Annotated in this window: 48 protein-coding genes, 8 tRNA genes, 1 other RNA gene and 4 pseudogenes (1 of these 61 cut by a window edge); 29 read left to right on the forward strand and 32 right to left on the reverse strand. The window is 71.7% G+C overall.

The window, feature by feature from the left end; genetic code table 11:
• From ACFWBN_RS00105 to ACFWBN_RS00125, 5 genes are all read right to left on the reverse strand, one after another.
• On the reverse strand, nucleotides 1-2063 hold a 2063-nt coding region (locus tag ACFWBN_RS00105), incomplete at its 3' end, for a DEAD/DEAH box helicase (RefSeq protein WP_385168058.1).
• Nucleotides 2064-2355: 292 nt separating this feature from the next.
• Nucleotides 2356-2922, reverse strand: coding sequence for a hypothetical protein (locus ACFWBN_RS00110; RefSeq protein ID WP_385168061.1), 567 nt, complete (start codon nucleotides 2920-2922; stop codon nucleotides 2356-2358).
• A gap of 86 nt (nucleotides 2923-3008) precedes the next feature.
• Nucleotides 3009-3383 (reverse strand): fluoride efflux transporter CrcB, encoded by a 375-nt coding sequence (gene crcB / locus ACFWBN_RS00115; RefSeq protein WP_385168064.1) that lies wholly within the window; start codon nucleotides 3381-3383, stop codon nucleotides 3009-3011.
• Nucleotides 3380-3889 (reverse strand): CrcB family protein, encoded by a 510-nt coding sequence (locus ACFWBN_RS00120; protein ID WP_385168068.1) that lies wholly within the window; start codon nucleotides 3887-3889, stop codon nucleotides 3380-3382. Before ACFWBN_RS00120 ends, crcB begins: the two co-directional genes overlap by 4 nt.
• Nucleotides 3886-4236 carry a metallopeptidase family protein gene (locus tag ACFWBN_RS00125; protein WP_030012899.1) on the reverse strand — a complete coding sequence of 117 codons (351 nt, stop codon included), beginning with the start codon at nucleotides 4234-4236 and terminating at the stop codon, nucleotides 3886-3888. The genes ACFWBN_RS00120 and ACFWBN_RS00125 overlap by 4 nt, the downstream gene beginning before the upstream one ends.
• A 127-nt stretch (nucleotides 4237-4363) precedes the next feature.
• Between ACFWBN_RS00125 and ACFWBN_RS00130 the strand changes: the two genes are divergently transcribed.
• The 3 genes from ACFWBN_RS00130 to ACFWBN_RS00140 all read left to right on the forward strand — a co-directional run bounded on the left by ACFWBN_RS00130 (nucleotide 4364) and on the right by ACFWBN_RS00140 (nucleotide 4647).
• A tRNA-Glu gene (locus tag ACFWBN_RS00130) sits at nucleotides 4364-4436 on the forward strand.
• A gap of 38 nt (nucleotides 4437-4474) precedes the next feature.
• Nucleotides 4475-4548 (forward strand) — tRNA-Asp (locus tag ACFWBN_RS00135).
• Between the two features lie 22 nt (nucleotides 4549-4570).
• Nucleotides 4571-4647, forward strand: a tRNA-Phe gene (locus ACFWBN_RS00140).
• 38 nt (nucleotides 4648-4685) lie between these two features.
• Here ACFWBN_RS00140 and ACFWBN_RS00145 read toward each other — a convergent pair.
• A complete protein-coding gene (locus ACFWBN_RS00145) occupies nucleotides 4686-5522 on the reverse strand; it encodes a cytochrome c biogenesis CcdA family protein (protein WP_385168073.1) in 837 nt (278 codons plus the stop codon).
• Nucleotides 5519-6244, reverse strand: a complete 726-nt coding sequence (locus tag ACFWBN_RS00150) for a DsbA family protein (RefSeq protein WP_385168075.1) — start codon at nucleotides 6242-6244, stop codon at nucleotides 5519-5521. Before ACFWBN_RS00150 ends, ACFWBN_RS00145 begins: the two co-directional genes overlap by 4 nt.
• A 502-nt stretch (nucleotides 6245-6746) precedes the next feature.
• Between ACFWBN_RS00150 and hrpA the strand changes: the two genes are divergently transcribed.
• Together hrpA and ACFWBN_RS00160 are read left to right on the forward strand one after the other, a co-directional pair.
• A complete protein-coding gene (hrpA, locus tag ACFWBN_RS00155; protein ID WP_385168078.1) occupies nucleotides 6747-10682 on the forward strand; it encodes an ATP-dependent RNA helicase HrpA in 3936 nt (1311 codons plus the stop codon).
• A gap of 81 nt (nucleotides 10683-10763) precedes the next feature.
• Nucleotides 10764-10837, forward strand: a tRNA-Asp gene (locus ACFWBN_RS00160).
• Nucleotides 10838-11501: 664 nt separating this feature from the next.
• Here ACFWBN_RS00160 and bldC read toward each other — a convergent pair.
• The gene (gene bldC / locus ACFWBN_RS00165; RefSeq protein WP_003949541.1) at nucleotides 11502-11708 is read right to left on the reverse strand and encodes a developmental transcriptional regulator BldC; all 207 of its coding nucleotides are present in this window, start codon (nucleotides 11706-11708) and stop codon (nucleotides 11502-11504) included.
• 566 nt (nucleotides 11709-12274) lie between these two features.
• Nucleotides 12275-13117: a hypothetical protein gene (locus tag ACFWBN_RS00170; RefSeq protein WP_385168080.1), complete on the reverse strand. Its 843-nt coding sequence runs from the start codon at nucleotides 13115-13117 to the stop codon at nucleotides 12275-12277.
• A gap of 210 nt (nucleotides 13118-13327) precedes the next feature.
• Between ACFWBN_RS00170 and ACFWBN_RS00175 the strand changes: the two genes are divergently transcribed.
• On the forward strand, nucleotides 13328-14422 hold the full coding sequence (locus tag ACFWBN_RS00175; RefSeq protein WP_385168083.1) for a Leu/Phe/Val dehydrogenase: 1095 nt from the start codon (nucleotides 13328-13330) through the stop codon (nucleotides 14420-14422).
• Between the two features lie 289 nt (nucleotides 14423-14711).
• On the forward strand, nucleotides 14712-14966 hold the full coding sequence (locus ACFWBN_RS00180; RefSeq protein WP_215014111.1) for a DUF3073 domain-containing protein: 255 nt from the start codon (nucleotides 14712-14714) through the stop codon (nucleotides 14964-14966).
• A 79-nt stretch (nucleotides 14967-15045) separates the two neighbouring features.
• Here the strand turns inward: ACFWBN_RS00180 and purM are convergent, their stop codons facing one another.
• Complete coding sequence (purM, locus tag ACFWBN_RS00185) at nucleotides 15046-16116, reverse strand: phosphoribosylformylglycinamidine cyclo-ligase (protein ID WP_385168088.1); 1071 nt, start codon at nucleotides 16114-16116, stop codon at nucleotides 15046-15048.
• Between the two features lie 100 nt (nucleotides 16117-16216).
• Entirely contained in the window at nucleotides 16217-17734 is a 1518-nt protein-coding gene (purF, locus tag ACFWBN_RS00190; protein ID WP_385168090.1) for an amidophosphoribosyltransferase, read from the reverse strand.
• 148 nt (nucleotides 17735-17882) lie between these two features.
• Here purF and ACFWBN_RS00195 point away from each other — a divergent pair, with 148 nt between their 5' ends.
• Nucleotides 17883-17972, forward strand: a complete 90-nt coding sequence (locus tag ACFWBN_RS00195) for a putative leader peptide (RefSeq protein ID WP_376657969.1) — start codon at nucleotides 17883-17885, stop codon at nucleotides 17970-17972.
• Nucleotides 17973-18124: 152 nt separating this feature from the next.
• Nucleotides 18125-19612 (forward strand): annotated as a pseudogene (locus tag ACFWBN_RS00200) (sulfatase-like hydrolase/transferase); the annotation flags it as partial.
• A 17-nt stretch (nucleotides 19613-19629) separates the two neighbouring features.
• On the opposite strand, the gene ACFWBN_RS00205 reads toward ACFWBN_RS00200, so the two are convergent.
• The 6 genes from ACFWBN_RS00205 to purS form a co-directional block, all read right to left on the reverse strand.
• A complete protein-coding gene (locus tag ACFWBN_RS00205) occupies nucleotides 19630-20559 on the reverse strand; it encodes an META domain-containing protein (RefSeq protein WP_385168896.1) in 930 nt (309 codons plus the stop codon).
• A complete protein-coding gene (locus ACFWBN_RS00210) occupies nucleotides 20475-21266 on the reverse strand; it encodes a sterol carrier family protein (protein ID WP_385168094.1) in 792 nt (263 codons plus the stop codon). Before ACFWBN_RS00210 ends, ACFWBN_RS00205 begins: the two co-directional genes overlap by 85 nt.
• A 9-nt stretch (nucleotides 21267-21275) precedes the next feature.
• Nucleotides 21276-22469 carry a hypothetical protein gene (locus tag ACFWBN_RS00215; RefSeq protein WP_385168097.1) on the reverse strand — a complete coding sequence of 398 codons (1194 nt, stop codon included), beginning with the start codon at nucleotides 22467-22469 and terminating at the stop codon, nucleotides 21276-21278.
• A gap of 187 nt (nucleotides 22470-22656) precedes the next feature.
• Entirely contained in the window at nucleotides 22657-24906 is a 2250-nt protein-coding gene (gene purL, locus ACFWBN_RS00220) for a phosphoribosylformylglycinamidine synthase subunit PurL (protein ID WP_385168100.1), read from the reverse strand.
• A complete protein-coding gene (gene purQ, locus ACFWBN_RS00225; protein WP_362802551.1) occupies nucleotides 24903-25583 on the reverse strand; it encodes a phosphoribosylformylglycinamidine synthase subunit PurQ in 681 nt (226 codons plus the stop codon). The genes purL and purQ overlap by 4 nt, the downstream gene beginning before the upstream one ends.
• Before the next feature lie 2 nt (nucleotides 25584-25585).
• Nucleotides 25586-25837: a phosphoribosylformylglycinamidine synthase subunit PurS gene (purS, locus tag ACFWBN_RS00230; RefSeq protein ID WP_008740952.1), complete on the reverse strand. Its 252-nt coding sequence runs from the start codon at nucleotides 25835-25837 to the stop codon at nucleotides 25586-25588.
• A 323-nt stretch (nucleotides 25838-26160) separates the two neighbouring features.
• Between purS and ACFWBN_RS00235 the strand changes: the two genes are divergently transcribed.
• The 8 genes from ACFWBN_RS00235 to ACFWBN_RS00270 all read left to right on the forward strand — a co-directional run bounded on the left by ACFWBN_RS00235 (nucleotide 26161) and on the right by ACFWBN_RS00270 (nucleotide 30619).
• Nucleotides 26161-26478, forward strand: a complete 318-nt coding sequence (locus ACFWBN_RS00235; RefSeq protein ID WP_385168104.1) for an Lsr2 family protein — start codon at nucleotides 26161-26163, stop codon at nucleotides 26476-26478.
• Between the two features lie 88 nt (nucleotides 26479-26566).
• Nucleotides 26567-26638 (forward strand) — tRNA-Gly (locus tag ACFWBN_RS00240).
• Between the two features lie 59 nt (nucleotides 26639-26697).
• Nucleotides 26698-26773 (forward strand) — tRNA-Gly (locus tag ACFWBN_RS00245).
• Between the two features lie 132 nt (nucleotides 26774-26905).
• A complete protein-coding gene (locus ACFWBN_RS00250; protein WP_385168106.1) occupies nucleotides 26906-27892 on the forward strand; it encodes an ABC transporter ATP-binding protein in 987 nt (328 codons plus the stop codon).
• Nucleotides 27889-28650, forward strand: coding sequence for an ABC transporter permease (locus ACFWBN_RS00255; RefSeq protein WP_385168108.1), 762 nt, complete (start codon nucleotides 27889-27891; stop codon nucleotides 28648-28650). The genes ACFWBN_RS00250 and ACFWBN_RS00255 overlap by 4 nt, the downstream gene beginning before the upstream one ends.
• A 24-nt stretch (nucleotides 28651-28674) precedes the next feature.
• Nucleotides 28675-29916 (forward strand): sensor histidine kinase, encoded by a 1242-nt coding sequence (locus tag ACFWBN_RS00260; RefSeq protein ID WP_385168111.1) that lies wholly within the window; start codon nucleotides 28675-28677, stop codon nucleotides 29914-29916.
• Nucleotides 29913-30524, forward strand: a complete 612-nt coding sequence (locus ACFWBN_RS00265; protein WP_385168113.1) for a response regulator — start codon at nucleotides 29913-29915, stop codon at nucleotides 30522-30524. Before ACFWBN_RS00260 ends, ACFWBN_RS00265 begins: the two co-directional genes overlap by 4 nt.
• 22 nt (nucleotides 30525-30546) lie before the next feature.
• Nucleotides 30547-30619, forward strand: a tRNA-Gly gene (locus ACFWBN_RS00270).
• 47 nt (nucleotides 30620-30666) lie between these two features.
• On the opposite strand, the gene ACFWBN_RS00275 is transcribed toward ACFWBN_RS00270, so the two are convergent.
• The 6 genes from ACFWBN_RS00275 to ffs all read right to left on the reverse strand — a co-directional run bounded on the left by ACFWBN_RS00275 (nucleotide 30667) and on the right by ffs (nucleotide 39100).
• Nucleotides 30667-31581, reverse strand: coding sequence for a phosphoribosylaminoimidazolesuccinocarboxamide synthase (locus ACFWBN_RS00275; protein ID WP_385168116.1), 915 nt, complete (start codon nucleotides 31579-31581; stop codon nucleotides 30667-30669).
• A 74-nt stretch (nucleotides 31582-31655) separates the two neighbouring features.
• Nucleotides 31656-33143, reverse strand: a complete 1488-nt coding sequence (locus tag ACFWBN_RS00280; protein WP_385168118.1) for a N,N-dimethylformamidase beta subunit family domain-containing protein — start codon at nucleotides 33141-33143, stop codon at nucleotides 31656-31658.
• 215 nt (nucleotides 33144-33358) lie between these two features.
• Entirely contained in the window at nucleotides 33359-35083 is a 1725-nt protein-coding gene (locus ACFWBN_RS00285; protein ID WP_385168121.1) for a hypothetical protein, read from the reverse strand.
• 288 nt (nucleotides 35084-35371) lie between these two features.
• Nucleotides 35372-36625 (reverse strand): phosphoribosylamine--glycine ligase, encoded by a 1254-nt coding sequence (gene purD, locus ACFWBN_RS00290; RefSeq protein ID WP_385168124.1) that lies wholly within the window; start codon nucleotides 36623-36625, stop codon nucleotides 35372-35374.
• Nucleotides 36626-36685: 60 nt separating this feature from the next.
• Entirely contained in the window at nucleotides 36686-38938 is a 2253-nt protein-coding gene (locus ACFWBN_RS00295) for a DNA polymerase III subunit gamma and tau (protein ID WP_385168127.1), read from the reverse strand.
• A gap of 67 nt (nucleotides 38939-39005) precedes the next feature.
• Nucleotides 39006-39100, reverse strand: an RNA gene (ffs, locus tag ACFWBN_RS00300) — signal recognition particle sRNA small type.
• 142 nt (nucleotides 39101-39242) lie between these two features.
• Between ffs and ACFWBN_RS00305 the strand changes: the two genes are divergently transcribed.
• The 4 genes from ACFWBN_RS00305 (at nucleotide 39243) to ACFWBN_RS00320 (ending at nucleotide 42600) form a co-directional block, all read left to right on the forward strand.
• A tRNA-Ser gene (locus ACFWBN_RS00305) sits at nucleotides 39243-39330 on the forward strand.
• 127 nt (nucleotides 39331-39457) lie between these two features.
• On the forward strand, nucleotides 39458-41887 hold the full coding sequence (locus ACFWBN_RS00310) for a helicase-associated domain-containing protein (protein WP_385168129.1): 2430 nt from the start codon (nucleotides 39458-39460) through the stop codon (nucleotides 41885-41887).
• 78 nt (nucleotides 41888-41965) lie between these two features.
• Nucleotides 41966-42181, forward strand: coding sequence for a type II toxin-antitoxin system VapB family antitoxin (locus tag ACFWBN_RS00315; RefSeq protein ID WP_385168132.1), 216 nt, complete (start codon nucleotides 41966-41968; stop codon nucleotides 42179-42181).
• Nucleotides 42178-42600, forward strand: a complete 423-nt coding sequence (locus ACFWBN_RS00320; RefSeq protein WP_385168134.1) for a PIN domain nuclease — start codon at nucleotides 42178-42180, stop codon at nucleotides 42598-42600. Before ACFWBN_RS00315 ends, ACFWBN_RS00320 begins: the two co-directional genes overlap by 4 nt.
• 112 nt (nucleotides 42601-42712) lie before the next feature.
• Here ACFWBN_RS00320 and ACFWBN_RS00325 read toward each other — a convergent pair whose 3' ends face one another.
• Together ACFWBN_RS00325 and ACFWBN_RS00330 are read right to left on the reverse strand one after the other, a co-directional pair.
• On the reverse strand, nucleotides 42713-43441 hold the full coding sequence (locus ACFWBN_RS00325) for a hypothetical protein (RefSeq protein ID WP_385168137.1): 729 nt from the start codon (nucleotides 43439-43441) through the stop codon (nucleotides 42713-42715).
• 137 nt (nucleotides 43442-43578) lie between these two features.
• Complete coding sequence (locus ACFWBN_RS00330) at nucleotides 43579-44409, reverse strand: SDR family oxidoreductase (protein WP_385168139.1); 831 nt, start codon at nucleotides 44407-44409, stop codon at nucleotides 43579-43581.
• Between the two features lie 166 nt (nucleotides 44410-44575).
• Here ACFWBN_RS00330 and ACFWBN_RS00335 point away from each other — a divergent pair, with 166 nt between their 5' ends.
• On the forward strand, nucleotides 44576-45526 hold the full coding sequence (locus ACFWBN_RS00335) for a cupin domain-containing protein (RefSeq protein ID WP_385168142.1): 951 nt from the start codon (nucleotides 44576-44578) through the stop codon (nucleotides 45524-45526).
• Between the two features lie 244 nt (nucleotides 45527-45770).
• Nucleotides 45771-47882 carry an MMPL family transporter gene (locus ACFWBN_RS00340; RefSeq protein WP_385168145.1) on the forward strand — a complete coding sequence of 704 codons (2112 nt, stop codon included), beginning with the start codon at nucleotides 45771-45773 and terminating at the stop codon, nucleotides 47880-47882.
• 39 nt (nucleotides 47883-47921) lie between these two features.
• Here the strand turns inward: ACFWBN_RS00340 and ACFWBN_RS00345 are convergent, their stop codons facing one another.
• The gene (locus ACFWBN_RS00345; protein ID WP_385168148.1) at nucleotides 47922-48740 is read right to left on the reverse strand and encodes a VOC family protein; all 819 of its coding nucleotides are present in this window, start codon (nucleotides 48738-48740) and stop codon (nucleotides 47922-47924) included.
• A 61-nt stretch (nucleotides 48741-48801) separates the two neighbouring features.
• Nucleotides 48802-48936, reverse strand: coding sequence for a hypothetical protein (locus tag ACFWBN_RS00350; RefSeq protein WP_385168152.1), 135 nt, complete (start codon nucleotides 48934-48936; stop codon nucleotides 48802-48804).
• A gap of 102 nt (nucleotides 48937-49038) precedes the next feature.
• Here ACFWBN_RS00350 and ACFWBN_RS00355 point away from each other — a divergent pair, with 102 nt between their 5' ends.
• Nucleotides 49039-49680, forward strand: a complete 642-nt coding sequence (locus ACFWBN_RS00355) for a TetR/AcrR family transcriptional regulator (protein WP_385168155.1) — start codon at nucleotides 49039-49041, stop codon at nucleotides 49678-49680.
• A 41-nt stretch (nucleotides 49681-49721) separates the two neighbouring features.
• On the opposite strand, the gene ACFWBN_RS00360 is transcribed toward ACFWBN_RS00355, so the two are convergent.
• Complete coding sequence (locus ACFWBN_RS00360) at nucleotides 49722-50147, reverse strand: hypothetical protein (RefSeq protein WP_385168941.1); 426 nt, start codon at nucleotides 50145-50147, stop codon at nucleotides 49722-49724.
• On the opposite strand from ACFWBN_RS00360, the pseudogene ACFWBN_RS00365 reads away from it, so the two are divergent.
• Nucleotides 50101-50709 (forward strand): annotated as a pseudogene (locus ACFWBN_RS00365) (aspartate-alanine antiporter); the annotation flags it as partial. The gene ACFWBN_RS00360 and the pseudogene ACFWBN_RS00365 sit on opposite strands and share 47 nt — an antisense overlap.
• Before the next feature lie 88 nt (nucleotides 50710-50797).
• Here the strand turns inward: ACFWBN_RS00365 and ACFWBN_RS00370 are convergent.
• Entirely contained in the window at nucleotides 50798-52285 is a 1488-nt protein-coding gene (locus ACFWBN_RS00370; RefSeq protein ID WP_385168158.1) for an MFS transporter, read from the reverse strand.
• Between the two features lie 118 nt (nucleotides 52286-52403).
• Here ACFWBN_RS00370 and ACFWBN_RS00375 point away from each other — a divergent pair, with 118 nt between their 5' ends.
• The gene (locus ACFWBN_RS00375; protein WP_385168161.1) at nucleotides 52404-52811 is read left to right on the forward strand and encodes a molybdopterin-binding protein; all 408 of its coding nucleotides are present in this window, start codon (nucleotides 52404-52406) and stop codon (nucleotides 52809-52811) included.
• Nucleotides 52812-52841: 30 nt separating this feature from the next.
• Here the strand turns inward: ACFWBN_RS00375 and ACFWBN_RS00380 are convergent.
• Nucleotides 52842-53012: pseudogene (locus tag ACFWBN_RS00380) on the reverse strand (PucR family transcriptional regulator); the annotation flags it as partial.
• On the opposite strand from ACFWBN_RS00380, the pseudogene ACFWBN_RS00385 reads away from it, so the two are divergent.
• Nucleotides 52992-53744 (forward strand): annotated as a pseudogene (locus ACFWBN_RS00385) (xanthine dehydrogenase family protein molybdopterin-binding subunit); the annotation flags it as partial. The pseudogenes ACFWBN_RS00380 and ACFWBN_RS00385 sit on opposite strands and share 21 nt — an antisense overlap.
• A gap of 83 nt (nucleotides 53745-53827) precedes the next feature.
• On the forward strand, nucleotides 53828-54277 hold the full coding sequence (locus tag ACFWBN_RS00390) for a molybdopterin-dependent oxidoreductase (RefSeq protein ID WP_385168164.1): 450 nt from the start codon (nucleotides 53828-53830) through the stop codon (nucleotides 54275-54277).
• Here the strand turns inward: ACFWBN_RS00390 and ACFWBN_RS00395 are convergent.
• Entirely contained in the window at nucleotides 54274-55338 is a 1065-nt protein-coding gene (locus ACFWBN_RS00395) for a serine hydrolase domain-containing protein (RefSeq protein WP_385168167.1), read from the reverse strand. The genes ACFWBN_RS00390 and ACFWBN_RS00395 overlap by 4 nt on opposite strands.
• Before the next feature lie 105 nt (nucleotides 55339-55443).
• Here ACFWBN_RS00395 and ACFWBN_RS00400 point away from each other — a divergent pair, with 105 nt between their 5' ends.
• A complete protein-coding gene (locus ACFWBN_RS00400; RefSeq protein ID WP_385168170.1) occupies nucleotides 55444-55767 on the forward strand; it encodes a hypothetical protein in 324 nt (107 codons plus the stop codon).
• A gap of 18 nt (nucleotides 55768-55785) precedes the next feature.
• Here ACFWBN_RS00400 and ACFWBN_RS00405 read toward each other — a convergent pair whose 3' ends face one another.
• A protein-coding gene (locus ACFWBN_RS00405) for a molybdopterin-binding protein (protein WP_385168173.1) crosses the window boundary here: on the reverse strand, nucleotides 55786-56109 show its 3' portion. The gene runs 96 nt beyond the window's last position; the window shows 324 of its 420 coding nt (coding positions 97-420); its start codon lies off the right edge, out of view; the stop codon is at nucleotides 55786-55788.

Below are 56109 nucleotides of genomic sequence, written 5' to 3' on the forward strand. Positions count from 1 at the left end.
TCGCGGTTGAAGCCACCCGAGGGACGGTCGTCACGACGGAAGCCACCACCGGCCGGACGGTCGCCACCGGAACGGAAGCCACCCGACGGACGGTCGTCACGGCGGAAGCCGCCACGGTCGCCACCACGGTCATCGCGGTTGAAGCCACCCGAGGGACGGTCGTCACGACGGAAGCCACCACCGGCCGGACGGTCGCCACCGGAACGGAAGCCACCCGACGGACGGTCATCGCGGCGGAAGCCGCCACGGTCGCCACCACGGTCATCGCGGTTGAAGCCACCGGACGGACGGCCGCCACGGTCACCGCCGCGGTCGCCGCGGTCGTCACGGCGGAAGCCGCCACGGTCACCGCCGCGGTCGCCACCGCGGTTGTCGCGACGCTCGAAGTTGCCGCGGTCGTCGCGCTGGGCGCGCTGCTCCTCGCGGCGCTCCTGCGCGGCCAGCTCGGCGGCAGCGGCCGCGGCGGCAGCCGCGACCTCGGCCTCGGCGGCCTCGGCCACCTCGGCGACAGCGGCCTCCGGGTCCTCGCCGCGCTCACGCGCGGAGCGGGCGACCAGGCGGTCGGCCTCCTCGCGCAGCTCGACGGCACGGCGCGACAGGCGCTCCAGCTGCTTGGTGAGCTCGGCGACCTCGCGCTCGGCCTGCTTCGCGGCGTTGTTCGCGGAGTCGGCCTGGACCTCGGTCAGCGAACGCGCACCGGTGATCTCGGCGACCTCCGGCTCGAAGGCGCCGGCGCCCTGGACGATGTGGCGCGAGGCGTCGACGCCCGCGTCCTCCATCAGGCGGAAGATCTGGCGGCGCTGGTGCGGCAGGGCGAGGGAGACCACGACACCCGACTTGCCGGCGCGGGCGGTACGGCCCGAGCGGTGCAGGTAGTCCTTGTGGTCGCCGGCCGGGTCCACGTTCAGGACCAGGTCGATGCCGTCGACGTGGATGCCGCGGGCGGCGACGTCGGTGGCGACGAGCGCGTTGACGTAGCCGTCCTTGAAGTCCGCGAGGACGCGGGTACGGGCGCCCTGCGTCATGCCGCCGTGCAGCGCGTCGGCCTTCACGCCGGCCTCGACGAGCTGCTCGGCGATGCGGTCGGCGCCCAGCTGGGTGCGGACGAAGATGATGGTGCGGCCCTTGCGGGCGGCGATGGCGGCCGTGACCGGCGCCTTGTCCTTCGGCTTCACGACGAGGACGTGGTGCGTCATGGTCGTGACGTTGCCCTGCGCGCTGTCGACCTCGTGCGTGACGGGGTTGGTCAGGTAGCGCTTGACCAGGGTGCCGATCTCGTTCTCCATGGTGGCGGAGAAGAGCATGCGCTGGCCGCCGCCGGGGATCTGGTCGAGCAGCTCGGTGACCTCGGGCAGGAAGCCCAGGTCGGCCATCTGGTCGGCCTCGTCGAGGACCGCGACCTGGACGTTCGCCAGGGAGCAGGCGCCACGGTTGATGATGTCGCGCAGACGGCCCGGGGTGGCGACGAGGACGTCGACACCGCGCTCCAGAGCGAAGATCTGGTTGCTCATGGAGGTACCGCCGCAGACGACCTTCATCTTCAGGCCGAGCACGTCGCCGTAGGGCTGGAGGGCGTCCGCGACCTGCATCGCGAGCTCACGGGTCGGCGTGAGGATGATCGCGCGGGGCTTCTTCTTCTCGGTGTGCCCGCCGGCCAGCGAGGCCAGGGTCGGCAGACCGAAGGAGAGGGTCTTGCCGGAGCCGGTGCGGCCGCGGCCGAGGATGTCCTTGCCGGCCAGGGCGTCCGGGATGGTCGCGGCCTGGATCGGGAAGGGCGCGGTGACGCCGTTCTGGGCGAGCTTGCGCACGATGCCCTCGGGCAGACCGAGGTCGCCGAAGGTGATGGAGGGCTCGGCGTCGGCGTCGGCCTCGCCGTCCTCGTCGAAGTCGGTGGAGTCCTCGAGGGACTCGATGATCTCGTCCGCCTCGATGGCCTCGATGGCCTCAAGGACCTCGACGGCCTCGTCGGCCACGAGGGCCGGGGCAGCGTCGACGATCTCGGTGACGATCTCGTTGGAGTCGTTCTCGGGCATGACGGAACGGTCAGAACTGGAAATGGACATGCGAAATGCGAAACCTTCCGGAGTCTCGGCACGCGCCCAAACTCCGTGAATCGCAAATCGACCGCCTCAATGCGGTCAGCCACGGCTAGGGAGAGTACGCGCCACGCGGCGCTCTTCGGATTCGGCGCCGGGCAATGGGATCAAACGATCTATAACCATACGCACCCTCCCCCGGGTCTGGCAAGTCGCTCCGGCCAAACCGGCTCTGACCTGCGAAGACACCTCGGGCCGCCCGCAGGTCCGAAGGGGGTGGGCGCTCGCTGCGACGGGCTGGGAGGGGCCGCGACCAGGGCTACGGCTGCGGCACGGGCTGGGTGGTCGGCTCCGGCTGCGGGCTCTCCGGCGGAGTGGGTTCCGTCACAGGCGGGGTCGTCGGAGCGGGGGGTTCCGCGGTCGGCCCGGTCGTCGGCTGACCGCCGCCCGAGCCTCCCGAGCCACCCGATCCGACCGAGCCGCCCGCGCCCCCGGAGCCGCCCGAACCACCCGACCCGCCCGAGGGCGGCTGCTGGGGGCCCTGACCACCCGCCCCGCCGCCCGGTCCCGCCGACGGCGAGGGCGCTCCGGGCCCGGCGCTCGGCGCGCCCGGGCTGGGCGAGCCCCCGGTCGCGCCGGACGCCTTGCCGTCCTCCTTGGGCTTGCCGTCCTGGTTCCCCGTACCGTCCTTCGCGCCGTGTCCGTTGCCGTGGACCCCGGAGCCCCGCCCGGCGGCGCCGCCGGCCGACCCGGCACCGCCCTTGCGGTCCGCGGCGGAGGAGGGCCCGGGCTTCGCCGCGTCCTCGCCGACACTCATGCAGCCGGCCGTCGCCGCGACCGCGAGCGCGGTGACGGCCAGTCGGAGGGAAGCGGACAACTGGCGCACGGGGGCACCTCCGGAGCCTGAGGGGTGAGGGTCCGCATGAGCGGGTCAATGTGCCCAACTCCCTTTGACCCGTGAGAGACACGCCCTCAGCCGAACAGCTGCCGCGCCACCTGTGACCCGAGGTGTACGGCGCCCAGCCCGACCAGCACCGATACCGCCACGTTCGCCCCCGCGAGGAATCTCCGGCCGCTCTCGGCCAGCCGCAGCGTCTCGTACGAGAAGGTCGAGTAGGTGCTCAGCGCCCCGCACAGCCCGGTCCCCAGCAGCAGGTCCAGCCGCGCCGAGGAGGCCCCGGCCAGGGCCGCGCCGGCCAGCGAGCCGAGCAGCAGGCAGGCGGCCGCGTTGACCATGAGGGTGCCCCAGGGGAAGACGGCGTCGTGCCGGGCCTGCACCGCACGGTCCGTCAGATAGCGCAGCGGAGCGCCGACGGCCGCGCCCACGACCACGATCAGCCAGTTCACCGGGGTCCCGAGCCGTCCCGGGATCCCGAGCCGTCCCCGGAACGGAGCCCCACCGCCCGCCGCGTCACCGAGGCCGCCGCCCACACCGCGCCCAGCGCCGCCACCACCGTGAGCCCGGCGTACGCCAGCGCGACCGGTGCCTCCCCCTCGTCCAGGAGCCGCGAGAAGTCCACCGCGTAGGTCGAGAAGGTGGTGAACCCGCCGAGCACCCCGGTCCCGACGAAGGGCCGCACCAGCGGATGCGCCGAGCGCCCGCCCTCCCCGATCAGCACCATGAGTACGCCGATGAGCGCGCTCCCGCCCGCGTTGATCCAGAAGGTCGCCCACGGGAAGGCCCCGGGCCCGGTCGGCCACAGCAGGGAGATCCCGTACCGCGCCGAGGCGCCGATCGCCCCGCCCGCCGCCACCGCCGCGAGCACCCGGCCCCGCGGCTCGGCGGCCTGGGCGGGCACGTGCAGGTCGACGTCCGGGTCGATCGCCTCGGCACCCTCGACCGGCCGGGTCATCCGTAGCCCAGCGCGTGCAGCCGCTCGTCGTCGATCCCGAAGTGGTGGGCGATCTCGTGCACCACGGTGACCTCCGTCTCGGCGACCACGCTCTCCCGGTCCTCGCACATCCGCAACGTGGGATTCCGGTAGATGGTGATCCGGTCGGGCAGCACCCCGGCGTACCACTCGCCGCGGTCCGTCAGCGGCGTCCCCTCGTAGAGCCCGAGCAGCTCGGGGTCGTCGGCGGGCGGCTCGTCCTCGACGAACACCGCCACGTTGTCCATCAGCCGCGTCAGCTCCGGCGGGATGCGGTCCAGGGCCTCTGCGACGAGCTCTTCGAACTCCTCGCGCGTCATCTCCAGCACGCGGTCATTGTCCCTCCGGTGGGGGCCCCTCCCCCTGGAGGGGCGGAAACCGTTTTGGCGATAGCTCCCCGGATCCCATATGCTTCTCACGTCCCCGACGCGCTGGAAAGTGCCCGGCGGGCCTTTAGCCCTCATCGTCTAGTGGCCCAGGACGCCGCCCTTTCAAGGCGGTAGCACGGGTTCGAATCCCGTTGGGGGTACGCATTACCGTGTGCAAGACTTGTCTCGCACACTGCAAGGACCTGTGGAGCAGTTGGTTAGCTCGCCACCCTGTCAAGGTGGAGGTCGCGGGTTCAAGTCCCGTCAGGTTCGCTGAGGCTGGAAACAGTCTCGTGGCTGGGTAGCTCAGTTGGTACGAGCGATCGCCTGAAAAGCGATAGGTCGCCGGTTCGACCCCGGCCCCAGCCACCATCAAGAAGGCCCCGTCCATCGGACGGGGCCTTCTGTGGTTACTCCCCCTCGTCCTCCGTCCGCGCCCTGCGGCGCCACTGGACCAGGCCGAAGGCCGCCGCCCCCGCCGCGACCAGCCCGAGCAGCGCCCAGTCCGGGACCCCGTCCGCCAGGGACCGGACCCGCTGCTCCACCGCGAACGAGTCGTCCACGTCCAGCAGCCCCGGCAGGGCGCTCGCCCCGTCGAAGACGAGGAACAGCGCGCCGAGCGCGATGAAGAACAGCCCGGACAGGGCGGAGGTGGTGTGCAGCTCGAAGCGGCCCACCCTGAAGGCCCGCCCGCGCAGCCAGCGCCGCCCGCCCAGCTCGAAGCGCTCCCACAGCAGGGCCAGCAGGAAGAGCGGTACGGCCATGCCCAGCGCGTACACCGCCAGCAGCGTGCCCCCGTAGACCGGGCTGCCGCTGACCGCCGCCACGGTCAGCACGCTGCCCAGGATCGGGCCCGCGCAGAAGCCGGCCAGGCCGTAGACCGCGCCGAGGGCGTACACCGACAGGGCGGTCGTCGGGCGGATCTTCCCGGACAGCTCGGAGATGCGCTTCGAGGCGAAGCCGAGGCCCAGGATCTGGGCGAGGCCGAGCGCGATGATCAGCCAGCCGCCGACGAGGACCAGCGTGTCGCGGTTGCCGTGGAAGAACCGGCCGGCGGTCGAGGAGGCCGCACCCAGCGGGACGAGGGTGCTCGCGAGGCCCGCGTAGAAGATCCCGGTCCGCGCCAGCAGCCGGGAGGCGGAGTCGATCGAGTACGCGAAGAAGGCCGGGAGCAGCAGGGCGCTGCACGGGCTGAGCAGCGCGAGGAGGCCGCCGAGCAGGGCGGCCAGGTAGCCGATGTCCGTCACTGGCCGGCCGCCGCGGCCTTGGCCTTCGCGATGGCGGCCGTGAAGGCGCCGAGGGGCTGGGCGCCGGCGATCGGCTGCCCGTTGACCAGGAAGGACGGGGTGGAGCTGACGCCGATGCGGTAGCCCTCCTCCTGGTCCTTCTTCAGGGCCGCGGCGGCCTCCTCGCCGGCCATGTCCTTCTTGAAGCGCTCCAGGTCGGGGACCCCGGCCTGTCCGGCCAGTTCCAGGAGGCGGGCCTCGCCGAAGCCCTTCTCCTTGGCGCCCTCGGCGTACGCGGCCTCGTGGAACTGCCGGAACCGGCCCTGCTGCCCCGCCGCCCAGGCGGCCTTGGCAGCGGCCTGGGAGTCGGCGCCGAAGATCGGGAAGTTGCGCCACTCGATGCGCAGGGTGCCGTCCTCGACGTACTTCTTCACCAGCTCGGGCTCGGTGTCCCGGGCGAACTTCCCGCAGTAGCCGCACTTGAAGTCGGAGTACTCGATCAGGACGACGGGCGCGTCGGCGCGGCCGAGGGCGAGCCGGTCGTCGGCTTCGCGGCGGGCGAGCGCCTTGAGCTCCGCCGCCGGGTCCGTCCGGGGCGCGGACGCCGAGGCGGACCGGGCGGGCTTGTCCGCGGGGGCGGTGGCCTGCCAGGAGACGATCCCGAGGCCGACGGCGGCGAGGGCGACCCCGGCGGAGATCAGCAGGGGCTTGCGGGAGGAGGGCTTGTGGGAGGAAGAGGACATACGGGTGCTCCAGAGCTACGGGTGGGAAAGGGGACGGGCACGGCCGTCCCCTAAACCCGCATCACCGCGAGCTCCAGCGGCCCGGGCGCGGCCCGACCGGTCCCCCGTACGAGGCCCCCGACGGGTATCGGCCACTCCGAGCACGTCCCCCCGAACACTGCCCCGCCCACGGGAAGCGGCACATGCTCCCCACCGGCCCGCACGGGCACGGCGGGCACGCCCCCGCGGTCCGGGGCGTCGGGAGCACAGGCGGGCCCCTGCCCCGGGGCCGTCACGGCGGCAGCCGGGTGCGGGCCCGGGCCCGCGTTCTGCTGCCCGGCGAGGGCAAGGGTGCCCAGCAGCAGCGCGAGTACGGCTGCCCACAGGCACCACGTACGGCGGCGGCGGGACACGGTGGGCTGCCTCTCACTCGCACAACTGGGGGACTCGTCCCGAAATGGTACGGGGAGGGCCACAAATGCGTTCGCCACCCGGCGGGACCAGGTGAGATCCTCGACCAGGTATGTCTACTTCCTTCGCCGCCCTGCAGACGCTTCTCGGTGAGATCTCGCTCCGTGACGCGCACCGCCTCGGCCGCCGCCTCGAAGGCGCCCGCCGTATCCGCAAGCCCGAGGCCAAGCAGGCCGTGCTCGACGAGATCGCCGCGGAGGCCGCGAAGGCCGCCGAGCGACTGGCCGGCCGTGCCTCGCGGATGCCCGAGGTCACGTATCCCGAGAACCTGCCCGTCAGCCAGAAGAAGGACGAGATCGCCGAGGCGATACGCGACCACCAGGTCGTGATCGTCGCGGGCGAGACCGGCTCCGGCAAGACCACGCAGATCCCCAAGATCTGCATGGAGCTGGGCCGCGGGGTCCGGGGCATGATCGGGCACACCCAGCCCCGCCGGATCGCCGCCCGCACGGTCGCGGAGCGGATCGCCGAGGAGCTGAAGTCCGAGATCGGCCAGACGGTCGGCTGGAAGGTCCGGTTCACCGACCAGGTGGACCAGGACGCGACCTTCGTGAAGCTGATGACGGACGGCATCCTGCTGGCCGAGATCCAGACGGACCGCGAGCTGCGCGCGTACGACACGATCATCATCGACGAAGCCCACGAGCGGTCGCTGAACATCGACTTCCTGCTCGGCTACCTCGCCACGCTGCTGCCCAAGCGCCCCGACCTCAAGGTGATCATCACCTCGGCGACCATCGACCCGGAGCGCTTCTCCCGGCACTTCGGGGACGCCCCGATCGTCGAGGTCAGCGGCCGGACGTATCCCGTAGAGGTCCGCTACCGGCCGCTGCTGGAGGAGGACTCCGAGGATTCCGACCGCGACCAGATCACCGCGATCTGCGAGGCCGTGGACGAGCTCCAGACCGAGGGCGCCGGCGACATCCTGGTCTTCCTCTCCGGCGAGCGCGAGATCCGCGACACGGCGGACGCGCTGAACAAACGGAATCTCCGCTTCACTGAAGTCCTGCCCCTCTACGCCCGCCTCTCGCACGCCGAGCAGCACCGCGTCTTCCAGCAGCACACGGGCCGCCGGATCGTCCTCGCGACCAACGTCGCCGAGACCTCCCTCACCGTCCCGGGCATCAAGTACGTGATCGACCCGGGCAACGCCCGCATCTCCCGCTACAGCCACCGCACCAAGGTCCAGCGCCTGCCCATCGAGCGGATCTCGCAGGCCAGCGCCAACCAGCGCAAGGGCCGCTGCGGCCGTACCTCGGACGGCATCTGCATCCGCCTCTACTCCGAGGACGACTTCAACGCCCGTCCGGAGTTCACGGACGCCGAGATCCTGCGCACGAACCTGGCCTCCGTCATCCTCCAGATGACCGCGGCCGGCCTCGGCGAGATCGAGAAGTTCCCCTTCATCGACCCGCCGGACCACCGCAACATCCGCGACGGCGTGCAGCTCCTCCAGGAGCTCGGCGCCTTCGACCCGGCGCAGAAGGACCCGCGCAAGAAGCTGACGCCCATGGGCCGCCAGCTCTCCCAGCTGCCCGTGGACCCGCGGCTGGCCCGCATGGTCGTCGAGGCCGACAAGAACAACTGCGTCCGCGAGGTCATGGTCATCGCGGCGGCCCTGTCCATCCAGGACCCGCGCGAGCGCCCCTCGGACAAGCAGACCCAGGCCGACCAGAACCACGCCCGCTTCAAGGACGAGACCAGCGACTTCCTCTCGTTCCTGAACATGTGGCGCTACATCCGCGAGCAGCAGAAGGAGCGCGGCTCCTCCTCCTTCCGCCGGATGTGCAAGCAGGAGTACCTGAACTTCCTGCGGATCCGCGAGTGGCAGGACATCTACTCGCAGCTGCGTACGGTCGCCAAGACCATGGGGATCCACGTCAACGAGACGGACGCCCCCGAGCAGAACATCCACATCTCGCTGCTGGCCGGCCTGCTCTCGCACATCGGGCTGAAGGACACGGACAAGAACGAGTACCTGGGGGCCCGGTCCGCCAAGTTCGCGATCTTCCCGGGCTCGGCGCTCTTCAAGAAGCAGCCGAAGTTCCTGATGTCGGCGGAGCTGGTGGAGACCTCGCGGCTGTGGGCGCGGGTCAACGCCAAGGTGGAGGCGGAGTGGGTCGAGCCGCTCGCGCAGCACCTGATCAAGCGCACGTACAGCGAGCCGCACTGGGAGAAGGACCAGGCGGCCGTGATGGCGTACGAGAAGGTGACGCTGTACGGCGTGCCGATCGTGGCCCAGCGGAAGATCAACTACGGCCGGATCGACGCCGAGGTCTCGCGCGAGCTGTTCATCCGCAACGCGCTGGTCGAGGGCGACTGGCGCACGCACCACAAGTTCTACGCCGACAACCGCAAGCTCCTCACCGAGGTGGAGGAGCTGGAGAACCGGGCCCGGCGCCGCGACATCGTGGTGGACGACGAGACCCTCTTCGACTTCTACGACCAGAAGATCCCCGAACACGTGGTGTCCGGGGCGCACTTCGACTCCTGGTGGAAGCACAAGCAGCGCGAGGAGCCCGAGCTCCTCGACTTCGAGCGCGAGATGCTGCTGACCGAGAAGGCGGCCGGGGTCACCAAGGCCGACTACCCGGACTCCTGGCGGCAGGGGCAGCTGAAGTTCCGGGTGACCTACCAGTTCGAGCCGGGCGCGGACGCGGACGGCGTGACCGTGCACATCCCGCTCCAGGTCCTGAACCAGGTCACCGACGAGGGCTTCGACTGGCAGATCCCGGGCCTGCGGGAGGAGGTCGTCACCGAGCTGATCCGCTCGCTGCCGAAGCCGATCCGCCGGCACTACGTCCCGGCGCCGAACTTCGCCGGCCGCTTCCTGGACACGGCGGTGCCCCTGCAGGAGCCGCTGCCGGTCACGCTGGCGCGCGAGCTCCAGCGGATGGTGGGGGTCCCGGTCTCGGCCGAGGACTTCGACCTGACCCGGATCCCGGACCACCTGAAGATCACCTTCCGGATCATCGACGAGCGGCGCAGGAACCTCGCCGAGGACAAGGACCTGGAGGCGCTGAGGCTGCGGCTGAAGCCCAAGGCCCGCCAGGCCCTCTCCAAGGCCGCCGCGGCCACCGCCGAGCGGGCGGGCGGGGAGTCGGTGGAGCGCACCGGGCTGACCGACTGGACCATCGGGACGCTGACCAAGGTCTTCGAGACCCGGCGGGCCGGCCAGCCGGTGAAGGCCTACCCGGCGCTGGTGGACGAGGGCGCGAGCGTCTCCGTACGGCTCTTCGACACGGAGGCCGAGCAGCAGCAGGCGATGTGGCTGGGCACCCGGCGCCTCATCCTGCTCAACATCCCGGTGAACCCGGCGAAGTTCGCCTCGGACCACCTCACCAACCAGCAGAAGCTGGCCCTGTCCAGGAACCCGCACGGCTCCATCCAGGCGCTGTTCGACGACTGCGCGACGGCGGCCACCGACAGGCTGATCGCCGACCACGGCGGACCGGCCTGGGACGAGGCGGGCTTCCGCAAGCTCTACGAGGCCGTCCGCGCCGACCTGGTGGACACGACCGTCCGCACGATCGGCCAGGTGCAGCAGGTCCTGGCGGCCTGGCAGGCCTGTGAGCGCCGTCTGAAGGCCACGAGCAGCCTGGCGCTGGTGGCCAACATCCAGGACGTGAAGACGCAGCTGGCGGCCCTGGTGCCGGCCGGCTTCGTGACCCTCGCCGGGCTGCGCAGGCTGCCGGACCTGATGCGCTACCTGGTGGCGGCGGACCGGCGGCTCCAGCAGATGCCCACGGGCGTCCAGCGCGACACCACGCGCATGGAGAAGGTCCACGAGATGCAGGACGAGTACGCCTGGCTGCTGGAGCAGTTGCCCAAGGGGCGGCCGGTGCCGGCCTCGGTCACGGACATCCGCTGGATGATCGAGGAACTGCGCGTGAGCTACTTCGCGCACGCCCTCGGCACGGCGTACCCGATCTCCGACAAGCGCATCGTGAAGGCGGTGGATGCGGCGGCCCCGCCGTCGGCCCGATGACCTCCGCCGTGATCGGGTTCGACTGCACCCCCTGAGCTGCGGTACAGTGTGATTCGCAGCCGCCGAGCGGCCGCAAATCAAGGACCTGTGGAGCAGTTGGTTAGCTCGCCACCCTGTCAAGGTGGAGGTCGCGGGTTCAAGTCCCGTCAGGTTCGCAAAAACGTCAGGGCCCGTATCCCCCAGGGGATACGGGCCCTGACGCGTTGGCAGGGCAATCCGCGGTGCCGGCGCCCGCCGACCCGGCCCCGGCCGCCTCCAGGACTCCCGAGTGCGGTTCGAAGGCCTCCCGAAGGCCCCTCAGGGGCCGTTGGGGCCGCTCCGGGCCCCAACGGGCGCCCCGACGCCCCTCCCAGGCCCGTCCGGCGCCCTCCGGGCCGCTGTCGCCCGTCGCACCGGCCGCGCCGCCCAGGATCCCGCAGGCCGCCACAGAGGGGCCGGCCCGCGACCGCCGCCAGAATCCCCCTTTCGCATGATGCGCCCGACCGCGCACGTCCCCTTACGGGGTGCATTGCCGGAAATACAAGAGTGATCATCTGTGACGGGAGTCACCGCACCAGTTTTTGAGACTCGCACATTTATCGCACCCCTACGCGCGCTCAATTTAATATGTGCAATGGCACCTACCGCGCCGGAGCCCCCGCGCCCACCCGATACCGCCTTGACCTGGGCATAAAAAAGATCGCGCTGGACCCGGCGGAGTCCAGCGCGATCGAACGACTGAGAACCTGTTGGGGCAGGTTCGGTCGTATGAAGCTATGTGGGTTTCATCGGATTGGGGGACCCGATATAGACCCGGTTAAAACGGGGTGCTGCGGAACCTCAGGCCTCGCTGCGCTGCTGCGGAATTCCCGCAAGCAGTGCGCGAACCTCGGCCTCGCGGTAACGGCGGTGTCCACCCAGGGTGCGGATGGACGTGAGCTTGCCAGCCTTGGCCCAGCGGGTGACCGTCTTCGGGTCCACGCGGAACATCGTGGCAACCTCAGCCGGGGTCAGCAGCGGCTCGGCATCAGGGGTGCGAGCGGTCATGAGCGGCCTCCTCGGGAGAACCGAACCATCTCGGTTCTTTCCTCTAAATTCTGCACCTTGGCCCGCGTTGCCCGAAATGGACATACGCGGGCCGAGTCGGTTATAGGACGAACGGCTTGTCCTCGGCACTACAACTACACCATCCGTCCAGCCTCAAGGGCCAAACCGACGGAATTGCCCTCCGAGGTGTTCATCAGCGGCGGAAGCCGATGGACCGTCCCATAACGGACAGTCACCCCACTGTGACGATCAGTCACAGAGCGATCAGGAGTCGTCAGACCCCCCGTAGAGCGCAATGCCGAGCATTCCGCCCTTAGTTGGACGGAAGGAACCCTCCCCGGACTCCTTGTCCTATTTTGGCACGAGGGTAGGGGAAGGGCGCAAGGGTGTAGATAGTGCGGTCCGTCACGCTTGGGCCAATGGCCCGTATCGGGACGTAGGTCCTGGTACTACGTCCCAAATGCCATGATCAAGCCTCTGATCTGCCCTTTATGGCCGATCGGACGATACGGAGGGGTACGTACGGGCCCCTCGCGGCTCCTCGGAGCATGATCCGCTCTCTCGGACTAATTCGCGAACAGTCTCTCCCGGACCGCCCGCCACCGGTCCGCCAGCTCCGCGTACACCTCGGCCGCCCCCTCGGCGTCGCCCGCCCGCAGGGCCGCGATCCCCTCCGCCAGCTCCCCGGCCGAGCGGTCCGCCGCCAGCCCGGCCGCCGGCAGCGCGTGCAGCAGCCCGCCGTAGTCCAGTTCGACCATCGACCGCGGGTGGAACTCCTCCAGCCAGCTGCCCACCTCCACCAGGCCGTCGGCGAGCATCCCGTACCCCTCCGCCTCCCGCAGGGTCCGCAGCGCCCGCGCGAGGCGCCGCCGCGCCTGCACCATCGGCGTCCGGTAGCGCAGCCGCTCGCCCGGCAGGTACTCCCGCTCCTCCTCCGCCACCAGCACGAACCAGCGCAGCGGAACCTGCCACACCCCGGTACGGATCCACGGGCGCGCGTCCGGGTTCCGTTCGCGCCAGCGCTCGTAGTCCTCGACCGCGCGCCGGCGCGCCGCCGGCGGGAGCGCGGCGTCCAGCACCGGGCGCGGGAACCACTCGACCAGCTCCTGGAGCGCCAGCCAGCCGCGCAGCCTGGTCCGCCACGGGCAGACCAGCAGCACCCCGTCGACCTCCGCCGTGAACGCGTCCGCGCTCTCGTGCGCCGGCACCCCCACCACGGGCACCCGTACCAAGTCCGTGAGCGACCTGCGCAATTCGTCCTGCGCGGTCGGCGCGGCCCCGCGCCGGGCGTAGTCGGCCCAGTGCGTGCGCTCCGGCTCCGGAAAGGCACCCAGTGGCTCGTAGACGCGCAGGTAGGAGGCGTACGGAACGGTCGGCGCAGAGCGCGCGGAAGGACGGGATTCGCTCACGCTCTCGTACCTGCCCCTCCCGGGGGTCCGGTTCACCTCCGGGGCCCTTCTCTCCCGGCCGGCCGGGGCCGCTCGTCCCCCGGGAGTGTTCCGATCTCCGGACAGGTCGACTACGCACGCCCCGCAGGTCTTACTCTGCTCCCAGCACGCCCTCCCCCACCCGCAGGGCGGGCGTCATTCCGCCGCATCTCTTCCATGGGAGTCACCACCGTGACCGAAATGACCGACGGCGTCCTGCACACCCTGTTCCGTACGGAACAGGGCGGCCACGAGCAAGTCGTGCTGTGCCAGGACCGAGCCACCGGCCTGAAGGCCGTCATCGCGATCCACTCCACCGCCCTGGGCCCCGCCCTCGGCGGGACGCGCTTCCACGCGTACGCCTCCGACGAGGAGGCCGTCATGGACGCGCTGAACCTCTCGCGAGGCATGTCGTACAAGAACGCCCTCGCCGGTCTCGACCTCGGCGGCGGCAAGGCCGTGATCATCGGCGACCCGGACGTCCTCAAGAGCGAGGAACTCCTGCAGGCCTACGGCCGGTTCGTGGAGTCCCTCGGCGGCCGCTACGTCACCGCCTGCGACGTCGGCACGTACGTCGCCGACATGGACGTCGTCGCCCGCGAGACCCGCTGGGCCACCGGCCGCTCCCCCGAGAACGGCGGTGCGGGCGACTCCTCGGTGCTCACCGCCTTCGGTGTCTTCCAGGGCATGCGCGCCAGCGCCCAGCACCTGTGGGGCGACCCGACGCTGCGCGGCCGCAAGGTCGCCGTGGCGGGTGTCGGCAAGGTGGGCCACTACCTGGTCGAGCACCTGCTGGAGGACGGCGCCGAGGTCGTGATCACGGACGTACGGGAAGAGTCCGTACGCCGCATCCTCGACAAGCACCCGGGCAAGGTCACCGCGGTCGCCGACACGGACGCCCTGATCCGCGTCGAGGGCCTGGACATCTACGCCCCCTGCGCGCTGGGCGGCGCCCTGAACGACGAGACGGTGCCGGCCCTGACCGCCAAGATCGTCTGCGGTGCGGCGAACAACCAGCTCGCCCACCCGGGCATCGAGAAGGACCTGTCGGACCGCGGGATCCTCTACGCGCCCGACTACGTGGTCAACGCGGGCGGGGTGATCCAGGTCGCCGACGAGCTGCGCGGCTTCGACTTCGACCGCTGCAAGGCGAAGGCCTCGGAGATCTTCGACACCACTCTGGCCATATTCGCACGTGCGAAGGCGGACGGTATCCCGCCGGCCGCCGCGGCCGACCGGATCGCCGAGCAGCGGATGGCGGACGCCCGCGCCGCCCGCACGGTCTGACCCTTCCGAGGACCCCTGGGCGGCCCCGCCGGGGCGCGGCGAGACGGAACTCACTGCGCTTCGGCGGGTCGCGGGCCAGGAAAGCGTTAAAATCGCGGTTGACCAGCGAGGACGGGGCGCCTTGCTGGTTCTGCACCGGGGCGCGTCATGCGGGCGGCGTACCGTATGGCCGCGGAAGCAGGTACCGTTAAACCCCTACGGACGGTCTCTCCACGGAGAGCCCGCTCCGAACCATGAACGCGTGTCAGACTCTGGGGCCGTCGAGCCCCGTCACCGAGGGGGTCGAGCCATGGGGCGCGGCCGGGCCAAGGCCAAGCAGACAAAGGTCGCCCGCCAGCTGAAGTACAACAGCGGCGGGACTGACCTCTCGCGTCTGGCCAATGAGCTGGGCGCATCGCCGACGGAGCCGCTGCCTGTCAGCGAGCCGGTCGAAGTCGATGACGATCTGGACGACGACGACCCGTACGCCAAGTACGCGGCTCTCTACAACGACGACGACGAGGACGAAGAGTCCGGTCCGTCGGCACAGCGGCGCGGCGCTTGACGTCCTAGGGCGTCTGCACACAGGTCATATAGCTGAAACCCGGTCCAGGGCATTGCCCCGGGCCGGGTTTCAGTGCTGCTCAGCTCGCGTAGGTACCGGTGAGGGTCGCGCCCTCGGTGCGGTCGCCGCGGCCCTGGATCTCGCCCGCGACCCAGGCGTCGACACCCCGGTCGGCCAGCGCGGTCAGGGCCACGTCCACCGAATCGGCGGGGACTACGGCCATCATGCCGACGCCCATGTTCAGCGTCTTCTCCAGCTCCAGCTGCTCCACCTGTCCGGCCTTGCCGACCAGGTCGAAGACCGCGCCGGGGGCCCAGGTCGCACGGTCGACGGTGGCGTGCAGGTGGTCCGGGATGACCCGGGCCAGGTTCGCCGCGAGGCCGCCGCCGGTGATGTGCGAGAAGGCGTGCACCTCGGCCGTACGGGTGAGCGCGAGGCAGTCCAGCGAGTAGATCTTGGTGGGCTCCAGCAGCTCCTCGCCGAGGGTGCGGCCGAACTCCTCGATCTCCTGCTCCAGGGACATCTTGGCCCGGTCGAAGAGGACGTGACGGACCAGCGAGTACCCGTTCGAGTGAAGGCCGGACGAAGCCATGGCGATGACGGCGTCACCCGTACGGATGCGATCCGCGCCGAGCAGGCGGTCGTACTCCACGACACCGGTGCCGGCGCCCGCCACGTCGAAGTCGTCCGGGCCCAGCAGGCCCGGGTGCTCGGCGGTCTCGCCGCCGACCAGGGCGCAGCCGGCGAGGACACACCCCTCGGCGATGCCCTTGACGATGGCCGCGACCCGCTCGGGGTGGACCTTGCCGACGCAGATGTAGTCGGTCATGAAGAGCGGCTCGGCGCCGCAGACGACGATGTCGTCCATGACCATGGCGACCAGGTCGTGGCCGATGGTGTCGTACACGCCCAGCTGGCGGGCGATGTCCACCTTCGTGCCGACGCCGTCGGTGGCGGAGGCGAGCAGCGGGCGCTCGTAGCGCTTGAGGGCGGAGGCGTCGAAGAGGCCGGCGAAACCGCCGAGGCCGCCGAGGACCTCGGGGCGCTGCGTCTTCTTCACCCACTCCTTCATCAGCTCGACTGCGCGGTCTCCCGCTTCGATGTCCACGCCTGCGGCTGCGTAGCTGGCACCGGTGGTCTTCTCTGTCATGACAGGAGAGAGCTTTCGTGTCGTTGCTGCTGTGGTGCCGGGCCCCCGGAAAAGCCTGAAAGGAGGGGCCCGGCGCAGGTTGAGCGGGAGGTGCGGGCCGTTACGGCCGGCGGAGCGCGTCGGCGGCGTCGGTGCCGCCGGCCAGCTCGGACTCCAGGAGCTGCTTGCCGAGGAGCTGCGGGTCGGGGAGCGCCATCGGGTACTCGCCGTCGAAGCAGGCACGGCAGAGGTTGGGCTTCTGGATGGTGGTCGCCTCGATCATCGCGTCCAGCGAGATGTACGAGAGCGAGTCCGCGCCCAGCGACGTGGCGATCTCTTCGACCGTCATGCCGTTGGCGATCAGCTCGGCCCGGGTGGCGAAGTCGATGCCGAAGAAGCACGGCCACTTCACCGGCGGCGAGGAGATCCGGATGTGGACCTCGGCCGCGCCGGCCTCGCGGAGCATCTTGACCAGCGCGCGCTGGGTGTTGCCGCGGACGATCGAGTCGTCGACGACCACCAGGCGCTTGCCCCGGATGACTTCCTTGAGGGGGTTGAGCTTCAGGCGGATGCCGAGCTGGCGGATCGTCTGCGAGGGCTGGATGAAGGTCCGGCCGACGTAGGCGTTCTTGACCAGTCCGACGCCGTACGGGATCCCGCTGGCCTCGGCGTATCCGACGGCGGCGGGCGTGCCCGACTCCGGCGTCGATATCACCAGGTCGGCGTCGGCCGGGGCTTCCTTGGCCAGGCGGCGGCCCATCTCGACGCGCGAGAGGTAGACGTTCCGGCCGGCGATGTCGGTGTCCGGGCGCGCCAGGTAGACGTACTCGAACACACAGCCCTTGGGCTTCGCTTCCGCGAAGCGGGAGGTGCGCAGGCCGTTCTCGTCGATCGCGATGAGCTCGCCCGGCTCGACCTCGCGGACGAAGCTGGCGCCACAGATGTCGAGGGCGGCGGTCTCACTCGCGACCACCCAGCCGCGCTCCAGGCGGCCGAGGACCAGCGGGCGGATGCCCTGCGGGTCACGGGCGGTGTAGAGGGTCCCCTCGTCCATGAAGACGAGCGAGAAGGCGCCCTTGACCTTCGGGAGGACCTTGGTGGCCGACTCCTCGATCGTCAGGGGCTTGCCGTCCTCGTCGGTCTGGCCGGCCAGGAGGGCGGTGACCAGATCGGTGTCGTTGGTGGCCGCCACCTGGGTGGCACGGCCGTCCTGACGGGGGAGGTCGGCGACCATCTCGGCGAGCTCGGCGGTGTTCACCAGGTTGCCGTTGTGACCCAGGGCAATGGAGCCGTGGGCGGTCGCGCGGAAAGTGGGCTGCGCGTTCTCCCAGACGGAGGCTCCGGTGGTCGAGTAGCGGGCGTGACCGACCGCGATATGACCCTGGAGCGAGCCGAGAGAGGTTTCGTCGAAGACTTGGGAAACGAGGCCCATGTCCTTGAAGACGAGGATCTGGGAACCGTTGCTCACAGCAATTCCCGCGGACTCTTGTCCACGGTGCTGTAGCGCATACAGTCCGAAGTAGGTGAGCTTGGCGACCTCTTCACCCGGAGCCCAGACACCGAAGACGCCGCAAGCGTCCTGGGGGCCCTTTTCGCCGGGGAGCAGGTCGTGGTTGAGTCGTCCATCACCACGAGGCACGCTTCCGAGTGTAGGCGAGATCGACCACTGGTCCGAATTCGGGAGGCCCGGGAAATCTCACAGCACAGAGGGTGACCGCGCGCCCCCGTCTCGGTATGCGGATGCCCTTGTTGACAGCTCCAAGCGCATTCGTACAGGCTCTCGGCCCATGCAGCCTCTCGGTGACCGTTCCGTCACCCTCGTCGAGCGCCGGCACGTGGACCTGGTCCGTGTCGCGAGCGCCATCTGTCGCCCGTAGCCATGCGGCGCGGCACAGTGACCCCTGGCTGAGCACTTCCTCCTTCTGACCCGTCCGGGTCCAAGCAGGCCTTGGCCTTTCGGCCGTTCCGCGCCCCTTTTCCGCTGCCCTTCCCAGCCGCCGTTCCGGCTTCTTCCGCCGTTCACCGCCGTCTGCCGTCGATGCCGCGCGCCGTCCCGCGCCGCCGTCGGTCGGCTGCGCCGCCATGCCTTGGAGCACCTGTGCCTTCGTACGAGAACAACCTGTCCCGCCGTGCCTTCGGCGGCGCCGTCGGAGTGACCGCGGCCACCGCCGCGGTGGGGCTGGGAGCGGCCCCGGCAGCGGCCGCGGCCCAGGACGCCGGACCGCAGGAGCGGGAGTTCCGGGCCGCGCGGGGACGGCAGTCGCGGCGGCCGAACATCCTGTTCATCCTCGGCGACGACCTCGGCTGGGCCGACCTGTCCTCGTACGGCTCCCCGCACATCAAGACCCCGAACCTGGACCGGCTGGCCCGCCAGGGCGTCCGGTTCACCGACGCCTACTCGGGCTCCGCGACCTGCTCGCCGACCCGGTTCAGCCTGTACACCGGCCGCTACCCGGCACGCACCAAGGGCGGACTGGCCGAGCCGATCGCCGACAAGTCGGTGGGCCTGGAGCCCACCCACCCGACGCTGGCCTCGCTGCTCAAGGAGTCCGGCTACGCCACCGCGCTGATCGGCAAGTGGCACGCGGGCTACCTGCCCGACTACAGCCCGACGAGGTCCGGCTGGGACGAGTTCTTCGGCAACTTCGGCGGGGCCCTGGAGTACTACTCCAAGCTGGGCCTGGGCGGCGAGTACGACCTCTACGAGGGCGACGCCGAGTACAAGGACCTGCGCTACTACACGCGGATCATCACCGAGCGGGCGAGCGAGTACGTCTCCCGCGACCACGGCGGCAGGCCGTGGCTGCTGAACCTGAACTTCACCACACCGCACTGGCCGTGGATCGCCGACGGGGACACGGAGCAGAGCGCCGAGATCGTCCGGCGGATCAAGGCGGGCGACGGGCGCGCCCTGTGGCACCAGGACGGCGGCTCCGTCGAGAAGTACAAGCAGATGGTCGAGGACCTCGACCGCTCGATCGGCGAGGTGCTGAAGGCGCTGGCGCGCTCCGGCCAGGAGGAGAACACCCTGGTCGTCTTCTCCAGCGACAACGGCGGCGAGCGCTTCTCGTACAACTGGCCGCTGTCGGGCAACAAGGCCTCCCTCCAGGAGGGCGGGATCCGGGTGCCGAACATCGCGCGCTGGCCCGCGCGGCTGGACGGCGGGCAGGTCAGCCGCGTCCCGGTGTTCAGCCCGGACTGGACGGCGACGCTGCTGGAGGTGGCCGGGACCCGGCCGCACCCGGCGTACCCGCTGGACGGGGTGAGCCTGGCCGGGTACCTGCTGCGCGGGGAGAAGATCGCCGAGCGGAACCTCTTCTGGCGGGTCCGCGGGGAGCGGGCGCTGCGCCGCGGCGACTGGAAGTACTACCGCGGCAAGGCGGGCAGGGACCAGCTGTTCAACCTGGCCGGGGACGTCCGGGAGCAGGCCGACAAGGCCGCGGTGGAGCCGGCGCGGCTGGCGGAGCTGCGGGCGGCCTGGGAGAAGGTGGACGCGGGACTGCTGCCCTACCCGGCCTGGGCGGCCTGGGCTGGCTATTCGGCGGCGGATCCCGCTTCGGCGGTCAGGCCCTTGCCGTCGGCGGCGGTCAGCGTCAGGGCCTGGCCCTGGATCTTCCAGGTGAGCGGGCCGCTGCCGAACAGCCCGGTCAGCGCCCGCTCCACCTCGCCCGCCGGGCCCTCGCAGGCCATGCGGGTGGAGGTGACCGGCCCGAAGGTGAGCTTGTCTCCCCCGACGGTGGCCTTGGCGCTGAACCGGTTGCAGCCGAGGACACCGCTCGCGGTGCCGTCGGCGGCGAGGGTGAAGCGGGCCTTGCCGGCCGCCTCGGCGGGGACGGAGGAGACGGTCGCGCCGCTGATCAGGGAGTCGACGGTCCACTGGGTCACGGTCAGCGGGGCGTCCGGCTCCGGGGGCTTCGGGGTCATGGCGATGGTGCTCCCGTCGGCGGTCTTCAGGGTGAGCCGGTCGGGCCCCCGGTCGATGGTCAGCCGGCCCTTGAAGAGCTTGGCGAACTCCGTCTCGAACTCCATGTTTTCGCAGGCCATGGTGGTCGAGGCGCCGGGGGTGACGGTCACCGCGGACGTCCCGGCGAAGACGACCACGGCCTTGAAGCCGTTGCAGCCGTAGTTGCCGGTGGCCTCGTTCTCCGCGAGGTCGAGGCGGGCGGCGTCGGGCGCGTGCAGGGTGCGGCCGCCGGTGGTCAGGGACTCGACGGCCCAGGAGCCGGTGGGGTCGGGGAGCGTGCGGGACCCGCCCTCCGCGACCTGGCCGCATGCGGCGAGGGCGAGCGCGAGGGCCGGTACGAGGGTCAGGCCGACGGGGACGTGCCGGAGGGTACGCATGTTCCTGGGACGGGCCGGGCCCGCGGGCGGTTCCACCCTCAGCTCATCAGGGGCAGCAGCGCCGACAGGTCGGCCCGCTCGCCGCTCGCTCCGACCTTCGCCGCGTCCAGGGCCTCGGCCCATCGGGTACGGCCGGTCGCGAGCCGGAGCCAGGTCAGCGGGTCGGTCTCCACCACGTTGGGCGGGGTGCCGCGGGTGTGGCGGGGGCCCTCGATGCACTGGACCACCGCGAAGGGCGGGATCCGTACCTCGACGGAACCGCCCGGAGCCCGGAGCGCGAGGGCGTCGGCGAGCAGCCGGGTGCAGGCGGCGAGTGCCTGCCGGTCGATCGGGACGTCCACTCCGGCGGCCCGGTTGAGGTCGTCGGTGTGGACCACCAGTTCCACGGTCCGCGTGACGAGGAAGTCGGCCAGCGTCATGTCGCCGATCCACAGGCTGAGCACGCGCCCGCCCGGGTTGGCCGCCAGTGCCTCCGCCATGCCGGCGGCCGCCCGTTCGTACAGCTCGGGCAGCGGGGCCCCTTCGAGGGTTTCCCGGGCAGCCTCGGAGATCTTCCCGGCGAGGGAGGCGGTGACGGAGGGCCACTCGACGGCCGTCAGCTCGGCGACGGCGGCGGGCGGCCGGGCCAGGCCGCCGGCGAGGGAGTCCGCGATCCACGCGATGTGCGCGGCGAGCTCGGCCACGGTCCAGTCCCCGAGCCCGGTGGGCCGCGCCAGCTGCTCGGGGCTCAACTCGCCTACCGCGTCGGCGACATGCCCGAACTGCGCGGTGACCGCGGCACGGATCTTGGCGGGGTCGTACGTACGCGGCTTCTTCTTCCCGGGCGGCATGTCCCGACCCTACTCGGGCCCGGGCAGCACCAGTCCGGTGCACCCCCGCCGCGTCGCCGTCTCGGTGGCGTAGGCCTTGAACACGTCGTCGAGGCGGGGGCCGAGCACCCCGTCGTACTGGAAGGCCACGGTCATTCCGAGGACGGCGGGGCGGCCCTGGCAGGTGGCCGAGGCGTACATGAGGCGGTACCCCCGTCCCGCCTGGCCTGCGGCTATCGCGGTGGCCTTCCCCCCGCCCGCTTCCATCTTGGCCCCGGCCGCGTCGTCGCCGAAGTAGGAGTGGGTCTGCAGCCACCATGGGTTGGTCCAGCGGTCACTGGGGCCGCCGTACCGCACACCCTCCGCGAGGAGCCGGGGCTCGATGCCCTTGCGGGTATCGGTGTCCAGGGCCAGCACGCAGGACTCGCTCCCGCCGTGCTCCGACACCGGCGCGCCGAGCGCCTTGTCGGGGAGCCGCTCCCGGTCCTGGCGGCCGCGCAGGAAGGCCGCGTACCAGGCACAGCTGCCGGTGCCCTGCTCGGCGGGGCCGAGGGCGCGCCCCTGCGCGGGCAGGGCGGCGGGCAGTTCGGGCGCGGTGGCGGCGCAGCCGGCGCGCCCGGCCGCCCTGACGGCAGCCGTCCGGGCCAGCACGGCCAGGGCCTTGCGGTCCTTGTCGCTCGGATCGCCGTATCGGGCGGTCGCGGAGGCCAGGAAGGCGGTCACCCCGCCGACGGGCTGCGCACAGACGGCGGTGACCGAGACGGTCCGGGCGGAGTAGGTTCCGGCCCGGCCGTCACCGAGGGGGGCGGGCAGCGGATCGGCCACCTCGTCGGTGACGTCCTTCCCGGCGGGAAGCCTGCTCCACGTGGTGAACGGCTTGTCGTCGGTGTCGACCACGTGCAGACCCTGCTGGGGCAGCGAGTGCACCTTCAGGCCGAAGTACGTGGTCCACCGGGTCTTGCCCCTCTCCTCGTACGAGGAGAGCACGACGCACTCGTCCGGCAGTTGCCCCAGGTCCAGCCGCTTGCGGTTCTTGACCTCGCTCGGCATCAGCCAGTCCCGGCCCCCGTCCAGCCGCATCACCGCATCGGGGTCCACCAGGTCCGCGCACGCCTCGCGGAGCACGACGCGGCTCTCCCCGCGGTGCTGCCAGGACTGGTAGGAGCCGTACAGCGCCCAGCCGCCGAAGACCACACCGCCCACACCGGCGATGCACAGCAGCAAATTGACCGCATTGCGCCATCGGCCCCGATCCGGCAGTGGCCCACCGCTGGACGGCTCCAGTGGTTCGAACATCCCCGACCCCCACTCTTGCAACCGCGACGACCCGGCTGACCGTACCAACCACCCCCGACAACGCGGAGGCCCCGCCCACAGGATGGGCGGGGCCTCGTACGGCCGGGGGCCGGGATCAGGCCAGCAGGGCCGGGATCGTCGCCTCGTGGGCCTCGCGGAGCTCCGCGAGGGGGAGGGTGAACTCGCCCTGGATCTCGATCTCCTCGCCGTCCACCACGCCGATGCGGGCGACCGGCAGGCCCCGCGCACCGCACATGTCGGTGAAGCGGAGCTCCTCGCTGCGCGGGACGGCCACGATGGCCCGGCCCGCGGACTCGGAGAACAGGAAGGTGAAGGCGTCCAGGCCCTCCGGGACCACGACCCGCGCACCGTTGCCGCCGCGCAGGCAGGACTCGGTGAGCGCCTGGATCACGCCGCCGTCGGACAGGTCGTGCGCGGCGTCGATCATGCCGTCGCGCGAGGCGGAGATCAGGATCTCGCCGAGCAGCTTCTCGCGGCCCAGGTCCACCTTGGGCGGCATGCCGCCGAGGTGGTCGTGGACGACCTGGGACCAGGCCGAGCCGCCGAACTCCTCGGCCGTGTCGCCCAGCAGGTACAGCAGCTGGCCGGCCTCCGCGAACGCCATCGGCGTACGGCGGTTGACGTCGTCGATGACACCGAGGACCGCCACGACCGGGGTCGGGTGGATCGCGATGTCGCCCGTCTGGTTGTAGAGGGAGACGTTGCCGCCGGTCACCGGGGTGCCCAGCTCCAGGCAGCCGTCCGCGAGACCACGGGTGGCCTCGGCGAACTGCCACATGACGTCCGGGTCCTCGGGGGAACCGAAGTTCAGGCAGTCGGAGATGGCCAGCGGCTTCGCACCGGTCGCGGCGACGTTGCGGTACGCCTCCGCCAGCGCGAGCTGCGCGCCCGTGTACGGGTCGAGCTTCGCGAAGCGGCCGTTGCCGTCGGTGGCCATGGCCACGCCGAGGTTGGTCTCCTCGTCGATGCGGACCATGCCCGCGTCCTCGGGCTGCGACAGGACGGTGTTGCCCTGCACGAAGCGGTCGTACTGGTCGGTGACCCAGGACTTGGAGGCCTGGTTCGGGGAGGAGACCAGGGCCAGGACCTGCGCCCGGAGTTCCTCCGAGGTCTGCGGGCGCGGCAGCTTGCCCGCGTCGTCCGCCTGGAGCGCGTCCTGCCAGGAGGGGCGCGCGTACGGGCGGTGGTAGGTCGGGCCCTCGTGGGCGACGGTGCCCGGGGGCACGTCCACGATCAGCTCGCCGTGCCAGTAGATCTCCAGCTGCTCGCCGTCGGTCACCTCACCGATGACGGTGGCGATGACGTCCCACTTCTCGCAGATCTCCATGAAGCGGTCGACGTACTGCGGCTCGACGATCGCGCACATGCGCTCCTGCGACTCGCTCATGAGGATTTCCTCGGGCGAGAGCGTCGCGTCGCGCAGCGGGACGGTGTCGAGCTCGACCCGCATGCCGCCGGAACCGGCGGAGGCCAGCTCGGACGTGGCGCAGGAGAGCCCGGCGCCGCCGAGGTCCTGGATGCCCGCGACCAGCTTCTCCTTGAAGATCTCCAGGGTGCACTCGATGAGGAGCTTCTCCTGGAAGGGGTCGCCGACCTGCACCGCGGGGCGCTTGGTGGGCTTGGAGTCGTCGAAGGTCTCGGACGCGAGGACCGAGACGCCGCCGATGCCGTCGCCGCCCGTGCGGGCGCCGTAGAGGATGACCTTGTTGCCGGGGCCGGAGGCCTTGGCGAGGTGGATGTCCTCGTGCTTCATCACGCCGATGCAGCCGGCGTTGACCAGCGGGTTGCCCTGGTAGCAGGCGTCGAAGACGACCTCGCCGCCGATGTTGGGCAGGCCCAGGCAGTTGCCGTAGCCGCCGATGCCCGCGACCACGCCCGGCAGGACGCGCTTGGTGTCGGGGTGGTCGGCCGCGCCGAAGCGCAGCGGGTCCACGACGGCGATCGGGCGGGCGCCCATCGCGAGGATGTCGCGGACGATGCCGCCGATGCCGGTGGCCGCGCCCTGGTAGGGCTCGATGTACGACGGGTGGTTGTGCGACTCGACCTTGAAGGTGACCGCGTAGCCCTGGCCGACGTCGACGACGCCGGCGTTCTCGCCGATGCCGACGAGCATCGCGTCGTTCTTGGGGGCCTTCGCACCGAACTGGGCGAGGTGGACCTTGCTGCTCTTGTACGAGCAGTGCTCGGACCACATGACCGAGTACATGGCGAGCTCGGCGCCCGTGGGGCGGCGGCCGAGGATCTCGCGGATCCGGGCGTACTCGTCCTCCTTGAGGCCGAGTTCCTTCCACGGCTGGGAGGCGTCCGGGGTTTCGGTGGCGTTCTTGACGGTGTCGAGGCTCATGCGCTGACCAGCTTCTTCAGGACCGACGTGAAGAACGGGAGGCCGTCGGTGCGGCCCGTCCCGATCAGCGGCTCGACCGCGTGCTCGGGGTGCGGCATGAGGCCGACGACGTTGCCCGCGGCGTTGGTGATGCCGGCGATGTCGCGCAGCGACCCGTTCGGGTTGACGTCGACGTAGCGGAAGGCCACTCGGCCCTCGGCTTCCAGTTCGTCGAGCACGCGCTCGTCGGCGACGTACCGGCCGTCCATGTTCTTGAGCGGTACGGAGATCTCCTGGCCGGCGGTGTAGTCGCCGGTCCACGCGGTCTCCGCGTTCTCCACCCGCAGCTTCTGGTCGCGGCAGATGAAGTGGAGGTGGTTGTTGCGGAGCATCGCCCCCGGCAGCAGGTGGGCCTCGGTGAGGACCTGGAAGCCGTTGCAGATGCCGAGGACGGGCATGCCGCCCTTGGCCTGCTCGATGATGGTCTCCATCACCGGCGAGAAGCGGGAGATGGCCCCGGCGCGCAGGTAGTCCCCGTAGGAGAAGCCGCCCGCGAGGACGACCGCGTCGACCTGGTGCAGGTCCTTGTCGCGGTGCCAGAGCGAGACCGGCTCGGCCCCCGCGAGGCGGACGGCGCGCAGCGAGTCACGGTCGTCGAGCGTTCCGGGGAACGTGACGACTCCGATGCGTGTGGTCACCGTCAGGCCTCGACCTTCACGGTGAAGTCTTCGATGACGGTGTTGGCGAGGAACGTTTCGGCCATCTTGTGGATGCGGTCGAGGGCGGCCTGGTCGACCGGTCCCTCCACTTCCAGTTCGAAGCGCTTCCCCTGGCGGACGTCGGCGATGCCCTCGAAGCCCAGGCGCGGTAGTGCACGCTGCACCGCCTGGCCCTGGGGGTCGAGGATCTCCGGCTTGAGCATGACGTCGACTACGACGCGTGCCACTGGCACTCCCGATGAGGTGGTTGGTGCGAAGGCGGTTCCCTCAGCGTACCCGGCCGAAATTTCTACGCGGGTAGATATCCTTCGGCCGTGATCGACGAGCGGTTTCGGCTTCACCAACGCTTCGCAAAATCCGCCGGAAAACCACGTGCCCGGGATTGCGGCGGGACACGCGGAGAGAATTAACTGGGCTTCGCAATGCAATGGGAATCGGGGTACAAAGGAATCACCCGGGATTCCCCTGGAAAGAAGCATTGCCCCGAAACATCCACACAGGCGACATCGCCGCACGTCAGCAGGTGGCGGCGGGTCGCACGAAGGGACCGATATCCGTGGCGCAGCGCGTAGTAGTCACGCTCTCCGATGACATCGACGGCGGGGAAGCGGCGGAAACGGTCGTGTTCGCTCTGGACGGTAAGTCGTACGAGATCGACCTCAATGTGGCGAACGCAAAGAAACTGCGGAAGGGCCTGGCCCCCTTCGTGGCCGCCGGCCGCCGCCAGTCGCGGTCGGGGAAGACCTTCAAGCACACGTCCATCGCGCCGGACCCGGCGGTCGTCCGGGCCTGGGCCCGGTCCAACCAGTTCGAGGTGCCGCCGCGCGGCCGCATCCCCAAGAAGATCTACGAGGCCTACAACGCGGCCCACTGAGGGCCGATTTGCCATCCACCCCCATCCGTCGGCTAGAGTCTGGATCACGCCGAGGGGCGAGGCCGCAAGGTCGAAGCCCCGAAGTCGTGCGGGTGTAGTTCAGTAGCAGAACATCCTCCTTCCAGGGGGAAGGCGCAGTGTGCGATCCCTGTCACCCGCTCTGCATCGGTTTACCGACCACCACCGTGGATCAGGTAGAGTGATGCACGCAGTAAACCTGCGGACGTAGCTCAGTTGGTAGAGCACCACCTTGCCAAGGTGGATGTCGCGCGTTCGAGTCGCGTCGTCCGCTCCATAAGGAGAAGGCCCCGGTCATTATGACCGGGGCCTTCTTCGTGTTTCCCGCTCGGGTCTCCCTGACAAATGTCATCGCGGGGCATGACAGCACGCACTGCCGGCCCCGCCCCGGCGCCGCGAGGCTGGGTTCATGACTGACACCGTGATCGACGTCCAGGGGCTGCGCCGCGGCTACGCCGGCGGTTTCGAGGCCGTGCGGGGCGTTTCCTTCTCCGTGGCGCGCGGCGAGATCTTCGCCCTGCTCGGCACCAACGGCGCCGGCAAGACCTCCACCGTCGAGCTGCTGGAGGGGCTTGCCGCGCCGACCGGCGGGCAGGTCCGCGTCTTCGGCCTCGACCCGTACACGCGGCGGGCCGAGGTCCGCCCGCGCACCGGGGTCATGCTCCAGGAGGGCGGCTTCCCCTCGGACCTCACGGTGGCCGAGACCGTCCGGATGTGGGCCGGGGTCACCACCGGCGCCCGGCCGGCGGCGGAGGTGCTGGGACTGGTCGGCCTGGCCGCGCGGGCCTCCGTACGGGTCAAGCAGCTGTCCGGAGGTGAGCGGCGGCGCCTGGACCTGGCCATGGCCCTGCTCGGGCGGCCGGAGGTGCTGTTCCTGGACGAGCCGACCACCGGCATGGACCCCGAAGGGCGACGGGACACCTGGGCATTGGTACGGGAACTGCGGGCGCAGGGCACCACGGTGCTGCTGACCACGCACTACCTGGAGGAGGCCGAGGAGCTCGCCGACCGGCTGGCGATCCTCCACGAAGGGGAGCTGGTCCTTTCCGGCACTCCCGCCGAGGTGACCGCCACCCGGCCGGCCCGGATCCGCTTCACGCTGCCGGCCGGGGTGCCGGCGGCCCGGCTGCCGCTGGCGCTGCACGCGGCGGCGTACGGGCAGCGGGTGGAGATCCGTACCGAGCGGCTCCAGGCGGACCTGACCGCACTGCTGCGCTGGGCCCATGACGCCGGGGTGGAACTGGCCGGGCTCGACGCGCGGTCCGCCTCCCTGGAGGAGGCCTTCCTGGAGATCGCGCAGAACCGCCGGACCGCGGGCATCGAGGCCGACGCCGGCGCCCGTACCGACAGCCGTACCGACAGCCGTACCGACGACATGATGGTGGGGACCCGATGAGCATGCCGACCCTGAGCCCCGGCCGGCTGACCGCACTCGGCCGCTGCGAGCTCACGCTGCTCGTGCGCAACCGGGCGGCGCTGAGCGTGGCCCTGCTGATGCCCGCCCTGATGGTGTTCGTGCTGCGCTCGACGCTGAGCGGCGACACCGCCGCGGCCGTCGCCGAAGCCACCCTGACCGGCGGGATCGGCATGGTGCTGATGCTCGTCGTCTACATGAACCTCGTCTCCGCCTTCGTGGCCCGCCGCGAGGAGCTCGTGCTCAAGCGGCTCCGTACCGGCGAGGCGAACGACCTGGAGATCCTGGCCGGGACCGCGCTGCCCGCCGCCGTCCTCGCGGTCGGCCAGATCACCGTCCTCGCGGTGGCCGGCGCGGCCGCCCTGGACGTGCGGATGCCGGCGAACCCGCTGCTGTTGGCCGCGGCCGTCCTCGCGGGGGTCGTGCTGCTCGCCGGAATGGCCGCGGTGACCAGCTCCTTCACCCGCAACGTGGAGAGTGCCGGCCTCACCACGCTGCCGCTGTTCCTGCTGACCGTGCTCGGCTCGGGGCTCTTCGTGCCGGCGGACTCGCTGCCCGGCGTCCTGGCCTCGGTGTCGGAACTGCTGCCGCTCAGCGGGGTGATGGCCCTGGTGCGGGCCGGCTGGAGCGGTGGCGCGGAGGCGTACGACCTGCTGGGGGCGGCGCTCAACACGCTGGCCTGGGTCATGATCACCGTGTTTGCTGTGCAGAAGTGGTTCCGCTGGGAACCGCGCCGCTAGAAACGAAATCGGGGGGCCGGGGCCGTGTCGAAACTGACCGGGTGGTGGAGGAACCGCAGCAGTGCGGCGAAGGTCGAGTTGTACACGCGCTGGTCCTTCCACTCCTTCGTACTCCTCGAAATCATGTCGTTCGGGCTGGCCTCGGTCGGCTCCGCGGCCGACGAGACCTCGCCGTCGGTCTCGGCCTCGCTCGTGCTGACGGTCTGCGCGCACGCGGTGCTGACCGGCTTCCTCACCTCCAGGGCGCTGGACTGGATCGTGGGCCGCCGTGAGCGTCCGGTGCGGCTCGCCGTGGTGACGGCGGCCCTGACGGCCGCGGCGTGCCTGGCCGTCCTCGTGCTGCGCAAGACGGGGCAGTTCTCCGATTCCGTGGCCCCGGCGCTGGTGACGGGCATGGCCTGTTTCGCGAGCGGATCCCTGGTGCTGTGCCTGAAGCGGATCATCCACATGTGGTACGTCGCCCCGGCCGCGGCGGCGGGCACGGCGGCCGCTGTGCTCGCCCTGGGCCTGCCCGCGGGCGAGGCCGTCGGGTACGCCATCGGGGTGCTGCTGACCAGCCTGTTCCTCAGCGTCGCCTCCGGGTTCTCCGGCTGGCTGCTGACCACGGTCTGGGAGCTGGACCGGGCCCGGGAGCTCCAGGCCCAACTGGCGGTGGCCGAGGAGCGGCTGCGGTTCGGACGGGACCTGCACGACGTGATGGGCCGCAATCTGGCGGTGATCGCGCTCAAGAGCGAGCTGGCGGTACAGCTGGCGCGGCGCGAACGCCCGGAGGCGGTGGACCAGATGATCGAGGTGCAGCGGATCGCGCGCGAATCGCAGCGGGAGGTACGGGACGTCGTACGCGGCTACCGGGAGGCGGATCTCGCGGTGGAACTGGAGGGCGCCCGCGGGGTGCTGAGCGCGGCCGGGATGGACTGCCGCGTCGAATACGAGGCGGCCGCGCGCCGGCTGCCCTCCGAAGTGCAGTCGGCGCTCGGCTGGGTGGTGCGCGAGGCGACCACGAACGTCCTGCGGCACGGGGACGCGCACAGCTGCCTGATCCGGCTGACGGCGCCGGCGGAAGGCGCCGTGACGCTGCTGGTGGAGAACGACGGGGCGCCCGAGACCCCGGCGGGGCCTCCCGGCTCCGGGCTGGCGGGGCTGCGCGAGCGGCTCGCGGCGGTGGAAGGGACCTTGCTGGCGGGACCGGCCGAGGGCGGCCGGTTCCGGCTGCGCGCCGAGATCCCCGCCCCGCGCCGGACACGAGGACTGGAGGTGCGGGCGTGAGCCCCGTACGCGTACTGCTCGCCGACGACGAGCATCTGATCCGCGGGGCGCTGGCCGCCCTGCTGGCGCTGGAGGACGACCTGCTGGTCGTCGCCCAGGCGGCATCGGGGCCCGAGGCCCTGGCGATGGCGCGGGCGCACCGGCCTGACGTGGCGGTGCTGGACCTGCAGATGCCGGGGGCGGACGGTGTGAGTGTCGCCACATCGCTGCGGGCCGAGCTCCCCGACTGCAAGGCCATGATCGTGACGAGTCACGGCCGTCCGGGGCACCTGAAGCGGGCCCTGGCGGCGGGGGTGCGGGCCTTCGCGCCGAAGACGGTGTCGGCGCAGCGGCTGGCCGAGCTGATCCGGACCGTGCACGCCGGAGGGCGTTATGTGGACCCGGAGTTGGCGGCCGACGCGATCAGCGCGGGGGATTCACCGCTGACCGCCCGGGAGGCGGAGGTGCTGGAACTCGCGGCGGACGGGGCGCCGGTCGCGGAGATCGCGGAGCGGGCCTCGCTCTCGCAGGGGACCGTACGGAACTACCTGTCCTCGGCGGCGACGAAGCTGGGGGCCGAGAACCGGCACACGGCGGTCCGTCTCGCCCGCGAGCGAGGTTGGGTATAGTGGTTCTCGCGTTACGGCGCATGCGGACATAGCTCAGTTGGTAGAGCACCACCTTGCCAAGGTGGATGTCGCGCGTTCGAGTCGCGTTGTCCGCTCAGAACGAAGAAGCCCCCGGTCCTGCGACCGGGGGCTTCTTCGTGTCTCAGGCCTCGCTCTTCCAGGTCAGGCCGGTGAGCCGCTCGTACGCCTCGATGTACTTGGCGCGGGTCTGCTCGACGACGTCCTGCGGCAGCGCCGGCGGCGGCTGCTCGGAGGCGCGGTCCCAGCCGGAGGCCGGGGAGGCCAGCCAGTTGCGGACGAACTGCTTGTCGAAGGAGGGCTGGGTGCGGCCCGGCTCCCACTGGTCGGCGGGCCAGAAGCGGGAGGAGTCCGGGGTCAGCACCTCGTCGGCGGCGATCAGCGTGCCGTCCGCGGGGTCGAAGCCGAACTCGAACTTGGTGTCCGCCAGGATGATCCCGCGCTCGCGGGCGATGTCCCGGGCGCGGCCGTAGACGGCCAGGGTGGTCTGGCGCAGCAGCGCGGCGGTCTCGGCGCCCGTGGTGCGCGCGACCTCCTCGTAGGAGACGTTCTCGTCGTGCTCGCCGACCTCGGCCTTGGCGGCCGGGGTGAAGATCGGGGCGGGCAGCTCGGAGCCGTCCACGAGGCCCTCGGGGAGGGCGAGTCCGCAGACGGTACGGGTCCGGTCGTACTCGACGAGGCCGGAGCCGGTGAGGTAGCCGCGGGCCACGCACTCGACCGGGACCATGTCGAGGTTCCGGCAGATCAGGGTGCGGCCGGCCCAGTCGGCGGGGGCGCCGGCGGGCAGGTCGGTGGAGATGACGTGGTTCGGGACGAGGTCCGCGAGCTGGTCGAACCACCACAGGGAGAGCTGGGTCAGGACGCGGCCCTTGTCCGGGATCTCGGTGGGGAGCACCCAGTCGAAGGCGGACATCCGGTCGCTGGCGACCATGACGAGGCGGCCTTCCCCGTCGCGGTAGAGGTCGCGCACCTTGCCGGTGTGGAGGTGGACGAGGCCGGGCACCTGGACCGGCTCGGGCTTTTCGACGAATCCGGACACGGGGTCTCCCTGTGGTTCTGTACGAGCGCGGGACCATTCTCCCGTACCGGCGCGCCTGCCCGGGCCAGGGGGTCTCAGTCCCTCTTGCAGATCCGGTCGAGGAGGTTGGCCGTGGCCCGCTGGACCCGCTCGTCGACGTGGCCGGGGCGGTCGAGCGCCGGGGACCAGGCGAAGGTGCCGGACGCGAAGACCAGGGCGCCGCTGGGCGCGCGGTAGAGGGAGGTCTCCTGGTGGCGGCGGTGGTTCTCGCTGTCGAGGTACGGGGAGTGCGCGAGCAGGATCCGGTCCTGGTGCTCGGGGAGCTGGGTGCGCGGGAAGTACCGGTCGGCCTCGCCGGCGACCAGGCCGGGCAGTTCGTCGTTCTCGCCGGCGCCGGTGGAGTCCCAGAGCCAGTGCGTGGCATTGCGCACGATCAGGGGCGCGGGTTCGGGGACCCGCCCCGCGTACTGGATGCCGAGCAGCTGCTGCTCCGGGCGGTCGACCTCGCGCCAGAGGCTGGGGCGGCCGGGGCCGCGGCGTTTTCGGCAGGTGAGGAGCCGGTCGTCGACGCCGGAGGGGGAGGGGGCGAGCTCGACCTGCCAGTACATGGTGTTGGCGGAGAGGAAGACGAGCGAGGTGCCCTGGTCGCGGGCGCGCTCCACGGTGCGGCGCATGGGGGCGGACCAGTACTCGTCGTGGCCGGGGAAGACCAGGCCGCGGTAGCGGGTGGGGTCGACGCGGCCGGCGTGCAGGTCGCGGGTGTCGGCGTAGGCGAGGTCGTAGCCGTAGCGCTCGGCCCAGCGGATGAAGTCGTAGGCGTGGCCGACGTGCAGGGGCAGGCCCGCGCCCGCGTAGGGGCGGTCGAAGGAGACCGTGATGGCCGCGTCCCGCTCGCCGAGCAGCCGGCCGTCCTCGTCCCAGGCGTGGTAGAGGCTGGCGCCGGTGCGGCCGTCCTCCGGGTAGAGGTTGTAGGCCTGCCAGGTGATGTCGGGGAGCAGGAGCAGGAGGTCGGCGGGGTGGTCGTCGCGGACCGTGAAGGGGATGTGGGAGCGGTAGCCGTCGGCGGTGGTGAGGACGGCGACGTACGCGCCGACGCTCCAGTAGGACGGGACCTGGAGGCGCCAGGACAGCCACCAGTGGTGGCAGGAGACGGTCCGGTCGGCGGCGAGGGGGGCCGGCTGGACGATGCCGGAGAGGCGGGGGCTGGTGGTGATCTTGGAGGCGCCGTCGCCGGCGTAGTGGCCGATCCGGTAGACGTCGACGGAGAACTGCTGGGGCGGGTCGACGGTGATGTGGAAGTCGATGGCCTCGCCGGGGGCGACGGCTCCGGTGGAGGTGAAGCCCTTGATCTGGCGGTGTACGTCGTCGGCGGTGCGGGGGCCGCCGTTGCCGCGGGCGCGGGGGATCTGGCCGGTGCCGGCGGCCGCGGCGGCCGGGTCCACGTACCAGGGGACGACCTGGCCGGTGTCGTCGAAGTAGAGCTCGCTCCCCCGGAACCAGGGCAGGGGGCCCTGTCCGAAGGGGTCGGTGACCGCGTGCGCGAGCGCACCTGATTCCCAGCGCCGGATCTGGTCCGCACCCATGACCGCTCCCCTCCCTCACTCCCCCGAACGGGCATTCATCGGACCCCAGCACATCACATAACGCACGCAGTCCGTCACCGTTCGTCGCGAATTGACGTGACCGGAACATTGGGATCCGGTTGTTCGTGCGAGTCGTAGCCCTCCGGAGCGGCTCACGGGGGCCGTGGTGGCGCCCGTGGTGGCCGGCCGGGCCCGCGATGGCCCGCCGGGCTGGCTCAGACCAGGCGGACCGGCTTCTCCGGGCGGACGCCGAGGTCCGCGAGCCAGTCGCGCAGGGGCTCCGGGTCCCCGTCCTCGACCAGCGACAGCACGCGCGGCGCCAGATCGGAGCGGCGCTCGCCGCCGACCAGCAGGACGGGGCCGTCGAGCCAGTCCAGGCCCGGTGCGGCCCCGGCGGAGTCCACGGCCGCGCAGCACACCATCGCCGTCACGTGGTCGGCCAGCAGGTCCCGGCCGCTGCGCGGCGGCTGGAGGGGGAACAGCGGCACGGCATCCGCGCCGCGCGCCTTCCCGGCCCCGGCTCCCGGACCCGAGGCGCGCTCCTCGCGCGCCAGGTCCCCGGTGAGCCGTCCGGCCAGCGCTTCCCCGGCCGCGCCTTCGCCGGCGGGGTCGGTGAGGTAGCCGAGCACCCGCTCCAGCGTGGGACCTGCGAAGCCGTCCGCCCCCGGCGGCGGGACGAAGGCGTCGGGGTCGGGCGTGGCCGGCAGGGGTCCGGGGGTGGTGGGTCCGGGCGAGCCGGTCGGGAGGCCCGCCGGGACGGCCAGGGCGTCGAGCGCGGTGTGCAGCCGGGCCGCCTCCGTACGCCACTTGCGGTCCACGACCTCCTCCGGATACGCCGTCCAGTCCACGGGGGACCAGTCCGGCCCGGGCTCGGCCGGACCGCCGTGGAAGAGCCGGGCGGCCAGCAGCGAGGCCGCCTCGTCGACGGCCCCGGGCTGCTCCAGCAGGTCGCAGGCGGGGCGCTCGCCGAGCCGTGAGGTGAACCCGTCGGCCAGCCGGTCCCGCCGGGACAGCTCGGTCAGTGCGGAGACCACCCCGGCGTCCAGCCGGGCCGGCCAGCGGCCCATCCGCCAGGCGGGCAGCGCGACCCGGGTCAGCAGCCGGTCCCAGCCCGCGTAGGCGAGGCCGACCTGCTCCTGGGCGACGATGCGCAGCCCGTAATCCACACCCTGTGCACGATCCGAGGCGGCCGCGGCCACCCCGCGCTCCATTTCGGCGGCGTCCACCCGGCACAGCCGCAGCAGCAGCCGGGCGGGCCCGGCGATCCAGCCGAGACCGGGCCGGTTGCCCACGTCCACGGCGGCGTCCAGGCCCCGGACGAAGCCGCGCGCGTCGGCTATGTCGGGATGCGCGGAAGGGCCCGTACCGGCGACGACCGGCGCGAGGACCGCCCGTAGCTCCGCGACCCGCATCCACCACAGGAACGGCGAGCCGATCACCAGCACGGGAGCCGCACCGGGCTCGGACTCCGGGCCGGCGGGCCCGGCTATGCCGCCGGACGTCCGCGCGGCATCGCGGCGGTGGGCCGCATGGGTGCGGTCCTCCAGCCAGCTGTCGCAGTCCGGCGTCAGGGCTATCGCGGAGGGGGCCGGGACGTCCATCCGGTCCGCCAGGTCCCGCACCAGCCGGTAGAGATCGGGCGCGGCGGCCTCGGTCAGCGGGACCGTCGGGGTCACGGCGGGGCCGGCCCGCAGCACCACCGCGGCGAAGATCCCGCCGACGAGCAGCACCAGCGCGGCGACCGCGCACACGGCGAGGGTCACCACGGGCCAGGGGTCACCGGCCAGCCGGCCCGTCATCCGGGCGGCCACCAGCACCACCGCGAAGGCGGCGGGCAGCAGCCCGAGGGCCAGGGCCCTGCTGCGCACCCGCAGCACGGCCAGGGCGCGGGACCGCGCGGACGGCACGCCCACTTCCATGATCGAACCGGTTCCGGACACGGCCGGACCTCACCCCCTCTGCCCTGCGACGGCTTTGCTCACTCCCCCACTGTGACACCCGCCACTGACATCGCAATGCCGGTGGGCCAAGTGCCGGAATGCTTGGCATCGCACCCTAGTTGGGGCACGCCCGGCCGTCAGGCAGACCGGGCGACGATCACCCGATGGAATGGCTTTGGGTAAAGGTGGGTGCGTTCGAACGCGGCCGGATGCAGTCGCACGCGAGCGCGCCCGCGGGCCCGGGCGCACCTCGTGCGCACCGGGCCCGCGGGATCACAGAGCCGCAGTTCAGCGACCTTCGGCCGCCTTGGCCGCAATATCCGTACGGTGCTGCGAGCCGTCCAGCCGGATGCGCGCGACGGCCTTATACGCCTTCTCGCGGGCCTGCGCCAGATCGGAACCGGTCGCCGTCACCGACAGCACGCGGCCGCCCGCGCTGACGACGGCGTCGCCCTCGCGCCGGGTCCCGGCGTGCAGCACGTACGCGTCGGGTCCGTCCTCGGCGGCCACCTCGGCCAGGCCCTCGATCGGGTCCCCGGTGCGCGGGGTCTCGGGGTAGTTGTGGGAGGCGATGACCACCGTGACGGCCGCGTCCTCGCGCCAGCGGAGCGGCGGCTCGGCGTCCAGGGTTCCCCGGGCGGCGTTCAGCAGCACGCTCGCGAGCGGGGTGCGCAGCCGGGCCAGGACCACCTGGGTCTCGGGGTCGCCGAAGCGGGCGTTGAACTCGATGACGCGCACCCCGCGCGAGGTGATCGCGAGGCCGGCGTAGAGCAGCCCGGAGAAGGGCGTGCCGCGGTGGCGCAGTTCGTCGACGGTCGGCTGGAGCACGCTCGCCATGACCTCGTCGACGAGCTTCGGGTCGGCCCAGGGGAGCGGGGAGTAGGCGCCCATGCCGCCGGTGTTGGGGCCCTCGTCGCCGTCGAGCGCGCGCTTGAAGTCCTGCGCGGGCTGCAGCGGGAGGACGGTGACTCCGTCGGTGATGGCGAAGAGGGAGACCTCGGGGCCGTCGAGGTACTCCTCGATGACCACGCGGTCGCAGGCGAGGGCGTGGACGCGGGCGGCGGCCAGGTCCTCGGTGACCACGACGCCCTTGCCGGCGGCGAGGCCGTCGTCCTTGACGACGTACGGGGCGCCGAAGGCGTCGAGCGCCTCGTCCACCTCTTCCGGGGTGGTGCAGACGTAGCTGCGCGCGGTCGGGACCCCGGCCGCGGCCATCACGTCCTTGGCGAAGGCCTTGGAGCCCTCCAGCTGCGCCGCCTCGGCCGAGGGGCCGAAGACGGGGATGCCGGCCGCGCGGACGGCGTCGCCGACCCCGGCGACCAGCGGCGCCTCCGGGCCGACGACGACCAGGTCGGCGCCGAGTTCGGTGGCGAGAGCGGCAACGGCGTCGCCGTCGAGGGCGTCGACCGGGCGGAGCTCGGCCACCTCGGCGATGCCGGCGTTGCCGGGAGCGCAGTACAGCGCGGAGACGTCGGGGTCGAGGGACAGAGAGCGGCACAGGGCATGTTCGCGGGCGCCGCCGCCGATGACGAGGACCTTCACGCCGCCCAGGGTAGCCCGGACGGAGTGGCGCGTTTCGTGCGGCCACCCAATGAGAAGGGCCTACTCGTTCGTGTATTCCTCCACAACGGTGGCTCCGAGCTCGCGCACGATCAGGTCGTGTCCGGTGAGGGCGCTCTCGACGAGGTCGGGATCGTCCTCCTCCGCGAAGTCGTCCTCGGGCGCGACCGGCGGGGGCGCCTGCTGTACGGGGGGCTGCGGGGCGGCAGCCGACTGCTGGGGCTGCTGTGACTGCTGCGGGGGCTGGGGCTGCTGCGGCTGGTACTGCGGGGCGGACGGGGCCGGGGGCGGCGGGCTGTAGGCCGGGGCGGCCGGGGCCCCGTAGGAGGAGGCCGGGGCGACCGGGGCCGGGCCGCCGCCTCCCACCACGGCGTCGATCTTCCAGTTGACCTGGAACTGCTCGGCCAGGACGGCCTTGAGCACGTCCTCGCTGCCGCTGCTCGCGAAGTTGTCGCGGGCTCCGGCGTTGGGGAAGCCGAGCTGGAGGGTGGTGCCGTCGAAGCCGGTGACCTGGGCGTTCTGGCTGAGCAGAATCCAGGTGAAGCGGCGGCGGTTCTTGACGGCCTCCAGGACGCCCGGCCACATCGCCTGGACCTGCCCGGCGCCGGCGGCCATGCCGGGGGAGGGCGCCGCGGCCTGGGCGGGGGCGGGCCCCGCGGGAGCGGCGGCGGGCGCGGCGGCCGGGATCCCCTGGCCGGGCGCGGCCGCACTGGGCCAGGCACCGGCGGCGGGGGCGGCCGGAGCCGGGGCGGCGGGGGCGGGGGCGGGTGCTGCCGGGGCGGCGGATCCCGGCCAGGCACCGGTGGCTCCGGCGCCGGGTGCTCCAGGGGTTCCGGAGCCGGGCTGCGCGGCTCCGGGCCAGGTCCCGGGCGCGGAGGCCGGCGGCGCGGCCTGCACCGCGGGCTGCGGCGGCGCGGGGGCCCGTACCGGCTCGGGAGGCGCCACGGGTGCGGCGGCCTGCACCGGGGCCGGTGCCGGGGGCTGCACCGGGGGCTGGGCCGGGGGCTGGACCGGCGCCTGTGCGGCGGCACGTGCGGCGGCGACACCGCCACCGGGACCGGCCGGCGCCATGGCATGCGCCTCGGGGGCGGGCACGTAGCCCATGGCGGGGGCGGGCGCGGCCGCGAAGGCGGCGGCCCCGCTGCGCTCCAGCCGGTCGAGCCTGGCCTGGAAGGACCGCTCGTCGTCGAAGGCGGCGGGCAGCAGCACGCGGGCGCAGATCAGCTCCAGCTGGAGCCGCGGCGAGGTCGCGCCCCGCATCTCGGTGAGCCCGGTGTTGACCAGGTCGGCGGCGCGCGACAGCTCGGCGGCCCCGAAGACCGAGGCCTGGGCCTGCATCCGCTCCACGACATCGGCGGGGGCGTCGATCAGCCCCTTCTCCCCGGCGTCGGGCACGGCGGCCAGGATGACCAGGTCCCGCAGCCGCTCCAGCAGGTCGGCGACGAAGCGGCGGGGGTCGTTGCCGCCTTCCACCACGCGGTCGACGACCTCGAAGGCGGCGGCCCCGTCCCCGGCGGCGAAGGCGTCGATGACGGAGTCGAGCAGGGAACCCTCGGTGTACCCGAGCAGGGAGGTGGCCATGGCGTACGTCACACCGTCATCACCCGCACCGGCGAGCAGCTGGTCCATGACGGACATGGAGTCACGCACGGATCCGGCGCCGGCGCGCACGACGAGCGGCAGCACGCCGTCCTCGACCGTGGCGCCCTCGCGCCCGCAGACCTCGCCCAGGTATTCGCGCAGTGTCCCGGGCGGGACCAGCCGGAAGGGGTAGTGGTGCGTCCTGGACCGGATGGTCCCAATGACCTTCTCCGGCTCGGTGGTCGCAAAAATGAACTTCAGATGCTCCGGCGGCTCCTCGACCACCTTCAGCAGGGCGTTGAAGCCCGCTGAGGTGACCATGTGCGCCTCGTCGATGATGTAGATCTTGTACCGGCTCGACGCGGGCCCGAAGAAGGCCTTTTCCCGCAGGTCACGGGCATCGTCCACACCACCGTGCGAGGCGGCGTCGATCTCGATGACGTCGATGGACCCCGGCCCGTTCCGGGCCAGGTCGCGGCAGGACTGGCACTCACCGCAGGGCGTGGGGGTGGGACCCTGCTCACAGTTCAGACACCTGGCCAGGATGCGCGCGCTGGTCGTCTTTCCACAGCCACGCGGCCCGCTGAACAGGTACGCGTGATTGACCCGGTTGTTCCGCAGGGCCTGCATCAGCGGTGCAGTGACATGCTCCTGCCCGATGACCTCGGCGAACGACTCGGGGCGATAGCGGCGGTACAGCGCAAGGGACGACACGTCTACGAGGTTATCCGGGCCCACCGACATCGGTGGCCCGCCGACGCCACCCAGGGCCCCCGGAACGCAAAGGGCCCCCCACGCACCCGCCAGAGCCCACTTACCCTTGCTGCCTTCCGGCCCTGGGGGAGTTGGGTGAGATAGCGCCACGTGAGGGGCTGGCCCCCACCCTAGCGGATCCCGGCCCCCGGAATCGAGTCCGCTCCCGCCGGACCCTCACCCGGACCCCACCCGACCCCCGACCTGGGCCCCCGCAGACGATCACGTTCGCGAGCACCCCTCAACGTCTTGTATTGTTTGCGGCGGAGGATTCGCCTAGTGGCCTAGGGCGCACGCTTGGAAAGCGTGTTGGGGGCAACCCCTCACGAGTTCGAATCTCGTATCCTCCGCCAGTGCCTCACCGGGCACTTGAAGGCCCCGACCGGGAAACCGGCCGGGGCCTTCTGCGTTCCGTGGTTGCAGTTTTGGTTGCCTTTACACCGGATATTTCAAGATATTTCGGCGGGTGAGGGGTTCTCCGTGGCGTCCGGATCAACGCTGACAGTCTGGCTGCGCGGTCTCGACGGCCCTCGCCTGGCACACGTGCTCGCGGCACGGGAGGACACGGTGTCCCCTCCGGAGCCGCGCTCGGTGGGGGAGCTGGCGGACCGTCTTCAGCGGCCGGGGTCGGTGGCACTCGCGCTGCCCCTGCTCACCCTGCCCGACTTGCAGGTGGCCGAGGCCGTGGCAGCGTTGGGGGCGCCTGCGTCGCGCGAGGCCCTGGCGAAGCTGCTGGGAGCGACAGCCGGCGAGGCCGGCCGCGCCTTGGAGGCAATCCTGGAAGGACTGGCCGGCCACGCGCTGGTCTGGCCGGACCACAGCGGAAGGCTCCACATGGCCGCACCGTTGCGGCAGGCGTGGGAGGCGCCGCTCGGGCTGGACGCACCACTAACGGAGCTGCTGGCGGACATGACCTCCGACGAGCTGCGCGGAATGTTGGGGGCGCTTGGCGTCAAGCCGCCCAGCACCAAGCAGCAGCGCATGGCAGCGCTTGTCGCACACCACAGCGATCCGGAAGGGATTGCCTCGGCGGTCGCGAAGGCTCCTGCGGCAGCCCGGAAGCTGCTGGAGCGTCGAGCGAAGTCCGCGTCGCCGCAGCCCGGGTCCATCATGTTCGGGGCTCCCGGCGCCGACTCCGAACCGGGCGAGCGATGGGCGCTGGACCGAGGGCTTCTCATCCGGGACCGCCGCTGGTACGGCCGCGCCCGGATGCCCGTCGAGGTGGCACTCGCACTGCGCGGGCCCGCCTGGCACGCGCCGTTCGAACCCGGACCGCCCGCCGTGCAAGTGGTGTCCGTCAACGCGGCGGAGGTGGACCGGGAGACGGCAGCCGCAGCCACGGCGTTCGCAGCGCATGCCGCCTCGGTCCTGTCGGCATGCTCGGCGGCACCGCCGGCCAGGCTGAAGTCCGGCGGGGTCGGCGCACGTGAACTGGCCCGCATCGGCAAGGCCGCCCAAGCCGATGACGCCGTGGTACGCATCACGCTGGAGGCCGCCTACGCGGCAGGCCTCCTGGCCCGGGACGGCGACCGCGTCGCCCCCACCAAGGCATACGACCCCTGGGCGGCGCAGGAACCCTCGGAACAGTTCGCCGCGCTGCTGCAGGCATGGCGGAACCTGCCCCTCACCCCCTCCCAGGCGCGCGACGAGGACGGCAAAGCACTCCCCGCAGTTTCCGGGGCGCCGCCCTGCGGCGGCTGCTTGCAGACCCGGCACGGGGTGCTCGCCGCCGCCGCACACCTCCCGGCAGGGCAGGGAGCGCGAGCCTCCTCGGACCTGGGGATGCTCGTGGCATGGCACCGCCCGCTCGCCGACCCGACACCCGAGGGCGAAACACCGTTCGCCACCGCGATCCGCGAGGCCGAACTGCTCGGCGTGCTCGCCCGCGGCGCCCTGTCGCCCCTCGGCAGCGCCCTACGAGCCGACGACACGGACGAACTGGCCGCCGTCTCCCGACGCCTGCTGCCCGCGGCCACCGGCACGGCACGGATCGGCGTCGACCTCACCGCCGTCGTCGCCGGAACACCGACCGCGCGACTGGACACGCTCCTGGATTCCGCCGCGGACCGGGAAACCCGCGGCACGGCCTCGGTGTGGCGGTTCAGCGCCGACAGCATCCGCCGCGCCCTGGACTCCGGACGCACCTCGGACGAGATCACAGCCGACCTGTCCGCCATCGCCGTCGGGCCCCTGCCCCAGCCCCTGGCGTATCTGATCGCCGACACCGCTCGCAGCCACGGCCGCGTACGCATCGCCCCCGCCGCCTGCGTCATCCACGGTGAGGAGCCCACGCTCCTGGCCGAAATCGCCGTCCACAGCAAGCTCGCCAAGCTCGGCCTGCGACGGCTCGCCCCGACGGTCCTGGTCAGCCGCAGCCCACTCGACCAGACCCTCGCCGCGCTTCGAGCCGAGGGCTACGCTCCCGTGGCCGAGACAGCCGACGGAACCGTACGCGTCGAGAAGACCCGGCCCCAGCGGGCCGCCGCACCCGTACCGGCCCCACGGAAGGCCCGTGCGCAGTCCGGCTTCCGCATCACGGCGGCTCCCCGCGCGGCGGAGGCCCCCGCGGCCGACCTGAACGCCCTGGCCGCCCAGCTCCTGGCCGCCCCGCCGACCACACCGCAACCCGACCCGTTCGGGCCCGGCGGAGTCCCCTTGGGCACGGACACCGAAGAGATCGTCGCCGGGTACGCGAAGCGGCTGTCGTACAGCGATGTCCGCCAGCTGGCCCATGCCATCGACACCGGTACGGCCGTCACGGTCGATTACGTCGCCACTTCAGGAAGCCGCACCGTACGCACCCTCGACCGCCTCACCCTCGACCCGCCCCATCTCGAAGCCTGGTGCCACCTGCGGGACGCCGAACGCGTCTTCACCCTCTCCCGGATCCACGGCGTGATGCCCGCATAGGGCCCGAGCGGTCCGAAGGCAACGAAATACACCTCGCGAGATATACTTGAACCCACAGTTGATATCCAGGAGGTGTACATGAGTCGGACCGTCATCGATCTGGACGACGAGCTGGTCGCCGACGTGGCGAAAGCCCTGGGGACGAGCACCAAGAAGGAGACTGTCAACACCGCCCTGCGCGAAGTGCTGGAGAACCGGCGCCGCGCCCTGGCGCTCACCCGGCTCCGCGCCGCGTCCGACGAGGGCGCTTTCGACCTGGATCTGTTCGAGGACAAGAGGAACTACCGGCGGTGAACGCGGCGCAGTTCCTGATCGACACCAGCGCGCTCGCGCGCTTCATGCGCGGGGATGCGGAGCAGTACGGCTGGGACCAGGCGGCAGCCGCCGGCCTCATCGCCACCTGCCCCATCACCGAGCTGGAGTTCTTCTACAGCGCCCGGTCGGCAGCCGACCGGGCGCGCGGCATCGAGGACATGCGGCTGATCTTCGGCTGGGTTCCCGTCGACGACCGCGCCTACGACCGCGCCTGGCAGGTCCAGGACGCCCTCACCAAGCGGGGAAAGCACCGAAGTGCCGGTGCCGTCGACCTCGTCGTCGCCGCGACGGCCGAGCTGCAAGGGCTCACCCTCCTTCATCGCGACCACGACTTCGAGTGCATCGCGGCAGTGACTGGCCAGCTCCTCCAGTGGTACGGCCCGGAGCCCGGCAAGTAAGTCGGCAGTGGTTGCAGTTCTGGTTGAATTCGCCTCCGTCCGGCACCGTTCGCCGGGCACTTGAAGGCCTCAGCTGGGAAACCTGCCGGGGCCTTCTGCGTCTTCCGTCCCGTCAGGAGCGGCCCGGTCGCGTACATGTAGAGGGACCCGCGTCCGGGCGGCGCATGATGTGCATCACGAAACCTGCCCGCGCCCAGATCCACGTCGTCCCAGCGCAGGCCGAGCGCTGCCTCTGCCGCAGCCCGAGCCCCAGACCCGGCGGACCGTTGTCGGGCTTGAACACCTCCGGCCACAGGCGCCGCACCTCGCCCGCGGCCGGCCCGAGTTCGACTCCGTCGAAGCCGGCCTGGACGGCGCGTGCTCCCGCGCCGGCGAAGTCAGCCACCAAGCGCGGGATCTCGTCCGTCCGCAGGGCCCGGGGCACGCTCGCCTCGACGAATCCGACATCCTTGATCCAGGCATTGGCCCGGGCCTGGACGGCGCTCGGCCCCACCGGTGCCGCTCCGGCCGGCTGGAGGGATGTGTGGGATACGCGTCCCACATGCCACAACTGCGCAAAGATGCGTCCGCCCGCGCCGTGCACCGCCTTGGTGACCCCCGCCCAGCCCGCCGTCTGCCGGCCCGTCCAGAGGCCCGGCACGTCCGAGTACCCCTGGGCCTCGGGTGAGACGAAGACGCCTTCCGTGATGATCAGCCCCGCACCGGCCCGCTGGCGGTAGTACTCGGCGGTGTCGGTGCCGGGGATGAGGTCGGGACGGCGAGCGCGGGTCATCGGCGCCATCACGACACGGCTGGTGAGGGTGATGGAGCCAAGCGGGTAGGGATCGAAGAGGTTCTTCACGGGTGTCATTCCTGTTCGAGGTGACCGCCGTCACGGCGGACGGGCAGGGCGCCGCCGGCCTCGGGGTCGGGGACGAGGCCGGGCCGGCGGTACACGAGGGGGGCGGGAGGGGAAGAGGCGCGGAAGCGTCTGCTCGCTCAGGCCTCGGGGGCGCCGCCCTGCGCTTCGACGGCCAGGTCCTGCCAGTCGGCCCAGGTCTTGAGGCGGTCGGCGTAGACCTGCGGAAGCATGTCGTTGCCCTGAGTGCCGAAGAAGACCCGCAGCGGCGGGTTGTCGGAGTCGACGACCTTCAGCATTGCGGCGCCCGCGGCGGCGGGACTACCGAAGTCGAGCGTCTGCATGAACGCGCCGAGCGCGTCGCGAACACCGTCGTACACCGGGATCGGGTCGGCGGAGACGGCGGAGGAGCCACCCCAGTCGGTGTCGTAGGCACCGGGCTCCACCAGCGTCACCTTGATCCCGAGACCGGCGACCTCCTGGGCCAGCGACTCGCTCAGCCCCTCCAGCGCCCACTTCGAGGCGTGGTAGCCGCCCACCAGCGGCCAGGAGGCGACACCGCCGGTGGAGGAGATCTGCACGATGTGGCCGCTGCCCTGCTCGCGCAGGTACGGCAGGGCGGCCTGGGTGACCCACAGGGCGCCGAAGAGGTTGGTCTCCAGCTGGTCGCGCAGGGCCTGTTCGGTCAGCTCCTCGACGGCCCCGAAGAGGCCGTAGCCGGCGTTGTTCACGATCACGTCGAGGCGGCCGAAATGCTCCTTGGCCCGCTCGACGGTCTCGTTCACCGCGGCCTTGTCGGTCACGTCCAGGTCGAGTGCGAGTACGGCGTCGCCGTACTCGGCGACCAGGTCCGACAGGGTTTCGGCGTTACGGGCCGTCGCGGCCACCTTGTCCCCGCGGGACAGGGCCGCCTCGACGAACTGGCGGCCGAAGCCGCGGGAGGAACCGGTGACGAACCAGATCTTGCTCATGTCGCTCTCCACGATCGAAGTCATTGAGTGGGCGGGGAGGCGTCGGGCGCCTCCTCGTGGAATTGACTTTAGGAGCGGACGATCTGCCATCCAATGACAGGAACTCTCGAAGAATTTGTCCGATCGTCTCAGAATGCTCGAGAAAGGGTGGGGTAAGGTTCGGGCCATGGACGTACTGGCGGATGTGCTGGCGACTACCGGGTTCAAAGGGGTGCTGCTCGCTCAGCTCCGCGGACGCGGTCCGGGCTGGGGCTGCGGCCTCGATCAGCTCGATACGGCCGGATTCCATCTGATCGCGGAGGGGACCTGCTGGCTGCGCGTCGCCGGGCAGCCACCGCAGCAGCTGATGCCCGGGGACGTCGTCCTCCTGCCGCACGGCGAACCCCACCACCTGGCCGGCAGCCCGGAAGAGGCCGCCGTCCCGTACGCGGAGCTGGAAGCCGCGCACCCGGTCGGCCGTGACGGCATCATGGACCTCGGCGGTGACGGCCCCGTTGTCCGCGTCGTCTGCGGCAAGTTCGAGTACGACGGCGACGCCTCGCAGCATCCGGTCCTGTCCGCCCTGCCCCCGGTGATCCACGTCCCGGGCATGAGCTCGGACCTCGAACTCCAGGGTGTCGTCCGGCTCCTGGCCGCCGAGACCACGCGCGAGCGGCCCGGCGCGCGGGCCGTCGCCGCCCGCCTGACCGACGTGCTGTTCGTCCAAGTCATCCGTGCCTGGCTCGACACCGCGGGCACCGACTCGCAGTCCCCACCGCGGTCCTGGTTGACGGCCCTGCGCGACCCGCGTATCGGCGCCGCCCTCGCCCTCATCCATGAGGCACCCCGGCAGCCCTGGACCGTGGAGAGCCTCGCGCGCGATGTGTCGATGTCCCGCCCGGCCTTCGCCCGGCAGTTCAAGGAGCTGGTCGGCGTCTCACCGCTGGCCTATCTCTCCCGTGTACGGATCGCCCTGGCCGCCCGTCTGCTCCGGGACACCGACCAGCTGGTCTCCGACATCGGCGAAGCGGTCGGCTACACCTCGGAATTCGCCTTCTCCCGAGCCTTCGCCCGCGAACGCGGTCTGCCTCCCGGCCGCTACCGACGAACCTCTCTCGCGCAGCCCGCGGAAGTGTGACCCGGCTCGCGGGCAATCGACCACGGCCCGCCGCCACTGCCTCACCGGGCACTTGAAGGCCCCGACCGGGAAACCGGCCGGGGCCTTCTGCGTTCCCCGAACGATGAGGCGTGGATCACATTCCAGGGGGCGGACCTCACAATCCGGGGTCCTGAATCGCTCGTAGTCCCGAACGCATCCGGGATCCGCACCGTCGCCCATCCCGACAAGCTCCCTGACGTCGACTGAACACTGAGGAATCAACATGATGCGAAGACTTGCTTCGTTGCCCGGTGGAAGAGTGGGGAAGTGGGTCGTCCTCGTGCTCTGGGCGGCCCTGCTGGTCCCGGTCCTGATGCTGGCCGGCCGGCTCGGCGACGTCGAGGAGAACGACAATTCGGCTTGGCTGCCCGGTAACGCGGAGTCGACCAAGGTCTTTGCCCGGGCCGAGAACTTCCAGCGTGCCGACACCCTGCCCGCGATCGTGATCTACGACCGGCCCGAGGGCGTCACCGCTGCCGACATGGCCGAGGCCCAGGCCGACGCCGAAGCCTTCAAGGGCGTGGAAAACGTCGCTGGGCAGCCGCAGGGGCCGTTGAAGGCCCAGGACGGCAAGGCCATCCAGACCGTGGTCCAGCTCCGCAAGGACAAGACGGGCTGGGAGGGGATCGGCAAGACCGTCGACGCGCTGACCGAGATCGGTGAGGAGAACGCCAACGGTCTCGGCTTCCACGTCACCGGACCGGGCGGTCACGCGTCCGACTCGATCAAGGCCTTCAGCGGAGGGGGCGCCCTGACGACGATCACCGCATTGGTGGTCGTCGTGATGCTGCTGCTCACCTATCGCAGCCCGCTGCTGCCCTTGCTGCCCCTGCTGACCGTGGGCGTCGCCCTGGTCACGTCGGAGGCGGTGATCTACCTGTTGGCGAAGAACGCCGGGCTCGTCGTCAACAAGCAGACCAGTTTCATCCTGACGGTATTGGTGTTCGGCGCCGCCACCGACTACGCGCTCCTGCTCATCTCGCGGTACCGGGAAGAGCTGCTGCGGCACGAGGACCGGCACGAGGCGATGGCGGAGGCCCTGTACCGCTCCGGTCCCGCGATCATCGCCAGCGCCGCGACCGTCGCCGTCAGCCTGACGCTGCTGACGCTGGCCACCCTCAGCTCCACCCAGGGGCTCGGGCCGGCCTGTGCCGTCGGCATCCTCGTCGGGCTGCTCGCCATGGTCACCCTGATGCCGGCCCTGCTGGTCATCTGCGGCCGCTGGATCTTCTGGCCGGTGAAGCCGTCGTACGGATCGGCCGAGGAGGCCAAGGAAGGCATCTGGAACCGGGTCGGCACCGCTGTCTCCCGCCGGCCGCGGATCGTGTGGATCGGCACCGCGCTCGTCCTCGGCATCATGGCGATCGGGATGTTCGGGCTCAAGGCCGACGGACTCTCCAACAAGGACCAGTTCACCGGCACGCCGCAGATGGCCGTCGGCGAGAAGATCCAGTCCGAGCACTTCCCGGCCGGGGCGGGCGACCCCGTCCTCGTCGTGGCCAAGGCCGCCTCGGCGGAGCAGGTGCGGACCGCGCTGTCCGGCGTACGGGGAATCGCCGGTGTCTCGACGCCGATGGTCAAGGACGGCGAGGCCATCATGCTCGGGGAACTCGAGGACGACCCCAGCGGCCGGACCGCGATACGCACCGTCGAGCGGGCCAGAACCGCGGTCCACGGGGTCGAGGGTGCGCAGGCCCAGGTCGGCGGCAGCACGGCGATCATGCTCGACACGCAGGAAGCGGCCGCCCGCGACTCCAAGGTGATCATCCCCATCGTGCTGGTGGTGGTGCTCCTCATCCTCGCGCTGCTGTTGCGGGCCATCGTCGCGCCGCTGCTGCTCATGGCGACGGTGGTGCTGTCGTTCGGAGCGGCCATCGGCGTGAGCAGTCTGGTGTTCAACCACGTGTTCCACTTCGCCGGCGCGGAGGCCTCCTTCCCGCTGCTGACGTTCGTGTTCCTGGTCGCCCTGGGCATCGACTACAACATCTTCCTGGTCACCCGGGTGCGCGAAGAGGCGCTGCTGCACGGCACCCGGCGCGGTGCGCTGACGGGTCTGTCCACCACCGGGGGTGTGATCACGTCAGCGGGTCTGGTGCTGGCCGGCACCTTCGCGGCGATGGCCTCGCTGCCGCTGGTGTTCGCGGCCGAGCTCGGGTTCGCGGTGGCGTTCGGCGTGCTGCTGGACACCATGATCGTCCGCTCGGTGCTGGTCACCGCGCTGACCCTGGACGTGGGTCGCTGGATGTGGTGGCCCAGCAAGCTGTTCAGGCAGCACGACGCCCCCCGACCGCCGGCGGGCAAGCCCGACCTCGAACCCGCGCTCAGCGGCATGTGACGACCTTCCGCCACGGGTCTTCTGGCGTCGGCCGGGTGGTCACTGGGCCCAGGGCAGGATGCGGGTGCCCTCGGTGCCGGGGACCGAGGCCACGCCGTCCGAGCGCATGGCGACGTGGGCCTCGGCCGCCTCCGGGGCGTGGACCCGGCGGAGCGCGTCCGGCGGCAGGACGAGGGTCTGCCCGGACGCGACCTTCTCGGTGCGGTCTCCGCAGGTGACCTCCAGGACGCCGGCCGTCACCGTCCAGACCTGTTCGCGGCTGACGGAGTGCTCGGGGCCGGTCTGGCCGGCCTCCATCGCGACGGTCCAGGTGCTGAGCTCCGCGCTGCCGCGGCTGGGGGCGGCCAGACCGGTCATGGTGGCGTTCGGGGACGCGGTGACCGACTCGGGGGTGGGGGTGATCACGTGCATGGCGGCGGTCTCCTCGGATTCGGATTCGGATTCGGCGACGGGGGCGGAGGCGGGGGCGGAGGCGGGGGCCGGGGCGGCCCATTCGACGAGCTGGACGACGACTCCGTTGGGGTCGGTCAGCTGGAACAGGCGCTCGCCCCACGGCTCTTCGCGCAGCGGCATCGTGATCGGCGCGCCTTCGCCCCGCAGGCGGGCCTCCTCCGCCGCGAGGTCGGTGACCGTGAGCGCGAGGATCAGCCCGGACGCGCTCTGGTCGCGCTGGCCGACCGGCAGGACCTCCGTGCCCCGGCGGAGCAGAACGATGTCCACGGCGTCGTCGTCGCGGGTCAGGGAGGCGAAGCCGTCGGCGGACATGGCGACCGCGTAGCCGAGGTGGGTGCAGAAGAACTCGCGGGAGGCGTCCACGTCGGCGACGGTCAGGGAGAGGGTGGAGGTGGTGACGTTCACGGCGACTCCTCGGGAGGGGCGGAAGCAGGCGGGGCGGGCGGTGGCGGGCTCGGGCTCTGGCTCAGTAGGTGCGGCGCGGTGCCTGGTGCTGGATACGGATGGCTCCCTTGCGGCCGGACCCGTTCAGGTTGCGGGGCAGGCGGCGGGTGGCGGCGAGCTTGGCGCCTGCGGCGGTTGCGGTGGTGAGCTTTCGCATGCGGTCCTCTTGTCTTCGACGTAACTTTGCGACGGACGTAACTTTACGCAGAGAGCTTCGGATCGGTCAAGACTATTTTTGCTACGGGTGTAAGATTCCTTCATGGGTATCGAACTGGGGCTCCGCGAGTCCAAGAAGCAGGAGACCAGGCAGCTGATCTCCGACTGCGCGACCAGGCTCTTCATCGAGCAGGGCTTCGAGCAGACCACCATCGCCGAGATCGCCGCCGCCGCCCGCGTGGCCAAGAAGACGGTGACCAACTACTTCCCGCGCAAGGAAGACCTGGCCCTCGACCACCACGAGGCGTTCACCCAGGGCCTGGCCCGGACCGTCGCCGAGCGCGGGCCGGACGAGGAGCCGCTCACCGCACTGGGACGGACGTTCCGCGCCGCCCTGCTGGAGCACAGCCCCGTCGTCGGCTTCACCGGCCCCGCCTTCGCCCGCATGATCACCGAGAGCCCCACCCTCACCGCCCGGCTGCGCGAACTGCACGACCAGCGGGAGGAGGCGCTCGCCGCGGCGCTGACCGCCGCCGACCCGGATCCCGTCCCGGCCATCGCGCCCCGGGCCGCCGCCGCCCTGATCGCGGCGGCGGACCGGCTGCTGTTCCGGCGCATCCAGGAACTCACCCTGGCCGGCCGCAGCGACGACCAGATCGAAGCCACGCTGATCCCGGAAGCCGACCACCTCCGCGCCCTCCTCGGCGCCGCCCTCGGCAACCACCCCACCGCCGCGGCCTCGTGACCTCGCCGCATGCCGCGGAACGCAGGGGCCCGGCACCGAGCTCAGAAGAGGTCGGAGAAGAAGCGGTAGCCGGTGGGGTCGCCGGGCATCTGCCAGTGGAAGCCCTGGAGGAGGAAGCAGGCCACCAGGTTGGTCACCGCGAAGAAGGCCAGGACGGCCAGGGTGACGGTGGCCGCGCGGTGCAGGGCGGGAGAGGTCCGGGCGGCGTCGAGGGGCCGGGCCTCGCGGGCCAGGACCAGGTTGACGCCGGCGGCGAGGACGGCGGTCAGGAAGGTGATCGCGGCCCAGGTGTAGAGGTGCAGGCCGAAGAGGGCGCCGGCGTAGCCGGTGTCCGGGGGCACGATGTGCATCAGCACCTGCGCGCCCGAGACGGTGCTGCCGATCAGCGCGGAGACGATGGCGATGCCCCAGCCGGAGGCGAACTCGGCGGTGCCCACCGGCCCCTTGCGGGAGCGCGCGATGATCATGGCGGGCCCCTCGGCTACCGCACCGAGTCCCTGCACGTGGATCGCGCTCGGGCTCTTCCTCGGCGGCTGCCTGGGCATTCCCGCCCTGCACGCGGCCGGGGCCCCGCTGTCGCTGTCGACCTCGACGGGGGCCCCGCTGATGGGGCTGGTCTTCGGCTGGATCCGGAGCAAGTACCCAACGTACGGGAACCTTCCCTCGGCGGCGCAGTGGCTCATGGGGACGCTCGGCCTCTGCGTCTTCGTCGCCATCGTGGGCCTCAACGCGGGCCCCAGCTTCGTCCCCGGCCTGCGCCAGGCCGGCTGGCCGCTGCTGCTCTGGGGGGCGGTCGTCACCTCGGTCCCCCTGCTGGCGGGCTTCCTCTACGGGCACTTCGTGCAGCGGCTTCCGCTGCCGATCCTGCTCGGCGCCCTGGCCGGGGCGCAGACCACGACGGCCGCGCTCGGCGCCCTCGCGGAGCGCGCCCGCAGCCAGATCCCGGCCCTCGGCACGACGGTCCCGTACGCCCTCGGCAACGTCCTGCTGACGATGTGGGGCTCGGTGATCGTCCTCCTGCGGCGCTGACGCGCCCGCCCGGAGAGGCCTTCCGGACACACGGGAGCGGAGGAAGCCGGCTACGGCCTCCCCCGCTCATTCCCGCCTTCTACGTCGTTCAGTGCGCGGCGACCGCCTCCCGCTCCGGGGCTTCGGCCTGCCCGCGGTCCTTCTTCATCAGGATCAGGGCGAGCCCGGCAGCCACCAGGACACCTGCGGCGGCCGCCGTGAAGGTCGTGGACATCGCCGAGGTGAAGGCTTCGCGGGCGGCGCCCGCCAGGGCCGGGTCGGTGAGGGCCGCGGCGACGGAGCGGCGGGCGGTCCCCGGGGCCGAGTCGGGCAGCCCGGCAGCGTAGGTGGTGGAGAGCACGGCGCCCAGGACGGCCACCCCGAGGGCGGCGCCGGCCTGCTGGACGGTGTCGTTGAGGGCCGAGCCGACGCCGGCGTGCTCCTCGGGGACGGCGCCCATCAGGGCGGCGGTGGCGGCCGGCATGGCGAGCCCGCTGCCGATGCCCATCAGCACCATGGCGGTGGCCAGCGGCGCGAAGCCGTCGCCCGCCTCCAGGGTGGTCAGGACGGCGAAGCCGGAGGCGATCACGGCGAGGCCGACGGCGGTCATCACCCGGTTGCCGATCTTCCGGCCGAGGGTGGCGCCGAGCCCGTTGAAGAGCAGGGTGGCGACGGCGAGCGGGGTGAAGGCGAGGCCGGTCTCGGTGGGGGTGTAGCCGCCGACGAACTGGAGGTACTGGGTCAGGACCAGCATCAGGCCGCCGTTGGCGAAGGTCAGCAGGACGAGGGAGAAGCTGGCGCCGCTGAACATCCGGTCGCGGAAGAGGGCGAGCGGGACCATCGGGGAGTCGGTGCGGATCTCGTGGACCACGAAGGCGGTGAGTGCCACGACCGCCACGGCGAGCGCGGTCAGGGTGCCGGGGGCGGCCAGGCCGTCCTGCGGGAGGGCGATGATCGTCCAGATCAGGGCGGTCATGCCGGTGACGGACAGGGCCATGCCGGCGAAGTCGGGCTTGCGCCAGGGGCCCTTGGACTCGGGCATCAGGATCAGCGCGGCGGCGATGGCGAGCAGGGCGATCGGCACGTTCATCAGGAAGACGGCGCCCCACCAGAAGTGGGCGATGAGCACGCCGCCCAGTCCGGGGCCGCCGACCAGGCCGAGCACGGCCACCGCGCCCCAGGCGGCGATGGCCTTGCGGCGCTCCTCCTCGTCGAAGACGGTGATCAGGATCGAGAGGGTGCTCGGCATCACCAGGGCGCCGCCCATGCCCATGACCACGCGGCCGGCGATGAGTTGGGCGGGGGAGTCGGCGTAGGCCGCGAGGAGCGAGGCGATCCCGAAGAGCGCCAGTCCGATGATCATCACCCGGCGGCGGCCGAACCGGTCGGAGAGGCTGCCCGCCGTGAGGAGCAGTCCGGCGAAGACCAGGATGTACGACTCGATGATCCACTGGATGGCCTCGGCGCCGGCGCCCAGGTCCTCCGCGATCGGCGGGATCGACACGGTCAGGACCATGTTGTCGACGACCAGCACGAGGGTGCTGAGGCAGAGCACGATCAGGATGAGCCAGCGTCGCGGGTTGCGAGCCTCGTCCATGGTGATTCCTTCCCCTGTCCATCTGCGTACAGTGTTCGCTTCACTGAGGAACAACGTACGCCGATGCGTACAGTGTTCGCAACCCCCAAAGGAAGCGCCCGCCGCCTAAGCTGCGGGCGTGCCGTCGTACTCCATCGGGCAGGCCGCCGACCTGCTGTGCGTGAGCCCCGAAACCGTCCGCCGCTGGGCCGACGCGGGGCGGCTGCCTGCCGATCGCGCGTCCGACGGATCGCGGACCGTCGACGGCGTCGTCCTGGCCGCCTTCGCCAGGAGGCGGGCCGTCGAGGGTGCGGCCCCGCCGCCGAAGGCCCCCGCGACCCCCGCGACCTCCGTACGGAACTCCTTCGCCGGGATCGTCACCGCCGTGCGGCTCGACGAGGTGGCGGCCCAGGTCGAGATCCAGTCGGGCCCGCACCACGTGGTGTCCCTGGTGACGCGGGAGTCGGTCGAGGAGCTCGGCATCGCGGTGGGGGTGACCGTCACGGCGCGCGTGAAGTCCACCGAGGTCCACGTCGACCTGGCGTAACGGACCGTGCACGACGGCCGTTCGGAGCTATCAGCCGCAGCGCAGCGCCGCGTACAGGTCCAGCTTGTGGTCCAGGCGCGAGAGGTCACGGCCCGTCAGGGCCTCCACCCGCTCCATCCGGTAGTGCACGGTGTTCACGTGCAGGTGCAGGGCCTCCGCCGTGCGCGCCCAGGAGCAGTTGTTCGCCAGGAAGACCTCCAGGTCGTACGCCACGACACCGGCGCCTTCGGCTCGGCCGGCACGGTGGTGGCGGGCAAGGCGGTCCTCCTGGCGGCCGGCTCCCTCGCCGAACGCCTCCGGACCTTCGCGGTCCGCCACACCGGCGTCGCCCGGCACCTGTGCAGGCTGCAGGCCGAAGCCATCGACTGCGCGGGACGGATCGTCACCCTCAAGGAGCTGTACGAGGCCGCGTACGACAAGGGCGAGCTCGACGAGGTGGCGGCAGACGGCCACTGGGGCGGCTCCCCCCGCTCCGTCGCCTTCAACGCCCAGTGGTTCCGCATCGCCGTCGACCCGCACACCGGCGAGATGAAGATCCTGCGCAGCGTCCACGCGGCCGACGCCGGCAAGGTCATGAACCCGCTCCAGTGCCGCGGCCAGGTCGAGGGCGGAGTCGCCCAGGCCCTCGGCGCCACCCTCTTCGAGACCGTACGGGTCGACGAGCGCGGGGAGGTCACCACCGCCGCCTTCCGCCGCTACCGCCTCCCCCAGTACGCCGACGTCCCGCGCACCGAAGTGCACTTCATGGAGACCTCGGACGCGATCGGCCCGCTCGGCGCCAAGTCCATGTCCGAGAGCCCGTTCAACCCGGTGACCCCCGCCTTCGCCAACGCGCTGCGGGACGCGACGGGGATCCGCTTCACGGAGATGCCGGTGACGCGCGACGTCGTCTGGCAAAGGATTCATCAGAAGATGCAAGGCGGGAATGCATGAACAGTCCACAGCTGCGAGTTGTATCAAGCCATCAACCTGGCAAATGAGGTTCTGGAATGTGTGGCCCCGGGCATGACATACGCATGGCCAAACTCATGCTGCACGGAGATCTGCACCACCCGGCGACCCTGAGCGTCGCGGACCTGCGGGAATGGCAACAGCACCGGGCCGAGGTGACGTTCGACTGCGCCACGAACGGGCCGCAACACCACGTGTTCGAGGGCGCGTTGCTGCGCGATGTGGTGGCGGACGCGGGCCCGGCCTTCGACGCCCGGAGGAGAAAGGACCGAAGCCGCTTCCTGCTCGCGATCAGCGGTGGGGACGGGCACCATTCGGTCCTGTCCTGGGCCGAGCTGGACGCCGACTTCGGCGACAGCCCGGTCCTGCTGGCCACCCGGCTGGACGGCGTGGACCTCGACGAGGCGGGCAGCCAGCTGGTGGTCCCGGCGGACCGCTGCGGGGCGCGGTACGTCAGCGCGGTCACGCACGTGTGGTTCGGCTCGCTGCCGGCCCCGGCGCCGGCCGGGGTCTAGGAGCGGGCCCGGACGGCGTCGGCCAACAGCAGGCCCGTGGAGTTCGCGGGGTCGACCAGGCGGGTGCGGGTCAGGGCGAAGGACAGGCCGCGCCCGCGGTCGGCGAAGGCGATGCTGCCGCCGCTGCCGTGGTGGCCGAAGGCGGTCGGCTCGCCGCCCGTCGGGGGCAGGCCCAGGAAGAAGCCGAGCCCCTTCGTGTGGTGCCGCGCCAGCATCCGGTCCCGGCCCTCCACCGCGATCGCCGCGGCCTGCGCGACCCGCCCGGGCGGGAGCAGCCGGACCCCGTCGACCTCGCCCAGCAGCGCCGCGTACATCCGGGCGGCGGCGCGGGCGGTCATGGTGCCGCAGGCGGGCAGGTCGGCCAGCAGGTAGGCGGGACGGTTGGCGAGGGCGGCAGTGGTCCACACGCCCCGGTTCGGCGCCACGAGGCGGGTGAAGGCCGCGCCGTACGGGAGGCCGGCCAGGTACGCCTCCCAGTCGCCCTCCACCAGCGGTACGACACGGGGCAGTTCGGACTCCGGCAGCCCGAAGTACAGCTCGTCGGCGATCCCGAGCGGTTCGGCGACGTACTCGCGCAGCGCCTGCCCGGGACTCAGCCCGGTCACCCGGCGGACGGTCTCGCCGAGGATCCAGCCGAAGGTCCAGCCGTGGTAGCCGCTCGCGGAACCCGGCTCCCACAGCGGACGCGCCCCGGCGACGATCCCGCACATGGCGTCCCAGTCGCACAGCTCGGCGACGGTGAGCGAGCGGGGGAGCTGGGGGATCCCGGCGGTGTGGGTCAGGGCGTGCCGGAGCGTGATCCCCGCCTTGCCGTGCGCCCCGAACTCCGGCCAGTACCGCGCGACGGGGGCCTCGTAGTCGAGCAGCCCGCGCTCGGCGAGCACGTGCACCAGGGTCGCCGTGCACCCCTTGCCGGTGGAGAAGCTGTGGATCAGCGCCCCGGGCCCGGGGACGCCCGCGTACGCCTCGACGAGCGGCCGGCCGTTCCGGTACGCGGCGACCTGGAGCCCGCTCTCGGCACCGGACGCGACCAGCGCGTCGACGGCTTCCTGAAGATCCATGCGCCCCTCCTTCACCCCTTCACGCCGTGTCACGCAACGTAACCGAGAGCATACCTTCAGTGAGGACAGCTGCTCACGCACGGTGACGACGAAAGAGGTAGACGGATGATGACGGCAAGGGTGACGGCGAAGATGACGGCGCGACGGATGGCGAAGGCCCTCGGGGCGTGCGCGGCGGCCGCGGTCCTGGCGCTGGCGGCCCCGGGCTCGGCGCAGGCGGCGCAGGGGGTCCTCGTCATTGACGGTGCGGCACACGAGGACCCGAGCGGCTGCTACCCGCTGGGCGACTTCGCTCCGTCGGAGGTGGCCAACCTGACGGACGAGGTCGCCTGGGCGTGGTCGGGCCCCTCCTGCGACGGCCGGGTGACGGAGCCGGTCTTCCCCGGCCACATCTCCGTCCCGCAGGGCCGGAGCATCTTCATCTCGTGATCCGGCCGCCCACCTCCCTTACGCGGCCTGGAGCGAGACCTCGGTCGCCTTGATCAGGGCGACGACGGACGAACCGGCGGCCAGGCCGAGGGCTTCGACGGCGTCGGCGGTGATGGCGGCGGTCAGTCCGCCGCCGTCCACGTCGACCTTGACGGACGCCATGGCCGGACCGGCGGCGATGTCGGCGACCGTACCGGCGATCTGGTTCCTGATGGACAGGCCCTCGACCGGGCCGGTCGCCAGGGCCACCTCGGTGGCCTTGACCAGCGCCTTGACCGAAGAACCCGCGGAGATGCCGAGGTCCTTGGCGGCGTCGGTGGTGATGGCGGCGGTGATCTCCTG

The organism is Streptomyces sp. NPDC059989, from assembly GCF_042736975.1.
Lineage (GTDB): Bacteria > Actinomycetota > Actinomycetes > Streptomycetales > Streptomycetaceae > Streptomyces.

Excerpts from the sequence above, each read along its gene's own strand:
- ACFWBN_RS00120 (WP_385168068.1), bottom strand. The coding sequence starts at position 3,889 with ATGACCCGGCCGGTCGAGGGTGCCGAGGCGATCGACCCGGACGTCGAC.
- ACFWBN_RS00150 (WP_385168075.1), bottom strand. The coding sequence starts at position 6,244 with ATGTCCTCTTCCTCCCACAAGCCCTCCTCCCGCAAGCCCCTGCTGATC.
- hrpA (WP_385168078.1), top strand. The coding sequence starts at position 6,747 with ATGTCTACTTCCTTCGCCGCCCTGCAGACGCTTCTCGGTGAGATCTCG.
- bldC (WP_003949541.1), bottom strand. The coding sequence starts at position 11,708 with ATGACCGCTCGCACCCCTGATGCCGAGCCGCTGCTGACCCCGGCTGAG.
- ACFWBN_RS00180 (WP_215014111.1), top strand. The coding sequence starts at position 14,712 with ATGGGGCGCGGCCGGGCCAAGGCCAAGCAGACAAAGGTCGCCCGCCAG.
- purM (WP_385168088.1), bottom strand. The coding sequence starts at position 16,116 with ATGACAGAGAAGACCACCGGTGCCAGCTACGCAGCCGCAGGCGTGGAC.
- ACFWBN_RS00195 (WP_376657969.1), top strand. The coding sequence starts at position 17,883 with ATGCAGCCTCTCGGTGACCGTTCCGTCACCCTCGTCGAGCGCCGGCAC.
- ACFWBN_RS00205 (WP_385168896.1), bottom strand. The coding sequence starts at position 20,559 with ATGGGCCGAGGCCCTGGACGCGGCGAAGGTCGGAGCGAGCGGCGAGCG.
- ACFWBN_RS00210 (WP_385168094.1), bottom strand. The coding sequence starts at position 21,266 with ATGCCGCCCGGGAAGAAGAAGCCGCGTACGTACGACCCCGCCAAGATC.
- purL (WP_385168100.1), bottom strand. The coding sequence starts at position 24,906 with ATGAGCCTCGACACCGTCAAGAACGCCACCGAAACCCCGGACGCCTCC.
- ACFWBN_RS00250 (WP_385168106.1), top strand. The coding sequence starts at position 26,906 with ATGACTGACACCGTGATCGACGTCCAGGGGCTGCGCCGCGGCTACGCC.
- ACFWBN_RS00255 (WP_385168108.1), top strand. The coding sequence starts at position 27,889 with ATGAGCATGCCGACCCTGAGCCCCGGCCGGCTGACCGCACTCGGCCGC.
- ACFWBN_RS00280 (WP_385168118.1), bottom strand. The coding sequence starts at position 33,143 with ATGGGTGCGGACCAGATCCGGCGCTGGGAATCAGGTGCGCTCGCGCAC.
- ACFWBN_RS00315 (WP_385168132.1), top strand. The coding sequence starts at position 41,966 with ATGAGTCGGACCGTCATCGATCTGGACGACGAGCTGGTCGCCGACGTG.
- ACFWBN_RS00330 (WP_385168139.1), bottom strand. The coding sequence starts at position 44,409 with ATGAGCAAGATCTGGTTCGTCACCGGTTCCTCCCGCGGCTTCGGCCGC.
- ACFWBN_RS00335 (WP_385168142.1), top strand. The coding sequence starts at position 44,576 with ATGGACGTACTGGCGGATGTGCTGGCGACTACCGGGTTCAAAGGGGTG.
- ACFWBN_RS00340 (WP_385168145.1), top strand. The coding sequence starts at position 45,771 with ATGATGCGAAGACTTGCTTCGTTGCCCGGTGGAAGAGTGGGGAAGTGG.
- ACFWBN_RS00350 (WP_385168152.1), bottom strand. The coding sequence starts at position 48,936 with ATGCGAAAGCTCACCACCGCAACCGCCGCAGGCGCCAAGCTCGCCGCC.
- ACFWBN_RS00355 (WP_385168155.1), top strand. The coding sequence starts at position 49,039 with ATGGGTATCGAACTGGGGCTCCGCGAGTCCAAGAAGCAGGAGACCAGG.
- ACFWBN_RS00360 (WP_385168941.1), bottom strand. The coding sequence starts at position 50,147 with ATGATCATCGCGCGCTCCCGCAAGGGGCCGGTGGGCACCGCCGAGTTC.
- ACFWBN_RS00370 (WP_385168158.1), bottom strand. The coding sequence starts at position 52,285 with ATGGACGAGGCTCGCAACCCGCGACGCTGGCTCATCCTGATCGTGCTC.
- ACFWBN_RS00390 (WP_385168164.1), top strand. The coding sequence starts at position 53,828 with ATGGCCAAACTCATGCTGCACGGAGATCTGCACCACCCGGCGACCCTG.
- ACFWBN_RS00395 (WP_385168167.1), bottom strand. The coding sequence starts at position 55,338 with ATGGATCTTCAGGAAGCCGTCGACGCGCTGGTCGCGTCCGGTGCCGAG.
- ACFWBN_RS00400 (WP_385168170.1), top strand. The coding sequence starts at position 55,444 with ATGATGACGGCAAGGGTGACGGCGAAGATGACGGCGCGACGGATGGCG.